Source organism: Cohnella fermenti, from assembly GCF_004801405.1.
Classification (GTDB): domain Bacteria; phylum Bacillota; class Bacilli; order Paenibacillales; family Paenibacillaceae; genus Cohnella; species Cohnella fermenti.
Genome location: NZ_SSOB01000035.1, coordinates 1 through 57,671, shown reverse-complemented (window position 1 = coordinate 57,671; position 57,671 = coordinate 1). Strand labels below are relative to the sequence as shown.

The following is a 57,671-nucleotide window of genomic DNA, read 5'->3' as shown; positions in this document are numbered from 1 at the left end:
GGTCGCAGAGGCTTGGCCGCGGGGGCTACCGCGCTGGCCGGCGTTGCGCTTCTGATGTGGGCATTCCTGCAGCCGGCGAATGGAGCCGTTCCGGGCTGGAGCCCGGTGAACGGGCAAGTGGCGGAGGCGCTCGCCGGTTCGGCGTCCGCGGAGCCGACGCCGCAAGCTTCGGCGGGCACCGACGCGGCTGCGGCGACACCGGCGTCCGACTCGGGCACCTCGGCGGTCGATGCCGTCTCCGCTGCCGCTGCGCCGTCCGCGGGCCAAGCTGCTGCGCCTCTGCCCGGCTCGCCGGGCGCTGAGGCGAATTCCGGCGCTGCTTCGGCCGGGACTGCCGCTGCCGCTCCGGCCGCCGCGCCTGTGGCCGTCCCCGTGGCTGCGCCCGACAATCGGCTGGACCTGAATTCGGCGACCGCCGAGCAGCTCGACAGCCTGAAGGGGATCGGGCCGTCCAAGGCGCAGGCCATCGTCGCCTACCGTGCGGAGCACGGGGCTTTCCGCAGCGTGGAGGAGCTGCTTAAGGTGAACGGGATCGGGGAGAAGCTGCTTGCGGGCCTTCGCGATCAGGTGAGGGTCTGAGAATTCTCCCGTTGTTGTAATTCCCATCTTCTCACTTGGATAAAAATGTGAGACAATAGAACGGAATTAACACAATGTGAGAGGTATGGGAGGATATAAAGATGGCCAACGAACGCGAATTATCTCTGGAAACGCTTGCGGTACACGCCGGACAGCAGATTGATCCGACGACGAATTCAAGGGCAGTTCCGATCTACCAGACAAGCTCGTACGGCTTCCGCGATACCGAGCATGCGGCGAACCTGTTCGCGCTGAAGGAATTCGGCAACATCTACACCCGCATCATGAACCCGACCTCCGACGTCTTCGAGCAGCGGATTGCCGCCTTGGAAGGCGGAGCGGGCGCGCTTGCCGTCTCCTCCGGCCAAGCCGCGATCACATATTCGATCCTGAACATTGCCCAGGCCGGCGACGAGATCGTCTCTTCGGCTACCCTGTACGGCGGCACGTACAACCTGTTCGCCATTACGCTTCCGAAGCTCGGCATCAACGTCAAGTTCGTCGACGCCTCGAATCCGGACAACTTCCGCGCGGCGATCACGGACAAGACCAAAGCGCTGTATGCCGAGACGATCGGCAATCCGAAGGGCGACGTTCTCGATATTCAGGCGGTTGCCGACATCGCTCACGAGCACGGTATCCCTCTTATCGTCGACAGCACTTTTTCCACTCCGTATCTGACTCGTCCGATCGACTTCGGAGCCGACATTGTGCTGCATTCCGCGACCAAGTTCATCGGCGGACACGGCACCTCGATCGGGGGCGTCGTCGTCGACAGCGGCAAGTTCGACTGGAAGGCCAGCGGCAAGTTCCCGGGCCTCACGACGCCGGACCCGAGCTACCACGGAGTCGTCTATACCGATGCGGTCGGGCCGATCGCTTACATTATCAAGATGCGCGTGCAGTTGCTTCGCGACATGGGCTCGGCGCTGTCTCCGTTCAACTCGTTCCTGTTCCTCCAAGGGCTGGAGACGCTCCATCTGCGGATGGAACGCCATAGCAGCAACACGCTCGCCGTCGCGAAGTATCTGGAACAGCATCCTGCCGTAGAGTGGGTCAGTTACCCGGGGCTGGAGAGCCATCCTTCGTACGAGCTTGCCCGCAAGTATCTGGCGAAGGGACAAGGCGCGATTCTGACGTTCGGAATCAAGGGCGGCGTCGAAGCGGGCAAGAAGCTGATCAACTCCGTGAAGCTGTTCTCCCACCTCGCGAACGTCGGGGATTCGAAGTCGCTTATCATTCATCCGGCGAGCACGACTCACCAGCAATTGTCCGAAGCCGAGCAGGAAGCGGCCGGCGTCTCCCCGGGGCTTATCCGCCTGTCGGTCGGGATCGAAGGCATCGACGACATCGTTCACGATCTGGAGCAGGCCATCGCGGCTAGCCAAGCGTGACGGAACGAGGTATTCTAGGGAGGTAGGGCAGTCAGCAGGAGGCAGGGATCGGAATGGCACAGACGGTACGCAAGGACTGGGATACTTACTTCATGGATATGGCGTTTATGGCGTCGACTCGTTCCCGTTGCCCGAGAAGGCACGTCGGGGCGGTGCTCGTGCAGGGCAAGAAGCTGCTCGGGACGGCCTACAACGGCGCGCCGATGGGCGTCCCGGACTGCTCCGAGGACGGCTGCATGATCGTGGAGGAGTTCGAGAATCCGCCCCCGGGAAGCGAAGCGACCGGGCTGATCAAGAAGCAGCGCTGCATTCGGACGATCCATGCGGAGCAGAATCTGCTGCTCTTCACGGACCGGATCGACCGCGAGGGCTCAACGGTGTACGTCACGGACCAGCCGTGCTGGACATGCTCGAACATGCTCGCGAACAGCGGCGTCACCGAGATCGTGTACCATCGCGCCTATCCGAAGGATCAGGAGAAGGTCACGGCTCTGATGCGCCAGCGCGGCATTCAGTTCCGGCAGCTTGACGGCTACACGCCTCCCCCCGACACCGAAGTGCAGGACGTCTCGGCGGGCTGAGCGGCGGGCATGATCGCCGCGCGCTCGACGGAGCAAGCGGATACGGGCAAACCGGATACGTGCGGACTAGATGCGACCAACCGGATACGTGCAAACCAGACGAGGAAGAACCTCGTCGCCTACGGGCGGCGGGGTTCTTTTTTTGCTGGAATGGAGCTGCCGCCCATACTTCCGGCTACCGGGAATTTATGTGAAATTCCACATTCGTGCGGTGCGACAACGGGCAGGTTGGCCGATTCTATGTGAGAAACAGCATACATTCGGAGGCGAAAGCGGCCTCGAGGTGCAACGAATGTGAAAAACCACATACATAGCGGCAATTCCAGCCGGAAATCCCGCATGTATGCTAAAAATCACATAAAACGCCGCGATTCCCGCTAATTCAGGCCGATGAATGTGAAAAATCATATAAAATTCGTAAAATCGCCAAAGACACCGGAGCACAGGGCAACCGACACCGGCGAAGGTGCGAACAGTGTGTCTGGAATAGCTGCGGGGAACCGTCGAGGCGAGCTTCCCGGGCAGTTCTTCTTAACGAGGGGGAGGATGACCATGAGCAGAAGGCCGCTTGTTGCGTTCGCCGCGTGCTGGGCGTTCGGGACGTCGATTCTGTCGATCTGGCAAGGGAAGGCGGCCGCAGCCGTCCTTCTCGGCGCGGTGCTGCTGCTGGCGGCGTATGCGATCGCTTCTCCGGGCTCGCGGAGAGTTGCGGCGTTATGCGCCGCAGCGCTGTTGGCCGCGGCGGGCGAGCGCGCCTTCACCGATGCGCAGGCCGCTTCCGAGCTCGACCGCCTCCCGGGGGCGGCGGACGAAGCTCAGGCAATCGTGCGCGGCATACTCGCCGAACCGGCAGCCGTCGACGGCGACGTCGCGACGTTCGAGTTCGAAGCCGCCGCGATCTCGCTGCCGCCGGAAGAGGAGGGCGAGACGCCGATCCGGGAGAAGCTGCTCATCCGAATCTACCTCCAGAAGGAAGAGGAGCAGCGGGTTGCAGCCTCATGGAAGCGGGGAGACGAGGCCGTCGTGCGGGGAGAGCTGCGGCTGCCGGCCGAAGCGGGCAACTTCGGCGGCTTCGATTATCGGCGTTACCTGGACAGCCTCGGCATACACTGGACGCTGACCGTCGAAGGGACGGATGGGGCGTCTGTCCTCCCGTCCGCGCCTCCGTGGCGGCTGCTCCCGCTCCGGTGGGCGGATGCCTGGAGAGAGAAGCTCGGCAGCCTGATGGACCGCCTCTACGATGGAACGGATCGGGGTTACATGAAGGGGCTGGTGCTCGGAATCGTGGACGATCTCGATCCGGAGCAATATGCGGACTTCTCTCGCCTCGGCTTGACGCATGTGCTGGCCATATCGGGTCTGCATGTCGGCGTCGTTGTTTTTATCCTGCTGCAGGCCGGCGCGCTGCTCCGACTCTCGCGCGAACGATCGCTGGAGCTCGCGATTGCGGCGCTTCCCTTCTACATGCTGCTGACGGGAGCCTCTCCCTCCGCCGTGAGGGCTTGCCTGATGGCGATGCTCGCGCTGTATATGGCCCGTCGCAACCAGCTCAAGGACGGCCTGCATCTGCTTGCGGCGGCGGCGCTCGTCATGATGGCGCTGCAGCCCCGGGTTGTGGAGAACGTCAGCTTCCAGCTCTCGTTCGCCGTGACGGCCGGCTTGCTGCTGTTCGTTCCGACAATGGACACAATGCTCTCGGCGCTCGTTCCCTGGAAGGCCCCGAGAGGAGCACTCGCTGTGACGTTCACCGCAACCGCCGTTTCGTTTCCCGTGTCCGTTTATTATTTTCACCAGTTTCACCTGCTCTCGATTCCGGCGAACCTGATTCTTGTCCCGTTCATCAGCTTCGCGATCATGCCGCTCGGAATGGCGTCCGCGGCGCTGGCCGGACTCTGGTTCCCGCTCGGGCGAATGACGGCGGACGTCGCATCGTGGGGCAATCGCCTCACCGAACTGGCGATCGAATGGACCGAAGGCGCAGGCGCGCTGCAGACGTACTGGCCGCAAGCCGGGCTGCCGTGGGTTCTTGCCGCTTACGGGCTCATGTTCGCGACTTTCATCGCTGTGCATCGTTTATATACATATAAGCAGGAGGCTGCGGAATTAAGGCGGCGTGCGGCCGCCGAGCTGGACGCTTTGCGCATGCCGGAGAGGCTTGCGGGTCCGGAGGGGGAGGAGACGGTTCCGCTCGTCAATGCCGCCGTCCACCCGATGGCTTCCCCCGCAGCGCGGGATGCCCGGGCGAGCCGAATTCCCCTGCCGCTTCTCTCCGTCTTATGGGCTGCTTGGCTGCTCTGGGGCGTCCAGCCGTCGTTCCTCGACCGCAATGCGAAGGTGATGTTCCTCGATGTCGGACAGGGCGATTCCATTCTGGTTCGCTCGGGCACGGGGGAATTCGGGTTGATCGATACGGGAGGCACGGTGTCGTTCGGCAAGAAGGAGGCTTGGCGGCTGCGGCGAGATCCGTACGAGGTCGGGAAGAAGACGGTCGTTCCCCTGCTGAAGCAGCGGGGCGTTCGCAGCCTCGACTGGCTCCTCTTAAGCCATCTGGACCAGGATCATATCGGGGGCGCGCTTGCGGTTCTGGATGCCGTGCGGGTGCGCAGGCTGCTGTTCAATGGCACGATCAAACGCGACAAGACGACGGAGGAGTTGTTCCGGCGCGCGGAGAGTCTCGGGATTCCGATGTACTCGCTGCATGCGGGGATGAGTTGGACATGGGACGCTTCGACCTCCCTCCGGGTGCTCTATCCGGCGTCGGGAGACGAAGGCTCCGGCATTCCGATCCTGGAGGAGCAGAACGATCGCAGCGTCGTCGTTCTTCTGACGGCATACGGGAGGACGTTCCTGCTTCCCGGCGATCTGGAGGCGAAGGGGGAAAATAATCTGCTGACGCAATCCGGGACGGAGGAGGTCGACGTACTCAAAGCGGGCCATCACGGCAGCAAGAGCTCGTCCACCGAGCCCTGGCTGCGAGCATGGGCTCCGGGAGAGGTTGTCATCTCGGCGGGGCGGAACAACCTGTACGGCCATCCTCATGCCGTCGTGCTGGACCGACTCTTCGCCCTCGGGATTCCTTATTACCGAACCGACAAGGCCGGGGAGATTCAATACCGCATCTTGCCCAACGGAGAGATGTTCCGGCGAACGATGAAGAACCCCGTTGTCGAGACTGCCGATTGACTTGCCCTAGTCCCGTTGCTAGACTGTGAGGAGCATCATTAACCGATAGTAACTGCAACGCCAAATTTCCTTATTTTATCAAGGGGCTTGGTGCAACCTTTCGACGCGCGATTGCGTTAAGGGAAGTGCAGAGGGGAGGATCTTCTGTGGTGGAGCTGGATTTAATCAAAGCTGCGCAAGCCGGCGATCGCGACGCCCTTGTGGAGCTGCTCCGCGGAATAGAGAATCAAGTATATCGCACCGCTTATTACTTGCTGAATAACGAGCAGGATGCGCTCGATGCTTCGCAAGAAGCCTTGATTAAAATCTATACCAAAATTCATACTTATGAAGAGAAGGCCCAATTCCGGACGTGGGTGCAGCGGATCGTCACGAACCTGTGCATCGACAAGTTCCGCCGCATCCGTCCATCAGTATCCATCGACGAGCATGAGCTTATTTTCGAATCGAAGGATAATGTGGAGGACGAGGTGCTGTCGGTCTACGCGTCGGAGGAGATCCGGGAAGCGATCGGCAAGCTTCCGGAGCATCATCGCTCGGTCATCATTCTTCGTTATTTGCAAGATTTCTCGTACAACGAGATCGCGGATTCGCTTGATTTGCCGCTTAACACGGTGAAGTCTTATTTGTTCCGAGCGAGACAGCAACTGCAGACGCTGCTTCGAGATTATCAGAAAGGAGGTGTCCGGGGATGACTTGCGATGAAGGAAGGGAACTTGTGCAGCGTTCGGTCGACAACGATCTCGATTCGCAAGAAACCGCGCTAATGAACGAACATCTTCGAACATGCCCGGACTGCTCCGCCTTGTTTGACCGGCTGACGCTTCTGTCGAGCAACCTCGCCGAGCTGCCGCGGGTAACCCCGCCGTTCAGCCTGGTCGATGCGATCCTGCCCCGCTTGGAGCTGATCGACGCCGGGAACGGCGGAGCCGCGCAAGCGGCCGGGTATGCAGCCGATTATGCGGAGCAGGCGCCTGTCGCCGGCAGCGTCGATGCAGCCGCCGCGGAGAGCGCTCAGGCGCCGCTGGCTGCGCCCGCGGCGGGAGACGAGCTTGCCCGGCGCCGCCGCAACCGTTCAACGACAAGGCGCATCCTTGCCGCGATCGCGGCGGGCATCGTCGCCGGACTCGTGATCGTTGCGGCTCCGACGTTGCTCCACGATTCCTCGAGCGACAACGACTCGTTCGCCTTGTCCGAAGCGCCGGCCGCCAAGCAGCGGGCCGCCTCGGAATCGTCGGCAGCCGGGGAGCCGGCGTCTGGCTACGAGATGGCGGCTCCGAGTTCGGAGAGCGGGGAAGTCGCTCCTCAAGCGATGGAGGAGCCGCTGCGGGCGAACTCTTCGTCGGCCGATTCCGGCTCCGCTTCGGCAGGCGAAGGAGATGCGAAGGCATCCTCCAGTGCGGACGAACCTGAACAATTGCAAGGACTTGCGTTTGGCTCCGCCATCCCGTCCGCATCCCCGTCCCCGTCTGCCGGGAGCGCGGAGACGAACAAGGCGCTTGGCGCCGGAGAGGCTGCGGGAGGCTCGGCCGATCAAGGCCTGACGGCCGGGGATCAGAGCGAGAGCCTGGGCGACACGGTGACGGGCTCCATCATGAGCGTTCCGTTCGCGGAGCCTCTGACGTGGATCTCTCCGGATCAGAAGCTGAAGGCGGTCGCCGAGGAGCATCGGGTCAGCGTCTACCGGATGGAAGACGGCACTCTGGTGTTCCAGAGCGTGCTTCATGACGGGGAGGAGCTCAGCAGCATCTACTGGGAGCAGGATTCCAGCGCGCTTCGTTATTCCTGGAAGGCGGAGGACGGCAGCTTCACCGATCTGGTCTGGACCGTGTCGACGAATGCGGAGAGTCCGGCGGGAACGAATTCGGCTCAGTCTTCCGCTTCCGCCAAGTAACCTTTATCGATTCGGCTGCGTATGATGGAACATACACAGCAGCAGCGACGTTCCCAGCGAACGTCCACGGACGATAGGTCGCGGTCGTTCGCGCACGGTTCCATGGGCCGGCCGGCGGACGTTGACATAGATGTCCACATGCGAAGAGACTGTCTCGGAAGGCCCGCCTTGGGCTGGAGGAGGCAGTCTCTTTGTGTGTGAAGGAGAATGGGATTAATAGGTATTTATGAGATTTGTTAGGATTCTGGCGGGTCGCAGTTCTCCTTTTGCCAAAAGGGTGCCTTATCCCTTCCGTTCAGTTGATGGTGAAATATCCATAATTTAGGATACTGAACAAGGGGGATAAGGCACCCTTTTCCGAGCAGGGAAGTGGTGTCCCCGATAGCGGCCCCTCCCCTGGCGCCCCCCCATAACGCCCTTCCATACGCCCATAGCGCCCCCTCCCGGCAATGCCCCCACAGTTGCAGCGCCAAGGCTTAATTTGATAGACTTTGGGTAGAGAAGATTAGCGAAGACATGGCGTTCCATGCTTGGCTGGACAGGGGGACATTCACCATGGAGGCTCGCAAAGCTCTTAGAGAGATCAAAGAAGGCAAGATTAAGCCTTATTATATTTTGTACGGGACGGAGTCGTTCCTCGTGCAGGACTTCACGGACAGGCTGACGGCGAAGCTGGTCGAGCCGGAGCACAGGGACCTGGGCGTCATCCGCTTCGGCACGTCGGAGAGCTCGCTCGACGATATTATCGCCGAGGCGGAGACGATGCCGTTCCTCGTGCCGAGCAAGCTCGTTCTGGTCCGGGACGCGTCCGTCTTCGGCACGGGACGGGAGTCGGCGAAGATTGAGCACCGAACCGACCGGTTGCTCGACTACATGAAGCAGCCGTTCGAGAGCACGGTGCTTGTCTTCATCGTGTCCGGCGACAAGCTGGATGAGCGGAAGAAGCTCGTGAAGCTGGCGAAGGAGAAGGATGCGGTTGTCTCCTTCTCCGCGCTGCCGGCCGAGGAACTGATGCAATGGATCGCGAAGCGGGCGGAATCGCAAGGCCGCAAGGCGTTGCCGGCCGCCGTCGAGGAGCTGCTGCGCCGCGTCGGCCCGGATATGAGCGCGCTCGCGGGAGAGACGGACAAGCTGTGCCTGCACGCGGGCGAATACGGCTCCGTGACCGTTGAGGCGGTCGAGACGCTTGTGCCGGTAGGGACGGAGCAGAGCGTCTTCAAGCTGACCGAGGAGATCGCCGCCCTGCGGACGGACCGGGCCCTGGCGCTGTATTACGAGCTGCTTAAGCAGAAGGAGGAGCCGATCAAGCTGGTTGCGCTGCTGGTGAGGCAGTTCCGGCACATGCTCTTCGTGAAGGAGCTCGGCAAGCAAGGGTACACCCCGCAGCAGATGGCCGGTCAGCTCGGGCTTCATCCATATGCGGTGAAGGTTACGGCGGATCAGGCGAAGGGCTTCTCGCCGGAGAGGCTCAGCACGGTGCTCGATCGGCTCGCCGAGCTGGACTTCGAGATGAAGACGGGGCGGGTGGAGAAGGCGCTCGGCCTCGAGCTGTTCCTGCTCAAGACAGGTTCGGAGGGCAGGGGCTAAGGCAGAAATACCAATAAAAAAAGGTTGACCATGGGAACGATAACTCGCGACCAGAGTCAACCCTTTATTTTGTTCGTTAAACGGTTAGCAAGCCTTAGGCTTGGGAAGACAACGCGTTCAACTTCTTAGCCAGACGGGACTTCTTGCGGGCAGCCGCATTCTTATGAATAAGGCCTTTGGTTACCGCTTTGTCCAGCTTCTTCTGAGCGAGTTGAAGCGCGTCCTTAGCAGCGCTTACGTCCGTGCCCACGACAGCTTGGTCAGCTTGCTTGACAGCCGTGCGAAGAGCGGACTTCTGGGAAGCGTTGCGCAGACGACGCTTGTCGTTCGTCTTCGTCCGTTTGATGGCGGATTTGATATTCGGCATTGATTTCACCTCCTGGTAAAGCAACAAGTATTTCTCCAAACAACTTGTAACATTCTATCACGGAGGGGGGCAAAACGCAAGTGAATCAGCAGCCGCGATACCGCTTCCGTCCGCAATACAGTTTTCGATGAAGGAGCGAGACGATGAACGAGCATGAGCTTGATTTAAGCGAATACGAGGTCCAGATCGACCTGGCGGTGGAAGCCAGGGAGCTGGCGGGTTCGCCGGACAGTCCGATCCCCGGCGTCTGGTCGGAGACGGACAAGAGCGGCGGCATTGCCGTGACCCGGATGCACATCCAGACGGACGAGGGCGCGCAGGCCATTGGGAAAATGAAGGGGCACTACGTGACGCTCGAGGTGCCGCTGCTTCGCAACGGGGATACCGATCTGCAGGACAAGGTGGCGACGACGTTCGCGAAGGAGTTCGAGAGCTTCCTGCAGCGCATCGGCATCAGCCGGACGGCGAGCGTGTTCGTCGTCGGGCTGGGCAACTGGAACGTCACGCCCGACGCTCTCGGCCCGCTGGTCGTCGAGAACATTATGGTGACGCGCCAGTTCTTCGAGCTGATGCCCGACCAGGTGAGCGAGGGGTACCGGCCGGTCAGCGCGGTCGCTCCAGGCGTGCTCGGGACGACGGGCATCGAGTCGAGCGACATCGTGCAGGGAATTGTAGAGAAGGCTAAGCCCGAGCTCGTCATTGCGATTGACGCGCTCGCGGCCCGGTCGCTCGAGAGGGTCAATACGACGATCCAGATCGCCGACACCGGCATTCATCCGGGCTCCGGCATCGGCAACAAGCGCAAGGGGCTCACGCAGGACATTCTCGGCGTCCCCTGCATCGCCATCGGCGTGCCGACGGTCGTCTACGCTTCGACGATTGTGAACAACACGATGGACCTCGTGCTGCAGCACATGGAGAAGCATACGCCCAACACCGACAAGCTGTTCGGCGTGTTCGGCACGATGGAGGGCAACGAGCGGCTGCAGCTCGTGAAGGAAGTGCTCGAGCCGATGGGCCACAACCTGCTCGTGACGCCGAAGGAGATCGACAAGTTCATGGAGGACACCGCGAACGTCATCGCCAGCGGGCTGAACGCGGCCTTGCACGAGGCGGTCGACACGGACAACGTCGCGGCTTACACGCACTAGCCCCGCGCGCCTGCTGACGATCCGGCAGACGGTCTTCCCGGCTTCTCGCCCGTTCCCGGCCCTTCGTCCGAAGGGCCGGATCGGTGCGCGGAGGCGAGGATGACGGATAGGTCTGGACAGAGACTAAACTACTGTTTGTTAGCATAACAATATGTGAGTATAATGAATGGGGGAAACTACGAGGCGGCTGACGGGCCGTCTATTGCCGTTGGGGCGGGAAGGGACGACCGGATGAGACGAGGGAAGAGGAACTGGCCGAAGCGGCTGCGGCCGGCCAATCGCATGGAAGGCAAGCTGCTGATCGTATTTCTGTTCTTGATCATTCTCCCGATCGGGATTCTCAGCTACATATCCGCGGAGCGCTATTCGAATTCGATCGAGAACAATACGATTACGTACGCGTCGCAGTTGACCGACAAGATGATGGACAAGCTGGACGATTACCTTCAGGACATGAAGAAGATCTCGATTATTCCTTCCTATCTGGACGAGATCAAGGAAGGGCTCAAGATGTCGAATCGCTACTACGGAGGAGAAGCCGCCGGGGGCGGCACCGCCATTCCGGATTCCACGACCATTCTCCCGAGCGAGCAGCAGCAATCCATCGACATCCAGAAGAAGATCGGCAGCAGCATTTATTTTCTGAACAATATCAAGAGCGGCACCAACACGATCTACCTGTTCGACAACAACGGGCACGTCTATTACGCGGCCAAGAACCTCAGCATCCGCTCCGACCTGCAGACGGTCTATGCGGAATGGAACAAGCGGGCGAGCGCTGCGTTCGGGACTCCGGTCCTCGTCAGCACCCAGGAGGTGTCGCAGCCGGTGGTCGGGAAGAAGTACGTGTTCACCGTCGTGCGGGAGATTATCGATTCCTCCAATTACGAGACGCTTGGCATGATCGCCGTCGATGCGAACATCGGCGTGATCGAGAATATCGTGAAGGACTTGGATTCGACGACGCAGGGAACGACGCTGATCGTCGACCAGGAAGGCAAGGTCATCTACGACAGCGAGATGAAGTACGTGGCGCAGAGCTTGCCGAGAAGCGATCTGCTCGCCATGGCGGACGGGCAGCAGGGCAGCTTCCACTCGACCCAGAACGGTCAGCGCGTGCTGACGATCTACAAGCAGTCGGAGACGACGGGCTGGCGGGTGCTCATTACGATTCCGGAGAGCCATCTGCAGAAGGACGCGGTGCGAACACGCAACTTCACGGTTCTGATCGCCCTGGTCATCATGAGCTTCGCGCTGCTGATCTCGCTTGTTATCGCGTTCGCGATCACACGGCCGCTGCGCTCCCTCGTCAAGCTGATGAAGGAGGTTCAGAGCGGGAATATGGACGTCGTCTTCCCGGTCGTGCGCAGGGATGAGGCGGGGCTCGTCGGGAGCGCCTTCAACCGGATGATCGACCGGATCAAGACGCTGATCTCGGACATTTATGCGATCGAGCAGCGGAAGAAGGAGGCCGAGCTGCAGTCGCTCCAGCATCAGATCAACCCGCACTTCATCTATAATACGCTGGAATCGATCCGCATGACGGCCGTGCTGAACGACGACTCCGAGGTCGGCGACATGGCGGAGCTGCTCGGGAAGCTGCTTCGCTACAGCATTCACGCAGGCACGGACATCGTTCCGATCCGGCGGGAATGGGAGCATCTGACGATGTATATCGAGCTGCTGAACTACCGGTACGGGGCGAACCGCTTCGAGCTGGAGTTGCCGCCCGAGGAGACGACCGGGGAGCTTCAGGTCATGAAGCTGCTGTTCCAGCCGATCGTCGAGAACGCGGTCTACCACGGGTTCGACGAGGCGAAGGGGCACATGCGAATCGCGATTGAATGCCGGTTCGAAGGGACAGATGTGCTCTTCGTCGTTCGCGACGACGGGGTAGGCATGGGCGAGGGGGAATTGCAGCGGCTCTCGGCTTCCCTGAAGGAACCGCCGGAGCAGTGGGACGGCCGGGGAATCGGCCTGCGCAACATCCACGAGCGACTCCGGCTTCGGTACGGGGAGAAGTACGGCTTGACCGTGCAGAGCGAACAAGGAAGCGGGACAAGCGTTATCGTTAGGTTCCCGAACAAGACAAATTCCTAAGGAGGAGAAGCCATGATTCATATTGCCGTCGTGGACGACGAGGAGAGAATCCGGCTTGGGCTTGCCAAGCTGATCGAGCAGTGCGGGGAAGCCTACAAGGTGGTCGGCTGCTTCGCAAGCGGCCAGGAGCTGCTCGCCGAGCTGGGCCGGCTTGCGATCGACCTGATCGTGACCGATATCAAGATGCCGCAGATGAACGGTCTGCAATTGATCGAGAAGGTGCAGCAGCGCAAGCCCAAGATCAAATTCGCGATCGTCAGCGGCTTCAACGACTTCAGCTTCGCCAGGCAAGCGATTCGCCAAGGGGTGGAAGACTATCTGCTCAAGCCGGTCGACCGGAAGGAGCTGGCGGAATTGCTCAGCCGAATCAAGAACAATCTCGAGCTTGAGAGGTACCGCAAGGCGGTCGCGATCGACGAGCACATCCGTCTGCTGCTGCGCAACGACCTGCGCAAGCTGCCCGAGCATATGATCCAGGGAGCGACAAGGGACCTCGGCCAGACAAGCCTGCTGCGGGAGCACTTCGCGGTGCTTGCGGTGCGCACCGAGCCGGAGCTGCCTGCCGAGCAGGTGGAAGGGTATCTTGCGCATTGGAGCCGGGAGTTCCGGCTGATCGCATGGGAGCCGCGCCAAGCGGTCATTCTCGCGTCGATCGGACAGCACGACCACTATGACACGGTTCGCGAGCTCGGGCTTACGCTTATGCGTCATTTTCCCCCGGGGGTGGCCGTTCGGATCGGCATGAGCGACATCCATCAAGGCGCGCTGCGGCTCAGGGAAGCTTATCTGGAGGCGGAAGCGAGCGTGCAGTTCTGCTGGTACGACAAGGGAATTCGGGCGACCGCGCTGCATTCGTCGAGCAAACGAACCGCCGCCGAGTGCGGGTACCATCCGGCGAAGCTGCTCGACAAGGAGCTGCGGCCGGCGCTTCAGGTGCTTGACTTCGCCCGGGCGGATGCGGTTATCGAGGAATGGCTCGGCGAGCTGCAGGGAAGCCGTCCGGCATGGCCGGCGCTGGCGGAAGGCTGCGGGCATCTGTTCGAGCTTATCGACGAGGAGAAGCAAGAGCGCCAAGGGGGAACCGGCGAGCTGACGGAGCAGCAGATCAAGCTGGCGCCGGCGCTGTTCCCGGACTGGCCGGCGTTCCGCGCCGCCCTGCAGACCGCCGCCCGCGAGCAGCTCGGGGAACTGAAGAACATGCGTCAGGAGAACCGGGTGGTCGAGACCGTCAAGACCTATATTCAAGGCCATTACATCGAAGAACTGGAGCTTCAGCGATTGGCTGACATTGTCTTTTTAACTCCGAGTTATTTGAGCAAACTGTTCAAGACGGCAACGGGAGAGACGATCACGGATTACGTCATCTCGGTGCGGATCGAGAAGGCCAAGGAGACGCTCTCGAAGCATCCCGAGATGAAGACGTACGAGGTCGGAGAGCGGGTCGGCTATTCGGACCCGGCCTACTTCAACAAGGTGTTCAAGAAGGTCACAGGCTTCACGCCGAAGGAATATCGAGATCGAGTTAGGTTGTAGTTATCCAAATCAAAGACAACGAAAACAAACATAGAACCTTAAAATGCATAACGAATTCGGCTATAATTACTGTAAGCGATTTCCTGTGGTGGCAAGCTCGCGCGCACAAATTAAACCGAACAACGGAAGATGGGGTGTCTATGTTCAACCTAAGCTACAAAGCTCAACGGTACCTGATTTTATTCGGTTTCCTTACGATTCCGGTGCTGTTATCCTTGACGTTCTCGTATTACCCGGCGCTGTCCCTTCTGTATTACAGCTTCACGGATTGGACGGGGCTCGGCTGGGACATGAATTGGGTCGGCTTCGACAATTACAAGGAGATCTTCACCCGGTCCGACATCTTCGGCGCGTTCAAGAACAACGCCTACTACTTCGTCGGCGGCCTGCTCCAGACCGCGCTCGCCTTGTTCTTCGCCGTCATTCTGACGAGCCGGCTGAAGGGGCGCAACGGCTTCCGCGCGATTCTGTTCCTGCCGTACGTCCTGCACAGCGTCGCCATCGTCATCATGTTCAAGAACGTGTACCATGCGGAATACGGCTCCCTGAACATCCTGCTCGACTCGATCGGGCTGACGAGCTGGCAGCAATCGTGGCTCGGCAATCCGAACATCGTCAACTTCTCGCTGGCGTTCATCTCCATCTGGAAGTACTTCGGGCTCAGCATGGTCATCTTCATCGGCGCGCTGCAGTCGATTCCCTCGGATATCTACGAGGCGGCCAAGATCGACGGAGCGTCCGGCTGGCAATCGTTCCGCTTCATCACCGTTCCGAGCATCCGCTCGGTTATCGAGCTGATGATGATTCTGACGCTCACCGGCGCGCTCGAGGCGTTCGACATTCCGTACATCATGATGCTCGGCGCCAACGGCACGAACACGTTCGTCTCCACGACGGTCGACATGGCGTTCAAGTTCCAGAAGGCCGGCCTCGCGTCCGCGATGTCCATCGTGCTGCTGCTGATCGTCGCCATCGTGATCGTGGTGCAACGCAAACTGCTGTTCCGGGAGGGCAAATAAGATGGAACGTACGAACAAAGCCTGGACGGCCGCCAAATACTTCTTCCTGCTGATCGCGATGTTCGTTGTCTTCTTCCCGATCTACTCGGTCGTCATCGGCGCCTTCAAGACGCAGATCGAGTACTACCAATCGGGCATGGCGCTTCCGAACGACTGGCTGAACTTCGACAACTTCAAGCGCGTGTTCGAGGTCGGCCAGCTCGGCCTCGGCTTCAAGAACATTCTGATCATCCTCGTCATCTCCGTCGCGGGCAACGTCGTGTTCGGCACGATGGTCGCCTATGCGCTCGGCCGCTTCGACTTCAAGCTGCGCAAGCCGATCATGGGCATGTACCTGGTCGCACAGATCATTCCGATGATCACGACGCAGGTCGCCACGTTCAGCGTCATCAAGTACCTCGGCGCTTACGACAGCATGGCGGCTCCGATTCTGCTGTACCTCGGCGCGGACGTGCTGCAGATCGTCATCTACCTGCAGTTCGTCAACAGCATCCCGCGCGATCTCGACGAGAGCGCGATGATTGAGGGCGCTTCGCTGTTCAAGATCTACCGCTCGATCATCTTCCCGCTGCTCGCTCCGGCGACGGCGACGCTGATCATCATGAAGACGATCAACATCTACAACGACTTCTACACAGCGTACCTGTACATGCCGAGCAAGGAGCTGAAGGTTGTCTCGACGGCGATCTATTCCTTCATCGGGCCGAACGCCGCCCAGCTCAACGTCATCTCGGCGGGCATTCTGATCATCTTCATCCCGACCGTCGTCATCTTCCTGTTCCTGCAGCGCTTCATCTTCGCGGGCGTCACGAACGGCGCGGTCAAGTGACCCGATAACGCAAGCCGGATCCGACTATTCCCTAACAGAATCGAGTGTGTTATGATAACAGATAATTTGTTATCGCCATTCGCACTGCGAGGGAAGGTCGGCTTATTCTATGTCCAGAAAAGTAACCATGCAGCAAATAGCGGACCATGTCGGAGTATCGAAGTTCGCCGTATCCAAGGCGCTCGCCGGCAAATCCGGCGTCAGCGCGGACACGAGGGAGCGAATTATCGGCGCCGCTACCCAGCTCGGCTACTTCGTGCAGAAGAAAGCTCGTCCCGCCGGCGCCCGTCCTGCCGCACAGGCTTCCGCGAAGGCGCAGCGGGACACGATTATCGTCCTTATTCCGAACGTCCGTTATCAGAATCGCCACTCCTTCTATTGGGGGAGAATTATCGACGGCATTACGAGCGGCCTTGAGCAGCATCAGATCGGCATCATGATCGTGACCGAGCATATTACCGACAACTTCGCCAAGCTGATCAACCCGGACGGCGTGCTCGGGCTGATCGGCGTCGGGCTTATCTCCAACCAACTGCTGCTCGAGATCCGCAACCTCGGCATCCCGTTCGTGATGGTCGATCACGAGGACCCGCTTATTCCGTCGGACTCCCTCTTCATGAACAACTTCGAATGCATGCGGCGGGTGACGAATTATTTGCTCGGCAACGGCCATGAGAAGCTGCAGTTCGTCGGCAACATCCGCTACTCGAAGAGCTTCTCCGACCGTTGGCTCGGCTATCGTTCGATGATGGAGGAGATGCAGGTCGAGCTGCACCAGTGGCCGGAGCTGCTCTCGTTCGAAGGCGAGAACCGCTCGGAGATTACCGAGACGGTCGAAGCGATCCTGCAGCGCCGGCTTGCGGCGGACGGGCTGCCGACCTCGTTCGTCTGCGCGAACGACTCGATCGCCCTGTGCGTCATGACGGCGCTGATGAAGCTCGGCGTCGACATTCCCGGGCAGTGCACGGTCACGGGCTTCGACAATATCGACGACGCCGCGCTCTGCAAGCCGACGCTCAGCACCGTGCACGTCAACAAGGAGGCGCTCGGCCAGCGCGCGGTCGAGACGCTGCTCTGGCGCATCGAGCACCCCGACAGCCCGAAGGAGAAGATCCTGCTCGCCGGCGACTTCGTCCTGCGCGAATCGACGGCCCCGGCGTCGTCCGCTTCCGTATAAATCGCGATAACTGCAGCGTCGGACGACGCCGAGCTGCTGGATGCCGTCGAGCGAATCACACGAACCGTTCGGATGGGGCGGAGCTTCACCTGCCATCCCAACTGCAAAGAACCGCCAGGGGCGACTTTCCCTGGCGGTTCTCTGTATTGGACGAGCCAAGCCGCAGTTTCTGTCCCTAGCCATGTTCATATTTTCATACATATCCATGAAGATATTCATACTGGAGGCGGCAACCAATGTTGATATAATAGGACCAAGCTCCGAAATCTTCTAGGCAGGTCAGGGTGAATCGAAATGAAAGCGTTAACAATATGGACTGCTCTGCGTCGTTACGTCCAACGTTCCATTTATCGTAAAATACTGCTATCGTTCTTTTTTATTATTTTCCTGACGATTACGGTTCTCGTCGCGAACTTTTATTCTCGTACCGCGGGGGATTTGAGGCGGCAGTCGATCGAGACGACGGAACGGCTGACGCAGCAATCGGCGGATACGCTGGGCTTGTATTTGAACAATGTGCGGAATTTTGCCTGGAGCTACTTCGGAGACAAGGATTTTCAGGGGTTTGTGCTTGGGCTGGGAAGCGACCCCGTCGCTTATAGCGACTACACCGGCAAGTTCAATCAGTTCGCGCAAGACAATCCGATCGTCACCGAGATCGTCGTGAGTCAGCTTGACGGGTTCAGCTTGAGGGCGGGATCGTCGACGGCGATCACCTCTCAGGAGGAGAGGGAACGCCTGGAGGGGCTGGCGAGCGAGGAGAACGGCAAGGGGGCGTGGCAGTCGAGCCAGACGTACGATCGTCAATCCGGGACGATGGTCAACACGCTTACGTTTGTACAGGCGGTGCGCAATATTTCGTCTTACTCTCCGGGCCCGATCATCGGCGTCATGACGTACGAACTGTCCTATTCCTTCCTGCAGCAATGGCTTGGCGAGGCGGCGGGCGGCGGGACGAGCCAATTCTATATTATCGATTGGGAGAACGGCAATGTCGTTTATTCGGAGCAGCAAGCCATGATCAATCAGCCGATGCTGGACGACTCCGAGATCGCGGACGTACACGGGAGCGCGACTGCTGGCTACTTCTATTCCCGAGCGCGAATAGGCGGCGAAGCGAGCGAAGGCTTGGCGCTTGTCGCCTACAAGAAGCTGCCGGGCACGAGCTGGATGCTCGTCTCCTGGTCGTCGGTTCAATCGCTGCAGCAGCCGGTCAACGATTTTACGAAGCGCACGTTGATTCTCGGCTGCCTGTGCTTCCTGGTGGCGATCGCCTTGGCCGGCGTGATCGCCAGACGCATCGTGATTCCGCTGAAGGAGCTGAATCGCGGGCTCAAGGCGATCGAGTACGGCAACTATGGCGTCAATCTGCCGATTCGCAGTCAGGACGAGGTTGGTTATCTGAGCACCTCCTTCAACCGCATGGCCGCGGAGATCAACCGATTGATCCTCAAAGTCTACGAGACGGAGATGGTCAAGAAGGACATGGAGATCAAATCGCTGCAATCGCAGATCAATCCGCATTTTCTATACAATACGCTCGGCATCATCGACAGTCTGGCGACCATGGACGGGAATCGGCGCATCTCCGCGATCAGCCAGTCGCTTGCCCGCATGTTCCGCTACAACATCAGCGGCGGCGATCAGGCGACGCTGGCGGAGGAGATGGAGCAGATCCGCTTGTACCTGTATATCCAACAGGTGCGCTTCGAAGCGCGGCTCGATCATACGGTGTACGTGGAGCCGGGCATCGAGAGCATCCGGATTCCGAAGCTGCTGATTCAGCCTCTGGTCGAGAACTGCATCCAGCATGGCATTCGTCCCAGCCTATCGGGAGGAACGGTGCGGGTCGAAGCGACGATGAACGAAGCGGGCGGCATTCAGATTCAAGTGTGGAACAACGGCTGTCCGATCGATCCCGAGCGGCAGGAGTGGCTGAGCGGGCTGCTTCAGGCCGGGTACAAGTCGGGGCTGGAAGCGGGCGCGTCGGGCGAAGGCGCATCCGGCTTGCCGCGCGAATCGATCGGTCTGCGCAATGTGCAATCTCGCGTGCGGATGGTGTACGGGACGGGCGCGGGGCTTGCGTTCGAGAGCAATCCGGCGACGGGAACGACATTCACATTAACGTTAGGGACAGTTAGCGACGGGGAGGAAGCGGAGCATGAGAATGATCGTGCTTGAAGACGAGCCGATAATACGCCAAGGCCTGATTCACAAAATCCGCAGCGGAGGGCTGCCGATCGAGATTGTGGGCGAAGCGGGCGACGGAATTGCCGGTCTTGAGCTGGTGCGCGCTCTGCAGCCGGATGCGGTGATGACCGATATCGAGATGCCGGGCATGAGCGGTCTTGCATTCATCAGCGAAGCGAGGGCAATCGCCCCGGCGCTGGAATTCGTGATCGTGAGCGGCTACGACAACTTCGACTATGCCCAGCAGGCGATCCGGTACGGCGTGAGCCGTTACTTGCTGAAGCCGCTCGAAGACCAGGAGCTGTACGAGACGCTGTCCGAGCTGGCGGGGAAGCAGGATGCCGGACAAGCGCTGGAGCGGTATTACCGCGAGCTGCGGACGCTTGAAGCATCGAGCCGCGAGGCGTTGCGCCAGCAGGAGCTGACGCAATTCCTTCAGGGAGAGGATGCCGCGATCGCCGACGAGAGGCTGCAGGCGCTGGCGGCGCAGAGCGAGCGATTCACCGCCGCCGTGCTGCTGCTCGAGCCGTTCTCCCTGCCGCACGGGTCGTTCTTGGCTGGGGAAGAGGAGCTGCTGTCGTTCGCCATCAAGAACATCGTTACCGAGCAGTTCGAGGTCGGCGGCATTCGCGGCGTGCTTATTCACCATTCGCTGCATCGCCGCGAATTCGTCTACGCGGCCGGATTGTCGGCCGGGCAGGACCGCGCCGCGGTCGGACAAGCGCTGGAGCGAATCCTGTACGGCATTCGCAGCTACTTGAAGCTGCAGGCGACTGCCGGCATCGGTTCGCTCGTCGGCTCCCTGCCGCGCATCGGCGAAGCTTACCACGAGGCGAAGCAGGCGGCGCGCGGCGCCGTCCTGCACGGCGCGGGACGTTACTACCTCTACGACGACAAGGCGCGGCTGCCGAATCGCAAGTCGATTCTCGGAGACGAGGACCGAACGCTCGTGTCCGCCTGGCTGGAGCGCCGCGAAGCGGACAAGCTGCATCGCTGGATCGACCGGCGCATCGGCGCCGTCGCACAGGACCCGGCATCGGTGTATGTGCAGCTCGCCTGGTTCGTTCAAGATCTGTTCCTGCTGTATCACGAATTTATGCTCACGCGGACGGAGGATGTCAGATGGACGCTTGGCGAGATGAACGATGTGGAGCAATCGCTGGAGCGGATGAGCGAATGGCGCGACGCGGCGGAGCTGCTGAAGCGGTTGACCGACAACGTGATCGGTTATTTGTCGCATAGCGGCACGCTCGCCGACCGCGACATGATGGAGGCGATCCGCGGCTATATCGATGTTCATTATGGCGAGGCGCTGTCATTGCAATCCATCGCCCAGCAGTTCTACCTGCACCCGAATTACCTGTCCAACCGGTTCAAGGAGAAGTTCGGGGTCAGCTTCGTCGACTACGCGACCGCTGTCCGCATGAAGCAGGCGACAGCGCTGCTGCGGCATACGGGGCTGAAGGTGCATCAGATCGCCGAGCGGGTCGGCTACGACGATCCGGCGTACTTCGGCAGCGTATTCCGCAAGACGTTCGGCATGACGCCGAAGATGTACCGGGAGCATCCGCCGCACGAGTCTTAAGATTTTCATAGTTCGTCATTAAGTTATTCGCTTATCCCGCCGCGCCGGTCGCCCTAAGATAGAAGAGCAAGCAACCACACCGTAATCAAGGGGGACGTACTTGAACATGAATCCAACATCGAAAATGTCGGCAGCCTCCTCGCTGCTGATCCTCTCGCTCGTCGTTACAGCGTGCGGAGGCGGCAACAACGAGGCGCAATCGTCTGTCTCGCCATCCGCATCGCCGTCTGCATCGCCGTCCGCAGCCGATTCGTCATCCGAGTCGCCGGCAGCCGTTGTCGAGATCGTCGCATGGGATAAACCGGCCGCGGATTCTGCCGACAAAGCGTTCGTTGAGCAGCGGCAGGCTGCGTTCGCCGAGCAATACCCGAACATCAAAGTGACGCATGTGCAGCAGACGAGCGGGAAGGAACGCGAGCAGTTTATGACCGCAGTAGCCGGGGGCGAGCAGCCGGATGTGGTCACCGTCGCTTATCCGGATATGGAGACCTATGTCGCGCAGGGCATTCCCGCCGATATTACCGATCTGTGGAACGCTTCCTCGGATAAGGATAACTTCCTGCCTTCCTCGCTGAACGCGGCCACCATCGGCGGCAAAATTTACGGCATTCCCAAAGATATGTATGTGACAGGGCTGCTGTATAACAAGAAGCTGTTCGCGGAGGCGGGGCTGAACCCGGCGGAAGCGCTGAAGGATTGGGACTCCTTCGGGGCGGCGGCGCAGCAATTGACGAACGATGCGAAAAATCAATACGGGTACGCGATTCTGGGCATGGATTGGGCGGACTGGTTCTTCGAGTATTATGTGTGGCAAGCGGGCGGAGACCTGACGGAGCAGCAGTCCGACGGAACGGTCAAGCTGACGTTCACTTCGGATGCGGCCGTGCAAGCGCTGCAGTATTACAAAGATCTGAAGTGGAAGTACAAGGTGACGCAGAAGAATGTCGTGCAGAACATCGATGACAACCAGAAGGACTTCTACACCGGGCACGCGGCATCGACGCCAGGCGGCGCGGACTGGATCGGCAACTTTGCGTCCAAGGGCATGAGTCTTGACGACATCGGCTTCTCGGCGCTTCCTGCGGGTCCGTCCGGCACATCGCCGTCCCAGGTCGGCGGCTCCTATTGGATTCTGAATCCGAAGGCCGACAAGGAGAAGCAGCAAGCGGCCTTCACATATGCCATGTTCCTCTCCTCCAAGGAGACGATCGAGGCGAACTACCAATATGCCAAGGACAACGGGATTTTCCCGAATCCGCTGACGGTTCGCAAAGATGTCGAGGTGTCCCAGTATGTGGACGGCCTGCCTGACGATCTGCTGAAGAGCATCCAGGATGCAACCAAGGAGACGCATCTGGAATACTTCCTGAAGTCTCGCTTAAGCGCGTACGTCGTCCCGGCCGTCCAGAAGGTATTGCTCTCGGAGAATGCCGATCCGAAGACAGAACTGCAGAAGGCGCAAGACCTGGCTCAGACTGAAGTTGCGGACCCGTACAACGCGGAAATTAAAAAATAGCAATCGTCGGGATTCCTCGCCCAGGGGAATCCCGATCATTCCTCTATGGGGCTGAGAATCGATGACAAGACTGATTCGTATCCACTGGTTGCCCGCTCTGTTCCTGCTTCCCTCCATCGCCAGCTACCTGCTGTTCAAATACTATCCGCTGCTGCGCATGGTGTACATCAGCTTCTATCAATACAGCATCGTCAATCCGCCCGGCGTGTTTGTCGGGTTAAGCAACTATTCGCAGTTTCTTCGCTCCGCGACCTTCTGGCAAGCGGTGTCGAATACGTTTATTTTCTTTGCGTTGTATTTGGCGCTGACCTTCTGGGTGCCCATCGTGCAAGCGCTGCTGCTAAGCGAAGTTCGCAAGGGCAACGCGTTCTTCCGCTTCATGTATCAGTTGCCGACGATCATGCCGGTCGTTGCGGGAGTCCTCGTCTGGAAGTGGATGTACAATCCCGACTTCGGCTTGCTGAACTATTGGCTGTCGAAGGTTGGACTCGGGCCATATCTGTGGCTTAACGATCTGCGCATAACGAAGCTGGCCATTGTGCTGCCCAGCTTGTTCGCAGGCTCCGGCATCTCGCTGCTGCTCTATTACTCGGCGATTCGCGCGATTCCAACGGAAATATTGGAAGCGGCAAAGATGGACGGCGCAGGTCCCTGGAGGCGGCTATGGACGATGATGCTGCCGAATATCCGATTCATTATCATCATTCAATTCGTTGCGTTTATGTCCGGCGTGCTGCTGGCCTACGACAATATTTACGTCATGACCCAGGGCGGGCCGGCCGGCAGCACGACGGTGGTGTCGATGCTGGTCGTCAGCACGGCGTTCCAGCAATCCCGATTCGGCATCTCCGGCGCGATGTCGGTGTTTATGTTCGTGATGATCGCGCTGCTCACGATCGTGCAAAACAAATTAACCGTAGCAAAGGATTGAAGCGTATGGCAACTCAACGGATCAAGGAGAAGGGGCAGCGTTCTTTGCGGATAACGGCTTATGCGGTCACCCTTTTCTTCGTCGTCTCGGCGTTGATCCCGGTTCTCTGGATGGCGGTGTCGTCGTTAAAGAACGAAACCGACATTCTGGCTTATCCGCCGAAGTGGCTGCCGAGCGTGCCGCAGTCCGTCAACGTGACGTTGGACTATTCCGGAGCGAGCGAGCAAGACGCCTTGTATTACGAACAGGACGCGATGACGGCGACCTGGTTTCCCTGGATGGCCAACATTCGCGAGAGCATTGGCGAAGTCAAGATTATCGGCGTGAAGGACGGCAAAGTCTTGTACGAGGCGCGAACGATCTCGTCCTCGTTCCTGGTCGGTCAACCGCAGATCGTCCCGTCCACGCTGTTTAACGACACGATGATCCCGCGCAAGCTGCCGCTCATCCGGGAACAGAAGTTGTCCACCTTCGAATGGCACGGCACTTCCGGGAAGGCGGCGTCGACGGTGGCGCGCGTCGACGAAGATCCGCTTGGCGCACGTTTTCACGATTTTTACGCTTCGACGGATTTTGTGCAGGGCCAAGCGACATCGATTCGGGTATCCGACTCCTGGCTGCGCCTGTTTGACAGCTACCGGGCGCTACAATTGATTGCGAAGGATGTAGCGGGGGAACTCGGCTTCTTTACTTACTTCTGGAACAGCTTTGTCGTGACTGTGGCCAGCGTGGCCCTCCAACTGGTCCTCGGAGGATTGGCGGGGTATGCCTTATCCCAGCTCATTACGAACCGTACTTGGCAATTCGTCTGGATCATGTTTTTTCTCGCCACGATCATGATTCCCGATATCTCGCTGCTGCTGCCGCTTTATTTGCTTATGAAGGACTTAGGGCTCGTCAACACGCTGGCCGCCCTCATCCTTCCGCATAGCGCATGGGGGATCGTAATTTTCCTGTTCAAAGGCTACTTCGACCAGTTGTCGCACGAATTGATGCAGGCGGCGCGCGTGGATGGAGCCTCGGAGCTGCGGACATTCGCGCAAATCGTCGTGCCGCTGTCGATACCGGTGTTCACCGTCGTGGCGGTCATGACATCCATCCCCGTCTGGAACGAATTCGTCTGGCCGCTTGTCGTCAACAATTTGCCGGCCAACTGGACGTTTACGGTTGCGCTGAACGATCTGCAGAGCCGCAGCGATGTCAGGATGAACATGGTGATGGCCAGCTCGCTCATCTCCATGCTTCCGATGATGGCCGTGTTCCTCACTTCCCAGAAGTATATCGAGAAGGGCGTCGCATACTCGGGAGTAAAAGGATAGCTCGCTTCGGCAGGACGATAACTTAACTCTGATGGAGGTTAGCATATGATTCATTTGTTGCAGAGGCCGCACCGCTCGATTATTGCCCTCATGCTCATCAGCCTGCTTGTCTCGGTTGCAGGAATAAGCCCGCCGAAGGCATCGGCCGCTTCGGTATCCCAGGTTATATTGGATTTCGACAGCACGGACGGGTGGGAGGCGCACACCGGAGTTGCGGCCGAAGCCGTGGCCGACCCGAAGACGCAAGGGTTGGCGGCTGCCAAGCTGACCTATGATTCCAATTCTGATAACCAGTGGATTCAATACAGCAGGAACGTGGCCATCGATCTCAGCGCGATGGAGACGCTGTCCGTGGACATCTATCCGACTTCCGAGACGGATGGAAGTCAGGAATTGCTCGTCATGAAGCTCATCGATAGCCAGAATCGCAGCTTATATGAATGGATGCCCAAGCTAACCGCTAACCAGTGGAACACAGTGACCCTGCATCCGGGCGACCTGTCCGCGGGCGCGGATGCGAGCAGCTTCGCCCGAATCGAATTTTATTTGAACCGGGACAGCGAGTTATGGGGAGATCGCGACACCGTCACCTATATCCTCGACAATATGACGCTAACTTCCTCCGTCGCGAGCGACACGCCGGATACACTCCTGATCGAAGGGTTCGAGAGTTGGAGCGGCTGGGGCGCGGATGCGGGCGTGACGGCGGAGCAGGTCGGCGCATCGACGGAAGGCGAACATTCCGCCCGCGTGACCTATGACAGGGCAACTGCTGGCGGACGGTGGATTAATTACACGACGACGCTGGACCCCGCCATCAATCTCTCGACGTCAAGCGGGATTCTGCTGGATGTATGGCCCGAGTCCCAGACGACCGGCGATGATGAAGTGCTCGTCATCAAACTGACGGACAGCGCCGGACAGGGACTGTACGAACACTTTATATCGAAGCTGCAGGCGAATCAGTGGAACACGATTACGATTCCAGTGTCGGCCTTCAACGGCTGGGCGGATGCAACGGCTGTGAGAACGATCTCGTTCTATACCGATACCGACGCTCAGGAACCCAGTTGGGAAGGCCGCTCCAGCGTCACGTACAAGCTGGATAACTTGCGGATTGCTCTGCCATCGGCTCCGGTCATGACCGCCGATCCCGCTCCCGGCGTCGTAATCGAAGGAAGCGCGGTAGAGCTGGCCACCGATGTGCCGGATGGAGTTATCTATTATACGATGGACGGCAGCGATCCGCGCTCATCCGCAGCAAGGCAAGCGTATGCGGCTCCAATTGCCATTGACGCGGATAGGACAATTACCGCCGCGGTTGCCCTGTCGGGCGGCGGTTACAGCTTCCTGCATATTTACAAGTACAAGGCGGTTGCTCCCCCGATGGAGGAAGCGCAGGCTTTGTTGCTCGAAGGATTTGAAGATACGAACGGCTGGATCGCGGAGACGGGCATCACAGTCGAGCAAGACAACGACTCGACGGAGGGTCAGCATGCCGTCAGAGTAACCTACAACAAGGTTACCGCAGGCGGGCAATGGATGAATTACACGGCTAAGTTCAATCCGACCATTAACCTGATCTCGGCTCAAGGCATCCTGTTGGATGTCTATCCCGAATCGCAGACGGCGGGGGCGGAGGAGCTCCTCGTTCTGAAGTTGTCGGATCAGCAAGGCAAGGTGTTCTATGAGAGCTTCCTGCCGAGCTTGCCGGCGAATCAGTGGAGCACGGTTACGATTCCGGCAACGGCCTTCCACGGCGAAGCCGCCGATATTACGGCGATGGGCAGCATCTCCTTCTATGCGGATGTTACGCAGAGCAAGTGGGAAGGCCGCTCCAGCGTCACGTACAAGCTGGACAACATGCGAATCGTCTTGCCGTCCGCTCCGCTCATTGCCGCGGACCCCGTCTCCGGCGTCGTCGCCAAGGGAAGCGCGGTTCAACTGACGACCGATGTGCCGGACGGAATCATCTATTACACGACCGACGGCAGCGACCCGCGCGCTTCCGCGGCAAGGCAAGCATATACGGCTCCGATCGCAATCGAGGCAGACATGACGATTACCGCTGCGGTCGCTTCGTCGGAAGACGAATACAGCTTCCTGCATATCTATCGATATAAGGCGAACGCTCCGTTGACGATTCGGATCTCCAGCGACAAGGACGGCAATATTTTTACCCCATCCGATCCTGTTGCCTTCGATATCCAAACCGTGAATCTGCTCGATCAAGAAAGCGTTGTCGACTATACCGTTCAGGCGAAGGACACCCAAGGCAGGACGGTGTACGAGAAGACGCTGCAACGAACGATAGCCGGCAAATCTTCCGACAATATCGCGGAAGAGGTGATGGGCGATCTTAAGTATGGCGGGTACACGCTCACCGTTGCGGCGAGCGTCGCGGATCAGTCGATCTACGAGACGAAGGCAGCCTCGTTCAGCATGGTGATGCCTCTTATTGAGAATCGGGCGGATAGCGTGTTCGGTGTAGAGACTCATTTTGCCTTCGGCAAGGGCGTTCCCGAAGTGAACGTGCCGATAGCGGCGCTGGCTGGCGCGAGGATCGTTCGCGACGATGTGCACTGGTCTCGTGCGGAGAGCGTGAAGGGACAAATCAGCATCCCGGCAAGCTGGGATACCTATGTGGACGAGGAGATCGCCAACGGTATCGAGCCGTTGCTTGTATTGGGTCTGGGCAATCCCTTGTACGATAACGGCGGCATCCCGACTTCCGATGAAGGCATAGCCGCCTTTGTCACCTACGCAACGGCCATTGTCGAACATTATGAAGGCAAAGTAAACTACTTCGAGATCTGGAACGAGCCCAATCTAAGCGCCTCGAAGGAAACGGCGGCGGACTACACCAAGCTATTGCAAGCCGTCTACCCGGCCATCAAGCAGGCCAATTCGGATGCCGTCGTGCTGGGCGGGAGCGTAGCCAGTGTCGACTTGAACTGGATCAGAGGCATGATGATCGCAGGAGCGTACGATTACTTCGACAAACTGTCGATTCACCCCTATACGTGGCCGAACGGCCCGGAAGCTGGGTCGTTGGCGGCCAATCTGCAGGCTGTGGACGATCTGATGAAGCAGTATAACGAGGGAGAATCCAAGCCGCTCTGGGTCTCGGAGATCGGTTGGCCGACGGTCGGCAGCGTAACGGAGCAAGATAGCGCGAATTATCTTGTCCGGTCGTATGCCATCATGCTGGCTTCCGGTATCGTCGAGAAGATTCTCTGGTACGATCTGCAGGACGATGGGGCGGACGTGACGAACGCGGAAGACAAGTTCGGTCTGATTCGTTACCAATACGACAGTCAGACCCCGTACGCGGCGAAGCTGAGCTTCGTGGCGCACAATGCGATGACGAACAAGCTGATCGGTTCCGCGTTCGTCTCGAAGTCAACGCCGGACGCCAACCTGAATCTGTACCGATTCCATCGCAGTGATCTGAACAAGGATGTATGGGTTGTCTGGAACAGGTATGAATCCAAGACGATCGGCCTCGATGTCGGCGGCGCCCCGGACGGCGAATATGTCGTGAGCGATCTGTATGGCAATGCCAAGACGTATCAGGCGGTCAACGGGATTCTCACGGTAGCCGTATCCGACAGCCCGATCTATATTGAAGGCGCCGCCGCGCAGTTCGATGTCGGAACTCCTCTCTTCGCGCTCGCCAAGTCTGCGATCAGCGTAATGGGCGGACGCACTGCCGCGCTCACGATCAATCGGACGGAGGATGCGGCATTGCTGGCGGGCGAGCTGCAGGTTCAGCTCCCCGAAGGATGGACGCTGCTCTCGGATACCGACTTCACCGCCGGAACCGGTCCGCTGGAGGTTCAGTTCTCGGTGCCTTCCGGAGCGGAGAAGAAGCTCTACGAAGTTCCGATTGCAATCGTCTCGCAGAATAACGTAGTAACCGAGCTGTTCGCCCAGGTGCAAGTAGCCGATCCGGCAACGGTCAGTATGACGCCGGAGCCTTCTGCGGTCAATCAGGGAGAATGGACGCTGCAGGTGAAGGTGAGCAATATGACGGAGGAGAGCCTGAGCGGCACGATTACGGTTCTGAAGCCCGATGAAGGCTGGGCTGCCGCAATTCAGCCCGCAGCATTCAGCGATCTGGAGGCCGGACAAAGCCGAATCGTGGCGGTTCCGATCGGCACGCCGGATCAGAAGCTGTACGACATGAAGCTGAAGCTGGAACTGGATAACGGATTCGTAACGGAATATACGAGAGCGACGAGCTTCCTCGCAGCGGCGGCAAGCGAATCGACCATCACCGCAGATGGCAATCTCGGGGAGGAAGAATGGGCGGACAGCATTCCGTTCACATTGAATGACGCCTCGCAGGTGAAGTTTACGGGTACGGAAACATGGCTCGGCCTTGACGATCTGAGCGGAGTCGGCTATCTGAAGTGGGATGCGAACAATCTTTATTTGGCTGTCAACGTAAAGGACGATGTTCATGTGCAGACGAACGCCAATACCGATATATGGAAGGGCGACTCGATTCAATTCGCGTTCGACCTGGGCCGGATCAACGGTGCGGGCAGCTCGGGATATCATGAGATCGGCATGGCGCTGACCGGCAGCGGTCCGCAGGTCTGGAGATGGACGGCGGCGGCCGGGAAGCAGGGGGGACTTATTCCTGCCGCATCGGTGGGAATTGTGCGCGACGATCTGACCGGAGCGACCGATTATGAAGTGAAGATTCCCTGGAGCGAATTGTTGACCGACGGCACTGTTCCGGCGGCGGGCGATCTGTTCGGTTTCTCGCTGCTGATCAATGACGATGACGGTCATGGAAGACGCGGCTGGATCGAGTACATGTCGGGCATAGGCGAATCCAAGAATCCCAATCTGTTCGGGGACCTTGTGCTTGCGCAGTTGCCAGGCACGGACAACGGAACGGATGATGGGACAGACAGCGGCCCGGATAACGGTACGGATAACGGAACAGACGACGGAACGGATAACGGAACAGATAACGGAACAGACAACGGCACGGGTAATGGCACAGACAACGGTACGAGCAACGGCTCGTCGAACGGGTTGTCCGAACAGGAGCAGTCGGTCGACGGGAATACGATCCGCGCAACGGCTCGACCGGATAACGACGGCGCGGTGCATGTGGCCATAAGCGGGACGGCATTCCGGCAAGCGATCGAACAGGCATCCGATCGCACGGTTCATGTGAACGTTCAAGTCGGAGAAGGGACTCGCCGGGCGACAATCGATATTCCTGCTAGTCTTATTAAGGAGGCCGGCGGCAGCATCGATGCTATCGTGATTGACACGGGAATGGCCACCGTCTCGTTTAGTCCGCTCTTGCTGAACTCTGCATCCGCAGACGCCGCGGGCAATCTGCAACTCTCCGTCGCCAGGGTGGAACGGTCAGCTCTCCCGCCCGCTGTGCAGACCAGGCTCGGCGAACACGAGACATTCGACTTCAATCTGAGTCTGAACGGCGAGCCCATCCACGACTTCAAGCCGGATGCCGACATGAAGGCGGGCATCGCCTACACGCTGCGGTCGGGAGAGAATCCGAACAATGCCGTGATCTACGATCTGGACGATGCCGGGAATCTTACGCCTGTCAAGAGCAGCATGTACAATTCGGCCAGGCAACAAATTTGGTTTAAGCCGAAGCACTTCAGCCGATATGCCGTCGGTTACGCGAACGCCGTCTTTGCCGACAGCGGAACATATCCTTGGGCGCAGGCAAGCATTGAAGCGCTGGCAGCGCGGGAGATCGTATCGGGAGTCGGCGACGGAATGTTCCTGCCCGGCAAGACGCTGACCAGGGCCGAATTCCTTGCGATGCTGATGAACGCGTTCGAACAGGGCGATCCGGCATTCGCGGCAACCTTCGCGGATGTACGTCAAGGCGAATGGTACTATGCTGCCGTTGCGGCTGCCGAGCAGCTTGGCATCGTTAACGGCAGAGCCGACGGCGGCTTCGGGATAAACGATCCGGTCACGCGAGAGGACATGGCCGTCATGATTTACCGGGCGGCCGCCGCGTTTGAAGTCGATCTGGGAACGGCGCCGGTTCCGGTCGCGTTCCGGGATCAGGCGGTTATCTCGAAGTATGCGTCCGACGCCGTCGAAGCGTTGAGGCAAGCGGGATTGATTCAAGGGGACGGGGACAACAGGTTCGCGCCGCAGGCAACGTCGACTCGCGCTCAAGCCGCTGTTTTGCTCTACAGGCTGTATAAGCTAACCATGGAGGATCACGACCTATGAGAATTACGCGAATCGAAATTTTCCACCTGCTTCCAAGATTCTCCTTCCTGAAAATGTCGACGGACGAGGGGGTGACCGGTTGGGGCGAAGCCATCGTGGAAGGGCGTTCGCGGACGGTCGAGATGGCGATCAAGGAACTGGAACCGCATCTGATCGGTCAGGACCCGCGGCGAATCGAACATCTGTGGCAGGCCATGTACCGGGGGACGTTCTACCGGGGAGGCCCGATTCTGACAAGCGCGATCAGCGGTCTTGAGCAGGCGATGTGGGACATCCTCGGCAAGTCGCTCGGCGTGCCGGTGTATCAACTGCTCGGCGGCGCCGTGCGCGAGCGAATCCGCATGTATAAGGGAGTCGGCGGCAGCACGCCGGAGGAATCGGCCAGACTGGCCAGGCAGTGGAAGGAGCAGGGCTTCACGATGCTGAAGACAGGCATCGAAGCGATGGCGCACGTGATGGAGTCGCCGGCATGGGTGTCCCGGCAGGTGGAGCGGATCGAAGCGATTCGCGATGCGATCGGACCGGACATCGAGCTGGGCGTCGACTTCCACGGGCGCATCAGTCCGGCTCTCGCCATCCGTCTGGCAAAGGAGCTGGAGCGGTTCCAGCTCGCCTTCATCGAAGAACCTTGCCTGCCCGAGAACGTCGATGCGCTGGCGATGATCGCGCGTTCGACAACGACTCCGCTCGCCACGGGCGAACGGCTGTTCACGAAGTGGGCGTTCCGCGAGGTGCTGGAGAAGCAGGCGGTCGCCATCGTCCAGCCGGATCTCGCCCATTGCGGCGGCATCCTCGAAGGCAAAAAAATCGCCGCGATGGCGGAGCTGTACTATGCGGGCTTCGCCCCGCACAATCCGCTCGGTCCGATCAATCTGGCGGCCAGCCTGCAGTTGTCGGCGAACGTGCCGAACTTCCTGGCCCAGGAGCACGCGGAGCTTGGCGAAGGCTACCTGAAGACGCCGTTTGTCGTCAAGAATGGCTACATGGAGCTGCCGACGGCGCCGGGGCTCGGCATCGAGGTCGACGAGGAAGCGATCAAGGATAAGCTGTACGACGGGGATTGGGATACGCCGCGCTGGTTCCACGCCGATGACGGCTCCGTGGCCGACTGGTAAGCGGAGGACAGACGAATGAAGCGGGAGGAACGCGAGATGCAGGGACGTACGGCGATTGTGACGGGGGCGGCGGGAGGCATCGGCAAAGGCATTGCGCAGGTGCTGCTGCGGGAAGGCTGCAATGTTGCGGTGCTGGACTGGGACGAACAGGAAGGCGAACGGACGGCCCAGGCGCTGGCCGCGTCCGTGAACGATGCCGGACGGGTGTTGTTCGTACAGACGAACATGTCCGTCGAAGCCGATATTGTGGGGGCATTCGAGCAGACGGCAAAGCGGTGGAGCCGGGTCGACATTCTGGTGAATAACGTTGGTACTCATTACTATCATCCGATCGAACAGATCAAAGCGGAGGATTGGGATCGCGTCATGGCGACCGATCTGCGCGGTTACTTCCTCACCGTAAGGCAAGCGGTGCCGATCATGCGACGACAGGGGCGCGGGGCGATCGTAAACATCGCGTCGGTGCATGCGAATCAGACGGCGCCGCATTGCTCGGCGTATGCGGCGGTCAAGGGCGCCGTTGCGGCAATGGGACGGAGCATGGCGCTTGAACTCGCGCCGGAGGGCATTCGCGTCAATACGGTGCTGCCGGGCTACACCCGCAATGCGAATATCGAACGGCAGCTTGCCGGATTGACGGAAGAAGAACGGGCGGCTTCCGAGCGGGAGATGTCGCGCAACATTCCGCTCGGACGGCTTGCCGAAGCGGTCGAGATCGGAGATGCGGTCGCCTTTCTGGCAGGCGACAAGGCTTCCTTCATTACGGGAGCTTCGTTAACGGTGGATGGCGGGGAGTCAAGCCATCTGCAGTGGCAGCGGCAACAAGACCAATAGCGAGATAGAGGGCCGGCCCAAGTCTAACGACTTTAGGGCCGGCCCTTCGCTCTCTCGACGTATAGTGCGGGAGGGGGGAGGGCCGGGCATCTCGCCGGACTCGCCGGATAGGAGGGATTTATGTGGAATTTCACATTCGAGCGGCGCAATAACGGGCAGGTTGGACGATTCTATGTGAAAAATAGCATACATAGAGAAAATTCCGGCTCCCGTTGCCTCATGTAGGCTAAAAATCACATAAAACGCCGAGATCGCGGCTCATTCCAACCGATGAATGTGAAAAACCACATAAAATCGCAAAAGAGCCGGCGGATCAGAGGGCAAGAGCCGGCGGATCAGAGGGCAAAGGCCGGCGGTGTCCTCCCTGCCAAATGGGCTCACGGAACGGGAGAGGAGCGCCGCACCCAACGCCTAGCGATCAGCTTGCCAGGCATCCGGTACGCGGCAACGCCTCCCCCCGCACCTTCTCCCCCTCTGGCGGCATTAGGTCTCCTCTCCCGCTCGCACTCAAAGGACGCCGTTAGGCATTTTTCTTAATCATTCCTTAGCGCTCTTGCGGAACTGTCCGGGACTCGTTAAGGCGACGCGGTGGAAAAGGTTGGAGAAGTAGAATTCGTTGTCGAAGCCGGTAGCGGCCGCAATGTCGCGCAGTGTCAAGTCGGACTCGAGCAGCAGCTTCTTGGCGCGGGCAATGCGAATATCGTTCAGCTTCTCGATCAACGATAGGCCGGTTTGCTGTTTGAACCGCCGGGACAAATTGCGATAGCTCATGTGCAGCGCGTCGGCAAGCTCCTGTACTTTAAAGCCGGACGCATAATACTCTTCCATATAAAGAGCGACCTGCTGCACGAACGGATCGTGACCGTATGCCAGAGGAGCCGGCGAGGCGTTATCGCCGTTCCATTCTTCGAACAAGCGGCACAGCCACTGCAGGAATGCCGTCTGCACCCCGAATGCGCTTGTTTCGTTGCCGATGCGCAGAAGCGGAAGCCCCAACTGCGGTCCAAACGCATATGGACGCGGCTTGCGGAAGACGCCAATCAGCTCCGGTGCAATCCCCGGAGCGTCTTCGCAGGCGAACGGCAGCTCGGCAAGCTGGAAGCGCAAGCAGAAGCCGTCGTCGCCGATTCCTTCGGCATTGCGGTGCGAGTGGGCAACGCCGGGAGGAATCAAATAGCACTGTTCAGCCTCAATTCGGAATTCTTGCCCCTCGATCGACGTATAGACAGCGCCTTCGGCTACGTAATTGAATTCAAACCAAGGATGACGGTGAGCGGTCAACGTCCAATCCGTCCCGTGTCTGGCAGACAACGCGTCGACAACCGTCACGAGCAAATCGTTGTACCGGATCGGCTTCATCGTCAGCCGCTTTAATGCATGCATGGTTTGCTGCCAGTTAAGCGCGTTAATATTCGATTACCTCGCTCCGTATTCGAGTAAATCGACTTCCGAGACAGGCACGCTGCGATCTTCGGGGATAAAGAAAGATTTCACTTCGCATATGCCGAAGTCCGCATTCCATTCGCGATCGTGCAGCGGAAGCCCGATGGTTGCCTTCGTTGCCCGGCCAGCCGCTTCATGGCAGCGGACGATCCAGCCGTTGCCGTCCTCCGCTTGCTTTAAGACGTCAGCGATGACGTTATTCGCCGAGACGCGGATGCCTTCGGCCGATTGCGGAAGCGGGCCTTCATGATAAGTTTCCCAGAGCGCAAGGGGAGGGACGTTCCATTCGTTGGCCTTGCGCGGAATGCCGCTGTCCCGCCAGTCCCCGGCATAGGGAATGATCCCGTAAGAGAATTCCTGAATGCCTTGATCCATATACTCGACCAGATCGTCGCGCTCGCCGTAATGGTCGGCATAGATGGGGCTGCGCACAATCGTGAGGCGGATATCGTTGTCAAGTACATCATAGCCATATTTGGCGTCGTTGACAATGCCGATGCCGCCCCCTTCGGCCAAGCGGTCGCTTACGGACACCCATTGCTGGCCGGGCACCTCCTGCCCGTCGGTCTTGCGTTCTATATAGCCGTACGGAATCTCCCACACAGCCTGGGGCTCGCTTGCCTGGACGGGAAAAGACAGCTTCAGCATGCGATGCCGCTCGCGCCAGTCGAGCGTCGCTTTAACCTGGATGTCCGGCGAATCGTGACGAAGCGAGAAGTCCTGACGCAACACCGATGCGCCGTAACGGCTGGTGATTCGCAGCGTAGCCCGAAGCGGCCCTTCCTCGATGACTTGAATCGATGCATCCGCGAAACGGCCGATCTCATTGCGGTAACGGACGAGCCCGTGTCCCCAGGTGTCGCTGTCGGTTTCGTCAATCACGATCGGAACGGCCGCCTCCGCAGCTATCATTTCCTTCTTCGGCCGTTTATCGTACAAGCGCGTGAGGCTGCCGCGGCTTTCATCGAATTCCAGACGTATATACGTATTTTCCAACGCATAGGGCTCCGCGCGCAGCATGCCAGTCGATGGCTTCGCAGCGGCGGCTTTATCCCTGTACATCCAGAACACCCGGTAGCCGAACGCCGGCACCCGCGCCGGAAACAGCGTATCCCATTTGTCGTCATAGTCGATGCGCGAGGCACGGACCTTCTGCACAGGCAATGGGGCGCCTGTGTCATCTTCTGCGCCGGCAAGCATTTTGTTTGCCTGGACAAGAGCTTCGACTTCCCAGGACAATGGATTAAACACGACGAACGGGACCCCCAGATCGTCCTGTTCCCATAGCTTCGAATCTTTTTCTTTGCTCAAAGCGGCCACTTGCGGTTTCATCGTTCCGATGTTCCACGATATTTTTTGCATCGCCGCATTCAGTGCCTTTGCCCCGAGATGCAGCGCCTCGCCGTAGCTTTCCCGCGCGTCCTCGAACGCTTCCTTGATGCTGCAGCCGCCCATGATATCGTGAAACTGGTTGAACATGACATTTTCCCAGGCTGCAAGCAACTGTTGCTTCGGATAAGGAAGGTTGAGCAGCAGGTGAGCCAGGCTTGACCACTTCTCGGCGCTGAGAAGGCGGTGTTCGGCTTTGCGATTGTATTTTTTCGATTCGGAATGAGTGGAGTAGCAGCCGATTGCATGCATCTGCAGCTCATCTCGCAAGACGGGCAGGGGAGGATCGAGCGCGGCGACCTCCGCGAAATAAGCATCGGGGGAGCTCAGGGCGATATCGCCGCAGCCCTTCTCCGTCAGTTCCCGGATCGCAAGCAGATTGGCGACGGTCGGGCCGCCGCCGTGATTGCCGACTCCATAGAAGGACATATACGGAGCACCTTCCGCCTCTGCCATCTCCCCATGCTTCTGAATATGGTGCGTCAGTTGCTCCGTATCGCGCACGGTGTAGGCATCCGGAATCCGGAACGTCATGACGCGGCTGCCGTCCGCCGACTCCCACCAGAAGAGATTGGCCGGAAGCTGCTTCTCGTGCTCCTGCGGCCGCATGAAGACGTAATAGTCCATTCCGCTCTTCTTCAGCAGTTGCGGCATCATGCCGTGATGGCCGAAGGAGTCGACGTTGTAGCCGACTTTCGCTATTCGTCCGAATTTGGCAACGAAATAACGCTGGCCGTACAGACTGTGGCGCGCGAATGACTCGCCGGAAGGGAGGTTGCAGTCCGGTTGAATCCACCAGCCGCCGACAATCACCCATCTGCCCTCCGCCACCCGTGCTTGAATTTCGGCGAACATCGCGGGTTCGTTCTCCTCGACCCACTTGTAGTAAGCCGCGCATGCGCAGGTAAACACGAATTCGGGGAAGTCCCGCATCCGGTCCAGCGCCGAGCGGAACGTCGCTTTTATCTCTGCGAAGCCTTCCTGCCACTGCCATAGCCATACCGGATCGAGATGAGCGTTGCCGATAAGATGTATCTTTGCCACGTTGCGCCTCCTGTTCGAGCTGAATTTGATTACAATCGTAGCGCAGACAGCAACTCGGGAAAATCGGGAAAAAAGCCAACTTTTTATAAATTTAGGCCAACCCGACCCGGCGGCTGATCTGCGAGCGATCTGTTCCCGTATGAGTTCCGCCTCCCTAACAAACAATGATGGTGAGCCTAACGGTTATTTTTTGTTCGTGACGCTTCTCGTTATTGACTTCTCCTCTTACGGTGATACAATGCAGATGATGATATGTTATTAGAAATTAGAAACAAATAACTAACAATAGTTGCGTTTTAGGTTTACTTAAAATGCGGCAAGGAGTGAAACGAAAATGAGTTGGACGGAGAAAGTATGCGGCATGACGTGGGGCTGGACCGGCGTCCGGGGCACGTGGACGGGAGAAGCCGCCGAACGTTCGATGGAGGAGATGGCGAAGCTTGGCGTCAACTGGACGGCGATCGCGCTGTCGGCGTTGCAGGAGCATCCGCAGGCCACGACGATTCCGTTCCGCGAGGCGCCGACCGTGACGGACGACGAGGTGCGCTGGGCCATTCGCAAGGCGAAGTCGCTCGGCCTTAAGGTGTGCCTGAAGCCGGTTGTCAACTGCGCGAACGGAACATGGCGGGCGCATATCGGCTTCTTCGACAACGAGATTCCGGGAGAGCCGTCCTGGCGGGAGTGGTTCGCTTCCTACGGCGAATTCATCAAGCATTATGCGGCCATCGCGAAGGAAGAGGGCTGCGAGATGTTTTGCATCGGCTGCGAGATGGTGCAGACCGACAAGCGCGAGAGCGAGTGGCGGCAGCTCATCGCCGAGGTTCGGCCACTCTACGACGGGCTGCTCACGTACAACTGCGACAAGTACCAGGAGGGCTACGTGAACTGGTGGGACGCGGTCGACATCATCTCGTCGAGCGGCTACTACCCGATCGGCGAGTGGGAGCGGCAGCTTGATCGCATCGAAGCCGTCGCGACGAAGTGGAACAAGCCGTTCTTCTTCATGGAAGCCGGCTGTCCGAGCCGCGAGGGCTCTCCGCACCGGCCGAACGACTGGTCCTTGCCGGGCGGTCCTTCGGAGGAAGCGCAGAAGCTGTACTACGAGGACATGTTCGCGGCGACCTCGAAGCGCGAATGGATGCGCGGCTTCATGCTGTGGGATTGGCCCGCGAAGCTGTACGACGCCTCCGAAGCGTCCGCGAACGACGATTATTGCATGTACGGCAAGCAGGCGGCTGCGGTCGTGCGGGAGCATTACACCGGTTGGCAGCAGAACGAACGCTAACGAGAGGGGAACGAGGCAGCGATGAGGGAACGGACTTCGGATGAGCTGACGTTGGGAAGATGGCGCGAGGAACTGACGGGCGAGCTCAGGGACAATATTCTGGGCTATTGGATCAAGAACACGGTGGATCGGAAGCGCTTCGGGTTCGTCGGCGAGATCAAGCAAGACGGGCGGGTCGTGGAGGATGCGGACAAAGGATTGGTGCTTCATGCTCGCATTTTGTGGACTTTTTCGGCCGCTTATCGCACTTATCGGGATGATGAATATGCGGAGATGGCAAGGCGCGCATACGCCGCCCTTCGCGAGAAGTTCTGGGACGACGAGTTCGGCGGGCTGTACTGGATGATCGCTGCTGACGGCCGTCCGACTTCGGACAAGAAGCAGGTGTACGGGCAGGCGTTCGTTATTTACGGGCTTGCCGAATTCGCTCGCGCCGTGGGCGGCGAGGAAGCGAAGCAGGCAATCGCCTGGGCGGGGGAGATTTATCGGCTGCTTGAGAAGCACGCTTACGATCCCGTTCATCTCGGCTACGTGGAGGCTCTTGCCCGGGACTGGTCGGAGACGGACGAGCTGAGCCTGAGCGGCAAGGATCTGAACGAGCGCAAGTCGATGAACACGCACCTGCACGTGCTCGAAGCGTACACGAACCTGTACCGCGTATGGAAGCCGGAAGGGCTGCGGGCGAAGCTGAAGGAGCTGATCGAGGTCCATCTGGACAAAATTATCGACGCGGGCACAAGCCACTTCCTGCTGTTCTTCGACGACGAGTGGCAATCCAAGACGCCTCATGTGTCCTACGGGCATGACATCGAGGGAAGCTGGCTGCTCTGGGAAGCGGCCGAGGTGCTCGGCGACGAGTCGCTTCTGCCTCGCGTCAAGGAAGCGGCGCTTGCAATGGCGCGCGCGACGCTTGAGCAAGGCGTCGACAAGGACGGCGGCGTCTACAACGAATTCGACGGGGCCGATCATCTGGACGACACGAAGGATTGGTGGCCGCAGGCCGAAGCGATGGTCGGCTTCCTGAATGCGTACCAGTTGTCCGGGAAGGCGGACTATCTGGAGGCCGCGAAGCGAAGCTGGACGTTCATTCGCGACTGCATCAGCGACCGCGAAGGCGGCGAATGGCATTGGCAGGTGACGAAGGAGGGCGTTCCGGTTCGCTCGGACAACCAGCCGAAGGTAGGCGCGTGGAAGTGTCCTTATCATAACAGCCGGGCATGCTTCGAAGCGCTCGAACGCATAAAGTTCTAAACGCATTAATTTCTAAGGGAAGAGGGATACTGGAATGAGTGCATGGATGGAGCAACTGAAGAGCTTGGCGGAGAAGCAAGAGGAATTGATCGTGCGGCCGAATCCGGCTGTCGTTCCCGGCAACGGAATTTATTATCGTCACGAGCACCCGGTCGTCACGGCCGATCATGCGCCGCTGTACTGGCGCTATGATCTGAACCCGGAGACGAACCCTTACCTGATGGAGCGCATCGGCGTGAACGCCGCGTTCAATGCGGGCGCGATCGAACTGGACGGCAAGTTCTATCTGATGGTTCGGGTGGAAGGCGTCGACCGCAAGTCATTCTTCGCGGTCGCCGAGAGCGATTCCCCGACGGAAGGCTTCCGCTTCCGGGATTATCCGGTGCTGCTGCCCGAGACGGAGGACCCGGACATCAACGTGTACGACATGCGCCTCGTGAAGCATGAGGACGGGTACATCTACGGCCTGTTCTGCTCCGAGCGCAAGGACCCGGACGCGCCGAAGGGCGACACCTCCAGCGCGGTCGCTCAAGGGGGCATTGTCCGCACGAAGGATCTGCAGACGTGGGAGCGCCTGCCCGATCTGAAGACGCCGTCGCCGCAGCAGCGCAACGTCGTCCTGCATCCGGAATTCGTTAACGGCAAGTATGCGTTCTACACCCGTCCGCAGGACGGCTTCATCGACACGGGCGCCGGCGGCGGCATCGGTTGGGGGCTTGCCGACAGCATGAATCCGGCGATTGTGCCGCATGAGTCGATCGTGGACGAGAAGGTTTACCACACGATCAAGGAAGTGAAGAACGGCCAGGGTGCGGCGCCGATCAAGACGCCGCAGGGCTGGCTGCACATCGCGCACGGCGTGCGCAACACCGCCGCCGGTCTGCGGTACGTCATCTACGCGTTCATGACAGACCTGAACGATCCGAGCAAGGTGACGCATGCGCCGGCCGGCCATCTGATCGCGCCGGAAGGAATCGAACGCATCGGCGACGTCTCCAACGTCGTGTTCACGAACGGCCTCATCGCCCGGGACAACGGCGACGTGTACATCTACTACGCGTCCTCCGACACCCGCCTGCACGTCGCTTCCACGACGGTCGACAAGCTCGTCGACTACGTGACGAATACGCCGGAGGACGGCTTGCGCTCCCGCGCCAGCGTCGAGACCCGTTCGAAGCTGATCGCCGCCAACCTGGAGCGGATGCAGTCGCCGGAGTACTCGTTCCTGAAGCGTCAAGGCTGACGGTGTCGGGCCGGCGGCGGCGCGGTTGAAGGCGTCATGACTGGCGGCATCGATGCCGAGCGGAAGCTAACAAATGACGAGCTGTTTCGCGAATAAGCGGGATGGCTCCCCTAACGGCCCTCTGCAGGTGAGCGTATTTGCTCCTCTGCAGGGGGTTGTAAACTAAAAATTATTGTTTGTTATCATAATTGATGACAATAAAAACAAATGCGTTGCCTGTTAACCCTTGCCGGAAAGCGTATAATGTAGTCATGTAAGCGATGTCAACGTCGTCCTCGCCGAGGAATGACGAAGGCACCATCGCACACTTCTAACCTGGGGGTAGAGTTTAGATGAAGAAAAGCGCATTAACGGTCATGTCCCTGATTCTGCTGTCTTCCGCACTGGCAGCTTGCGGCAACAACAACAATAACAATGGCGAAGCTTCCCCTTCCGTATCCCCGTCGGCTTCCGCTTCCGCGTCTTCCGAAGGCGGAGCGACTTCCGACCTGAGCGGAACGATCAAGGTGCTGACGCACCGCACCGACCTTGTCAACGACGGCACGATGGATAAGTATGCCGCGAAGTTCAAGGAGAAGTATCCGAACGCCAAGATCGAATTCGAAGGCCTGACCAACTACGCGACGGACATCAAGCTGCGCCTCACGACGGGCGAAGCCGGCGACGTCAACATGCTCGATTCCGGGCTGGCCGTCAGCGAACTGTCGAAGTATTACGAGCCGCTTCCGGATTCGCTGTTCGACGATGTCTACTTCCCGGACATCATGGCTTATGAAGGCAAGCGCTACGGCATCACGACCGGCGTCAACACGAACGGCATCGTCTACAACAAGAAGGCGTTCGCGCAAGCCGGCATCGACAAGGTTCCGACGACGCTCGACGAGCTGTATGCGGCGGCACAGAAGCTGAAGGACGCCGGCCTCACTCCGCTGTACATGAACTACGGCGCTCAATGGCCGGTCACGAACTGGGGCGAGAACTCCTACGCTTATGTAGCGGGCAACGCCAAGTGGACCGACACGCTGCTGACGAGCGACGCTCCGTTCACGGTTGACGGCCCTTGGGGCACGCTGATCAACATCGCTCGCACGTTCGTCGAGAAGGGCTGGGTCGAGAAGGACCTGTCCACGAACAACTGGGAACTGTCGAAGGGCGAAGTGGCATCCGGCAAGGCGGCCATGTACTTCCTCGGCAACTGGGTTATCCCGCAAGTCATCGGCGCCGGCGCAGCCAGCGAAGATATCGGCTTCTTCCCGCTGCCGTATGACAACAGCGGCAAGTACAACGCTCCTCTGGGCGGCGACTACTTCGTCGGCGTGAGCAAGGACAGCAAGAACAAGGAACTGGCTAATGCGTGGGTGGAGTTCTTCGTCAAGGAATCGGGCTACCAAGCGGACTCCGGCTTCATGCCGATCGTCAAGAGCGAGACTCCGGAGAGCCCGCAGCTCGCCGAGTTCAAGTCCTTTAACCCGACGTTCATCGAGAGCGAAGCAACCGATCCGAAGTACAACGAGATCATGAACAAGGCCGAGATCGCAATCGGAACCGGCTCCGTCGACCAAGAGCTGATCACGGCGAAGGACCTGCAGAAGTCGTTCGACGAGCTGAACAAGAAGTGGGCAGCCGCCAAGAAGGCGCTTGGCTACTAAAACCTCACGGCACTCCAAGCTGAATAACGGAAGCCGCAAGGCATCCGCCGCAGCGAAACTCCCCCCGAATCAACCGGAATAACGGTTGGCTCGGGGGGAGTTTTTTTTTGGTTGCGCTCAAGCCCGCACCAACCCCACACCGAACAAGCGCGTAACCACACCGAATCCGATGGGCGGCGAATTTTATATATGAAAAATCACATTCGCGAGGCGCACTACCGGCGATTTGCCCGATTCTATGCGGAAAATAGCATAAAATGGTTGGTTTGCTGGTTCGGGGTGCCGGATATATGCGAAAAATCACATAGAATCGGCGGCGGAGGGGGTTCGGGCGCATGATGAATGTGAAAAATCACATAAAACCGGCGATGGCGGGAGAGCGGAGCACGATAAGTGTGAGAAATCACATAAAATCCGGCGGGCGAGGGGGAGCGAAGGGTTCGGAGCGCGATGGAGCTTCTTTGTTATTTCCGTTCTAGCAGATGCGCCTCTCTCATACAATTCACTAGCAAGCCAATTAATAGTAATAGAGAGACTCCCTGTACAGGGAATATCCGGGAGGCTGCCATGAGACGAATCGCCGCCGCTGGACGCAAACGACCTGTTCGCAATCCCCGCCGCATTCTCGCTACCGGCAAGGCGTTTCTTCTATTAAGCGCCGGCTCGATGGTCGTATTCCTCCTGCTCGGACTTGGAGGCATGCTGCAGAACGCAATGGCGACGAATCCGGTGAAGTCGATGAAGGGGTTCGCCGCCTCGCTCCCCGCTACGCTTTTCTCCTCCCTGTTGGGTATGGAATTGCCTCATATGGCTAAACAAGAGAATAGCTCCCCTCTGTCCGCCCGGAAGGCCGCCGCGTTCCTCGTGCGCTTCCTGACCGACCTCAACCCGAACGATCCGAAGAGCCTGCTCGAGCTTGGCATGCCCGGCATCGGCCAGGACAACGCGGTGCTGCTTCGGCCGGGTTCGGGCGGCAGCGCGGACGAGGCGCCGGTCGACCACGCGCCGGAGAGCGTTACGATGGAGGACGCCCCGGTCACCGAGCCGGAAGCCGGCAGCGAAGGCGCCGGAGGCGACGGGGACGGAAGCGGGTCCTCCGCAGCCGCATCGGGCACCCAGCCGCCGCAGTCCGGATCGGCCGGGACGGAAGCGCCGGGAACTCCCGAGGCGGAGACCGAGACAAGCGGGCGCAAGGTCGTCTTCATCTATCACTCCCACAACCGGGAATCCTTCTTCCCCGAGCTGAAGGAGGGAACGAAGCAACCGGATTCGGACACGGTGAACGTGACGCTGGTCGGCCAAAGGCTGGCGGCTGGGCTCGAGAAGCTGGGGGTCGGGGCGCTTCACTCCGACAAGGATTACGCGAAGACGACCAAGGACTACAACTGGAATAATTCTTATAAGTACTCGCTTGCTACGGTGAAGGAGGCGATGGCGTCCGACAAGGACCTGAAGTTCTTCTTCGACATTCACCGCGATTCGCAGCATCGCAGCAAGACGACGGCAACGATCGGCGGGGTCGATTACGCGCAAGTCTACTTCATTATCGGCCATCGCAACCCGGACTGGGAAGAGAACGAGAAGTTCGCGAACGACATCCATCAGGTGCTGGAGAAGGAGTACCCGGGGCTGTCGAGGGGCATCTGGGGCAAGGACAGCTCCACCGGCAACGGGGAATACAACCAGTCGGTGGCGCCGGACAGCGTGCTTATCGAGATCGGCGGCGTGGACAACACGCTGGAGGAATGTTACCGGACGGCGGATGCGCTGGCCGAAGTCATCTCCGAGCTGTATTGGAAGCAGCAGGACGCGCTGGAGGTCGGCGGCCAAGCTGCGAACGGGAAATAAGCGGGATATGAACGGGAAACGGAAAGGAAACGGAAAAAGGAGTGATGAGCCGTGAGCAAGGATCTGGTCAAGCTGCTGGTCGTCGTCGGGGCAATTCTGTTCGCCATTCTGTTCGGGATGGAGCTGGCCGGCAGCGGTATTCATTCCGTCTACGGGCCGATCGAGCAGAACGCTGCCTCCCCTTATGGAGAGCTGTCGGAATCGCAATCGGGAATCGAAGCCCGCGGCAGCGTCTCCGGCGATCGGAGCGGACAAGGTGCGAGGACGGCAGGTTCGGGAGAGGAAGAGCCCGAGAATGCCCGCTATGGCAATGAGCCGGAAGGCATCTCTTACGATCCGGAGGGAGCGGCGCGGACGACGGCGGGAGGGAGCGAGGCGACCACGGGCGAGGGAGAGGCGGAGATTCCCAGGCTCGATCACAAGCCGGTGGTCGACCGACTCGCGGGCAAGACGGCGGAGGCGCTGCAGAGCGCATCGCGGGGCGGCATCCGCTTCATCGCGGATCTGTTCGGCCGGACGACGCAATAGGCGAGAGAAAATCCTGATTTTGTAACTAAGGTTACAGATCAGGTACTAGGTTTATGGTAGTATTCTTGTAGGAACAAAGCTCTAGTAAAACCATGCGAAAAGAGAGAGAGTATCGACGGAGCGGAACTATGAGAATCATACCTGTAGAAGAAGCAACAGAGGGAGATTTGCTCGTCAGAGGTCTGCATGACAAGGACGGCCGCCTTATTCTCTCGCATGGCGTCCGGCTCACGCACAAGCTGATCGACGGCATCAAACGATATGGGCATCGCTACGTATTCGTCCGGTCGGACGGGGCGCAGGACGAGAAGGAATTCGCAAGCAAGACCAACATCCGGAATCTGACCCGGGATATGCTGCTTCGGATCTTCCGGGCCTTGCGCGAGCGGACGCCCTTGTCTTCGATTCCGCTTCGGCAATGGGCGGATCATATCGCCGATTCGGCGGAGAGCGGACAGGGAAGCGATAGCGAGTTCTGTCTGTCGAACCTGGAGTTCGGAGAAGACGAGCTTCTCTCCCATTCGCTGAACGTGACCCTTCTCTCCCTTATCGTCGCCCGCAAGCTCGGCTGCAAGAGAAGCGCGCTGGTCGAAGTCGCGATCGGAAGCCTGCTGCACGACGTCGGACTTGTGCGCCCGATGGATACCGCCCTTGTTATGCACCATCCGGTGATCGGCCTCGATACGGCCCGGCAGTTCGGCGGCATTCCGGAAGCATCGCTTCGCATAATCGAGCAGCATCACGAGCAAGTGGACGGCAGGGGCTTCCCCTATGGCCTTAAGGGAGAGGGCATCGACGAGGCTTCGCAAATTGTCGGCCTCGCGAGCGAGTTCGACCTCTTCCTGAGAAACGGCGGGCGAAGCGCCCGTCCGTGCGAAGGCGTCGACTTCGTCATGTCCAAGGTGGACACCTACTTCTCTTATGCGGTTGTGAACGCCTTCGTCAAGACGTATCGTCCTTATCCGAACGGTACGCGGGTGAGGCTGACGGGAGGATTGCGGGGAACGGTGTGCGAGCAGAACCGAGGGAATTCCTGCCGCCCGATCGTCCGGCTGGCGCCGTTCGACTCCCGCTTCGATCTTCTGGCCTACACGATGTTCCGGATCGAGGAAGTCGTCGAGGAACCTGCGGCCGCGAGCGGGACGGCGAAGGATTGACATCGGGCGGCTTGGCGTCTATAATCGGACCATATTCAGGTTTAAAGGGGCAATTTGCATGTTGGTCTTGGTTCTTAACTGATCAATTGGATAGACCGTTCTACCGAAGAGTCAGCGGCTGCCGTCGGCAGTCTGTTCGCTGACGCCTGCGGGGGCGGTGTCTGATTGCCAGGGAAGAACCGGTCAAGCTCGCCCCAGCCGTTAAGGCAACGTTCGGGACGACGACCGTGCTCATTCGGGCACGGTCTTTTTGCGCTTTCCGGGCCCGCTGCGGGTCTTGTTCAAGCGTATCTCCCGTCCGTTGCCGAAGTTGGCCGCGTGCTTCGCCGATTTGGCGATGGCGCGGCTTTTTTGGCGTTCCAATCTGAACAATGGTAGAAAATGGAGGTTGGTCCCGTGAGAGAACATGCGTTAATGAAGCTTGAGTATGGGAGAGCGATCGAGGCGGTCCGACACTATCTCGTCACGTATCCGGGCAAGCGGCTTGCCGAGCGGTTGGAGCCTTCTACCGACCTGCGGCTGATCCGCTCCCGCATGGCCGAGACCGAGGAGGCGAGACGGCTGCTCTCCAAGGGGGCGCAGCCGCCGCTGCCGTCGCTCGAAGGGGTGGAGGAGATCATGATGCTTCTCGGCACCGGATATATTCTGTCCGAGCCGCAGCTCGGCGCGCTCGCCCAATTTATCCGGAGCTGCGGTCAGTTGAAGAAGTTCATGGAAGCGAAGAGCCAGGAGGCTGCCGTCGTCGCATCTTATTCGGCCTCGATGTACGAGATCAGGGAGCTGCTCCGCGCCATCGAAGGGAGCATCGACCGCGGCCGCATCGTCGACGGCGCAAGCGCGGAGCTCGGGAAGGTGCGCAAGCGAATCCGTGTCGCGGAAGAGAAGCTGCACCGGAAGCTGGACGCGATCATGGCCAAGCATGCTGCGCACCTGCAAGAGAGGCTTGTCAGCCAGAGGAGCGGCCGCTTCGTTCTTCCGGTGAAGAAGGAGTATCGGAAGCTGATCCGCGGCGCCGTGCTCGACGAATCGTCGAGCGGGCAGACCGTGTTCGTCGAGCCGGAGGAGGCGAGCCTGCTGCAGCAGGAGCTCGGGCTGCTCCGTTCGGAAGAGAGCCGGGAGGAACTGCGCATTCTGGCGGGCCTGACGGAGGCAGCGGAGGGCTGCAAGCAAGAGCTGTCGATCAATATCGAGACGATCGGCCATTACGACCTGCTCTTCGCGAAGGCGAAGTGGGCGCTTGCCATCGGCGGCCGTCCGGTTGAGCTGAACGAGGAGGGAGTTATCGAGCTGAAGGGGGCGCGCCATCCGTTCCTCGGAGCGGATGCCGTTCCCTTGGACGTGACGGTCGGGGGCGATTACCGCTCACTGCTCATTACGGGGCCGAACACGGGAGGGAAGACGCTTGCGCTGAAGACGGTCGGCCTGCTCACCTTGCTGGCCCAGACGGGGCTTCTCGTGCCGGCGGCGGAGGGCAGCCGGCTGGCGGTCTTCCGCCGGGTGGAAGCGGACATCGGCGACGATCAGAGCCTCGACCGCTCCTTGAGCACGTTCTCCGCTCACCTGACGAACTTGATCGGCATTCTGGCCGAGGCCGGACGGTCGACTCTTGTCCTGCTCGACGAGCTGGCGACGGGCACCGACCCCGGAGAGGGCGTCGGCCTGTCGATCGCGGTGCTGGAGGAGCTCCACCGAAGCGGCAGCGTCGTGCTCGCTACAACCCATTTTAACGAGATCAAACAATTCGCCAGGGTAACTCCGGGCTTCCGCAATGCGCGGATGGCGTTCGACGAGGAATCGCTGCGTCCGCTCTACCGCCTTGACATGGGGGAAGCGGGGGACAGCTATGCGTTCGTGATCGCCCGCCGGCTCGGAGTCGAGGAGAATGTGCTTCGTCGCGCGAAGCAGATCGCGGAGCGGCTGCAGGCGGGGCGCGGGAAGCCGGAGGACGGGGAGCTGTTCGACGGTCTCGGGATCGCTCCGGCGGAGGCGGCGGAAGGCAAGCGGGAAGGCGGCAGCGGGAAAAGAAAAAGCGAGCGCGGCAGGGACGCCGGAGCAACCCCCGAGTTCAAGATCGGCGACGTCGTCTGGATTCCGAGCTTGAAGGCGCCGGGCACCGTCTATCGGCTGCCCGACGAGCGCGGCAATCTGACCGTACAAGTCAAGGGGCAGAAGCTGCGGATCAACCGGAAGCGCATCAAGCCTTATATCGACGGAGCGCGGCTGTACCCGGAGCAGTACGATCTGGACATCGTCTTCGAGTCGGTGGCGAGCCGCAAGCTGCGCAAGCGGATGAGCAAGCGGCACGTCGAAGGGGCGAGCATCGAGACGCCCTCCGACGACTGACGGAAGGCGCGGATCGGCGGTGCGGCGAAGATAGAACGAACGCGACGATTGATGCGCTTCGAATCCGTTGCTATAATAGATTGGATAGCCTCATGTTTCGAGGATTCGAGGATTCGGTGGAGGTACACATGGCAGACATTCAACGCAAACAGAGCCATATTCGCAACTTTTGCATTATCGCGCACATCGACCATGGCAAGTCGACCCTGGCCGACCGCATTCTGGAATATACCGGCACGCTGACATCCCGCGAGATGCAGGATCAGATTCTCGACTCCATGGACCTGGAGCGGGAGCGCGGCATCACGATCAAGCTGCAGGCCGTCCGCCTTCAATACACGGCCGACAACGGAGAGACGTACACGCTTCATCTGATCGACACCCCCGGGCACGTCGACTTCACGTACGAGGTGTCGCGCAGCCTCGCAGCCTGCGAGGGCGCGCTGCTGATCGTCGACGCCGCCCAGGGCATCGAGGCGCAGACGCTCGCGAACGTCTATCTCGCGCTCGACAACAACCTGGAGATTCTTCCGGTCATCAACAAGATCGACCTTCCGAGCGCGGAGCCCGAGCGGGTGAAGCAGGAGGTCGAGGACGTCATCGGCCTCGACGCCAGCGAAGCGGTGCTCGCCTCCGCGAAGAACGGCATCGGCATCAAGGAGATTCTCGAGCAGGTCGTCCATAAGATCCCGGCTCCGCAGGGCGACATCGACGCGCCGCTCAAGGCGCTGATCTTCGACTCTCACTACGACGCCTACAAGGGAGTCGTCTGTTATATCCGCGTTATCGACGGCAGCATCCGCGCGGGCACCCCGATCAAGTTCATGGCGACCGGAGCGACGTTCGAAGTCGTCGAGGTCGGCACGTTCAAGCCCCGCGCGACAACCGTCGACATACTCGGGCCGGGCGATGTCGGCTTCGTGACCGCTTCGATCAAGAACGTGAAGGACACGCGTGTCGGCGACACGATCACGAACGCGAAGGTGCCGACGCTGGCGCCGCTCCCCGGCTACAAGCGGATCAACCCGATGGTGTTCTGCGGCCTGTATCCGATCGATTCGTCGGACTACAACGACCTGCGCGACGCGCTCGAGAAGCTGGAGCTGAACGACGCTTCCCTGCGCTTCGAGCCCGAGACGAGCCAGGCGCTCGGCTTCGGCTTCCGCTGCGGCTTCCTCGGCATGCTCCACATGGACGTCATCCAGGAGCGGATCGAGCGCGAATTCAACATTCCGCTGATCACGACGGCCCCGAGCGTTATTTATAAGGTAACGCTGACGAACGGCGAACAGCTCGACATCTCCAACCCTTCGGAATACCCGGACTCGTCGAAGCTCGACTTCGTCGAAGAGCCTTACGTGAAGGCGTCGATCATCGTCCCGAAGGATTACGTGGGCGCGATCATGGAGCTCTGCCAGGGCAAACGCGGCGAATTCATCGACATGCAGTACCTGGACACGAACCGGGTGACGCTGAAGTACGACATTCCGCTCGCCGAGATCGTGTACGACTTCTTCGACCAATTGAAGTCCAGCACGAAGGGATACGCTTCGTTCGATTACGAGCTGTCCGGCTACCGCCAGTCCAACCTGGTGAAGATGGACATCCTGCTGAACGCGGAGCAGGTCGACGCCCTCAGCTTCATCGTCCACCGGGATCGCGCCTACCAGCGCGGCCGCATCATCTGCGAGAAGCTGAAGGACCTCATTCCCCGGCAGATGTTCGAGGTGCCCATCCAGGCGGCCGTCGGTCAGAAGATCATCTCCCGCGAGACGATCAAAGCGATGCGCAAGAACGTGCTCGCGAAGTGCTACGGCGGGGACATCTCGCGGAAGCGCAAGCTGCTCGAGAAGCAGAAGGAAGGCAAGAAGCGGATGAAGCAGGTCGGCAACGTCGAGGTTCCGCAGGAAGCGTTCATGGCCGTACTGAAGATTGACGAATAGCATTGAAGCCGAGGATGGACCGGGCAACCGGTTCATTCTCCGGTTAAGGAGAGAGGAGGGCGACCGATGTCTGTCGGCCCCTTGATGAATTCAGCCGCGGCCGGGGCGGCCGCGGCTCCGCTGCACGAATGGACGCCCCGCGCGTTGTACATTCACATCCCGTTCTGCACCAACAAGTGCTTCTACTGCGACTTCAATTCTTACGTCGTCGAGGGGCAGCCGGTGGACGCCTATCTGGATGCGCTGGAGCGGGAGATGGAGAGAACCGTTCGGGAGCTTCCTCCCGAGACGATCCGCAAGGTGTTCGTCGGCGGCGGGACGCCGACCGTGCTGAACCCGGTCCAGATGAAGCGGTTCCTGGATTCCGTCGCGCGGCACTTCCCGGTGGCGAAGGATGCGGAGTTTACGATGGAAGCGAACCCCGGCACGACCGACCCGGCGAAGCTTGAAGCGATGCTGGCGGGCGGAGTCAACCGGATCAGCTTCGGAGCGCAATCGTTCGACAACGAGCTGCTGAAGGCGATCGGCCGCATTCACGAAGCGGACGACGTCATCCGCAGCATCGGCAATGCGCGCCGGGCGGGCTTCTCTAACCTGTCGATCGACCTCATGTTCGGCTTGCCGAGGCAGACGCTGAAGCATCTGGCGGACAGCGTCACGACGGCGCTGCAGCTCGATCTGCCGCATTACTCGTTGTATGGCCTCAAAGTCGAGGAGAATACGCTTTTCCACCGTCTGTATGAGCGTGGGGAGCTTCCGTTGCCCGAAGAAGAGCTTGAGGTCGATATGTATCAGCATCTGCGGGATCGGCTTGGAGCCGCCGGCTACGTGCAGTACGAGATCAGCAACTTCGCGAAGCCGGGCCGCGAGAGCCGGCACAACTCGACCTATTGGCACAACGAGCCGTATTACGGGCTCGGCGCGGGAGCGCACGGCTATGCGAGAGGCTTCCGGCATCTGAACATCAAGGGCGTTCAAGCGTACATCGACGCTGCGAATGCGGGGGTGCCGCGGAAGGAGACGAACGCCGTCCCTGTCCGCGAGGCGATGGAGGACTTCATGATGGTCGGCTTGCGCCTGCTCGAAGGCGTAAGGACCGCCGGCTTCAAGGAGCAATTCGGCGGGACCGCCTTGGAGAGCGTCTTCGGCCCGGTGCTCGCCAAGCTTCGGAAGCAAAATTTGCTCGAAGCCATCCCGGGCGAAGACGGCGAGGCCCTCGGGTACCGGCTTACCGCGACCGGAATTCCGCTCGGCAACGAGGTTTTCGGGGCGTTCTTGGAGTAGCCCCCTTCGGCTTAGCACGGTCCGGAGAGGCTCGCCGGAGCGCAATATATGCGAAAAACCGCATACAATCGACGGACGAAGGCACTTTGGAGCGGCGTGAATGTGAAAAAACGCATAAAATCGCATAAAAACGGCTCGGAGAGAGACAAAGCGGGGGACGGCGTGCTCAGTGAAAGCAGTCAAGCCTGGCGGCAGAATATCGCTCATAATAGCTAAAAAACACTATTGAATTTTCATTCGTGCTGTTGTATATTTATTCGCATCGGTTCTTAATTCCGGCAAGCGAGAAAGAAGGGATACGCGTGAACATGACCATTACTTGCCGCAAGGCGCAGCCTAACGATGTGGATGCCTTGCATGAGCTCATTCAAGGTTACGCTGAGAAGGGGATCATGCTTCCGCGATCCAAGGACGCGCTTAAGCGTCATATCAATTCTTTCTTCGTTGCCGAAGAGGACGGCAAGCTGATCGGCTGCGGTTCGCTGTTCCGTCTTGGCTCCGACCTGGTGGAGATTCGTTCGCTCGGCATGGCCGAGGGCTACAAGGGCAAAGGGCTCGGCTCGATGATCGTTGACGCCCTGATCGATGAAGCGCGGGCGATGCGCATTCCGAAGATCATGGCTCTCACCTACGCGGTCGATTTCTTCCTGAAGAACGGCTTTACCGTTGTGAACAAGGAGATTTTCCCCGAGAAGGTGTGGACCGACTGCGTCAACTGCAGCAAGCAGCATGCCTGCGACGAGATCGCCGTCGTGCGGATGCTCGGCTGATTCCGGTTCGCGATCTTACCTATAAGAAGATGACAAGCGCCAAACCGTGCGGATCGTTCTTGACAACGACCGGAACGGTTTGGTATTTTTGTAGTAGTGATTAGCACTCGACAAGATTGAGTGCTAACGATAAACGAGGAGGGAACGCGGAGTGCTGAGCGAACGCCAGAGAATGATTCTTAACGCGATAGTCGATGATTACATCCGTTCTGCCGAGCCTGTCGGTTCTCGCAGCATATCGAAGCGAGCGGACGTTGCGTTTAGTCCGGCGACGATCCGCAACGAGATGGCCGATCTGGAGGAGTTGGGGCTGCTTGAGCAGCCGCATACGTCCGCGGGCCGCGTTCCCTCCATTAAAGGCTACCGCTATTACGTCGACCATCTGATCAAGGTCGAAGGGCTCGGCGAGCGGGATATGCTGAAGATCCGCAGCTTCTTCGCCGAGAAAATGATCCTGTGGGAGGAAGTAATCGGCCATGCCGCGACGATCCTGTCGCAGCTCACCAATTACACCTCCATCGTGCTTGGACCGGAGACGTTCCAGGCGACGCTAAAGCACTTCCAGCTCGTTCCGATCAACGACACGTCCGCCGTCGCGATTATCGTGACGAGCACCGGGCATGTGGAGCATCGGATCGTCAGCATTCCGGAAGGGATCGGCATGGACGATATCCAGAAGATCGTGAATCTGCTCAACGACAAGCTGAGCGGCATTCCGTTCATTAAGGTGAAGTCGGTGCTGCACAGCGAGATCGGCAAGGAGCTGAGCCGGATCGTCGAGAGCTGCGAGCAGATTGTCAATGTGCTCGAGAAGACGCTCGCCGACAATGCGGAGCCGAAGGTGTACACGAGCGGGGCCACGAACATTCTGACGCAGCCCGAGTTCAAGGATATCGGCAAGGTCAAGAGCATTCTCGATATGCTCGACGAGACGCCGATGCTCCTGCGGCTCTTCCAGTCCGTCCCGAACGGCATTCAGGTGCGAATAGGAACGGAGAATGCATTGGAAGCGATCAATCAATGCAGCCTGATCACGGCCACCTTCTCCTTCGAAGGGCAGTCTCTCGGTTCGATCGGCATTCTGGGGCCGACCCGGATGGATTACGTGAAGGTGCTCAGCCTGCTCGACTTTTTATCCAAGGACATGGCGCTATGGTACGCCAAACAGCACAAATAATCCCGTATATCCCGACAAGTCGAGTGGTACGGTAAGGAGGTGATCCCTGCGTGAGCAGTCCAGAGATGAAGGAGCATGACGAGATGGATAAGGAACTTGGGAACGCGGCCGAAGAAGTCGCGCAAGAGGCGGCCGAGGAACAAACGGAGCCGGTCGCGGGGACGGAAGCGGACAACTCGGAGCAAGGCGGACAAGACGATCCGCGCTTGGAAGAGCTTCGCAAGCAAGCGGAGGAAGCGAATGTGCGCTTCATGCGCGCTCAGGCGGACTTCGACAACTATCGGCGCCGCACGCTCAAGGAGAAGGAAGAGCTGGCCCAGTATGCCTCATCCAAGCTGATCGGCAGCCTGCTTCCCGTCATTGACAACTTCGGACGCGCGCTTGCGACAAGCGGCGATTCCGTGGACGTCCAATCGTTCTCGAAGGGCGTCGACATGATCTACCGCCAGCTATGGCAAGTGCTGGAGGGAGAAGGGCTGAAGGAGATGGACGCCGTCGGCCAGCCGTTCGATCCCGAGTTCCATCAAGCGATTATGCAAGTGGAATCGGAGGAATATGCGGAAGGCACGGTCGTCGAAGTCGTGCAGTCCGGCTACATTCTTAAGGATAAAGTTATTCGCCCCGCCATGGTTAAAGTCAGCGGGTAATGATAGAAGAATTCTTAACAGATTAGGTAACTAAGCGATAAGGAGCTGGATAAGATGAGCAAAGTAATCGGAATCGACTTGGGAACGACGAACTCATGCGTAGCGGTAATGGAAGGCGGAGAAGCCGTCGTTATTCCCAACCCGGAAGGCAACCGCACGACCCCTTCGGTCGTCGGCTTCAAGAAGGACGGAGAGCGCACGATCGGCGAGACGGCGAAGCGCCAGGCCATCACGAACCCGGATCGCACGATCATCTCGATCAAGCGTCACATGGGCACGAACCATAAGGAAGCGATCGACGGCAAGGACTACACGCCGCAAGAGATCTCCGCGATGATTCTGCAGAAGCTGAAGTCGGATGCCGAAGCGTATCTCGGCCAGCCGGTCACCCAGGCGGTCATCACCGTTCCGGCTTACTTCAACGACAGCCAGCGCCAAGCGACCAAGGACGCCGGCAGCATCGCCGGCCTCGAGGTGCTGCGCATCGTCAACGAACCGACGGCAGCGGCGCTCGCTTACGGTCTTGAGAAGCAAGAGGACCAGACGATTCTTGTCTTCGACCTCGGCGGCGGCACGTTCGACGTCTCCATTCTGGAGCTGGGCGACGGCTTCTTCGAAGTTAAGGCGACGAGCGGCGACAACCACCTTGGCGGCGACGACTTCGACCAAGTGATCATGGAATGGCTGTCTAGCGAGTTCAAGAAGGATCACGGCATCGATCTGCTGAAGGACAAAGCGGCCGTGCAACGTCTGAAGGACGCTGCCGAGAAGGCGAAGAAGGAGCTGTCCGGCGTGCTCAGCACGACGATCTCCCTGCCGTTCATTACGATGGTCGACGGCGTTCCGCAGCACTTGGAGCTGAACCTGTCCCGCGCGAAGTTCGACGAACTGACCGCTCCCCTCGTCGAGCGCACGATGGGCCCGACGCGCCAAGCGATGTCCGACGCCGGTCTGTCCGCGTCCCAGATCGACAAGATCGTTCTCGTCGGCGGCTCCACGCGGATTCCGGCCGTTCAGGATGCGATCAAGAAGCTGACCGGCAAGGAGCCTCACAAGGGCGTTAACCCGGACGAAGTCGTTGCACTGGGCGCGGCCGTTCAAGCGGGCGTTCTGACCGGCGAAGTCAAGGACGTCGTCCTGCTCGACGTCACTCCGCTCTCCCTCGGCATCGAGACGGCCGGCGGCGTTCTGACGAAGATGATCGACCGCAACACGACGATCCCGACAAGCAAGTCCCAAGTGTTCTCCACCTTCGCGGACAACCAGACGCAGGTCGAGATTCACGTTCTGCAAGGCGAGCGCGCCATGGCGAAGGACAACAAGACGCTCGGCCGCTTCATTCTGAGCGACATTCCTCCGGCTCCGCGCGGCGTTCCGCAGATCGAAGTGTCCTTCGACCTCGACGCCAACGGCATCGTGAACGTCTCGGCTCTCGATAAGGGCACGGGCAAGAGCCAGAAGATCACAATCACGTCGTCCAGCGGCCTGAGCAAGGAAGAGATCGAACGCATGCAGAAGGAAGCCGAGCTTCATGCCGACGAGGACGCGAAGCGCCGCGATCTGATCGAAGCGAAGAACTCCGGCGACCAGCTCGTCTACACCGTCGACAAGACGATCAAGGATCTCGGCGACAAGGTCGACGCGGGCGAGATCTCCAAGGCCGAAGCGGCGAAGGAGACGCTGAAGAAGGCGCTTGAAGGCGAGAACCTCGACGAGATCAAGTCGGCGACCGACGCGCTCACCGAAGTCGTGCAGCAGTTGTCCGTCAAGCTCTACGAGCAGCAAGCGCAGGCGGCTCAAGGAGCTCAGGGCGCGGATGCATCGGAAGACGCCGGAGCGGCGCCGAAGAAGGACAACGTTGTCGACGCCGACTACGAAGTCGTGGACGAGGATAAGAAATAAAAGCAATAACTTTTGCGTATAGATAGCGAAAGTCAAAGCTGCTTCCCTTCGCCTTGAGGCAAGGCCGGGAAGCCGGCTTTGACTTTCCTCATGGAGGTGGGGAAGTGGCCGGCAAGAAGGATTACTACGAGGTGCTGGGCGTAAGCCGCAACGCCTCCGCGGACGAGATCAAGAAGTCGTACCGGGGACTCGCCCGGAAGTATCATCCCGATGTCAACAAGGAAGCGGACGCGGAGGAGAAGTTCAAGGAAGTCAAGGAAGCGTACGATACCCTGAGCGACGACCAGAAGCGAGCCCGCTACGACCAGTACGGGCATGAAGACCCGATGGCCGGCTTCGGCGGCGGCGCGGGAGGCGCGGACTTCGGCGGCGGCTTCGGAGACATCTTCGACATGTTCTTCGGCGGGGGCGGCAATCGTCGGGACCCGAATGCGCCGCAGCGCGGCAACGACCTGCAATACACGATGACGATCGAGTTCAAGGAAGCGGTGTTCGGCAAGGAGACGGACATCACGATCCCGCGAACCGAGACGTGCGACACGTGCCACGGCAACGGCGCGAAGCCGGGCAGCAAGATCGATACTTGCTCCGTCTGTCACGGCTCCGGCCAGCAGGAAGTGGCGCAGAACACGCCGTTCGGACGGATTGTCAACCGCCGTGCCTGCTCGAATTGCGGCGGCCGCGGCAAGATCATCCGCGAGCGCTGCACGACCTGCGGCGGCAATGGCCAGGTGAAGCGTCAGCGGAAGATTCATGTGAAAATCCCGGCCGGAGTAGACGACGGCTCGCAGCTTCGCGTCAGCGGCGAAGGCGAGTCCGGGGCACGCGGCGGGCCGAACGGCGACCTGTACCTCGTGCTCAGGGTCAAGTCGCACGACTTCTTCGAACGCGAAGGGGACGACATCTATTGCGAGGTTCCGCTCACGTTCGCGCAAGCGGCTCTCGGCGATGAGATCGAGATTCCGACGCTGACCGAGAAGGTGAAGCTGAAGATCCCGAGCGGCACGCAGACGGGAACGTTCTTCCGTCTGAAGGGCAAGGGCGTGCCGAAGCTGCGCGGCTACGGCCAGGGCGATCAGCACGTCAAGGTGACGGTCGTCACCCCGACGCAATTGACCGACGATCAGAAGGAACTGCTTCGTCAATTCGCCTCCAAGAACGGAGAAGAAACGAGCAGCGAGCATCATGAATCCATCTTCGAACGAATGAAAAAAGCGTTCCGGGGCGAGTAGTCCCGCTAGGAAGCCGGACCGATCCGCCGCAGGCAAGCTGCCTGCCGGAGTCGGTCCGGCTTGTTTGTTGCCGGGCGTTCCGATGATGCCCGACAGGGACCGGGATTTTTATGCGAAATTTCAAATTGGAGAGGCCTGATATCGGACCGTTTGGGCAATTGTATGTGAAAAATAGCATCCATGGAGAAGATTCCAGCCCGAGTTGCCGTATATATGTTAAAAATCACATAAAACGTCTCGATTGTCTCCCGATCCAAGCCGGCGAATGTGAAAATTCATATAATGAGTAGCGAATTATCTGAAGTCGAGCAGAAAAAATAGCTCCTTGCAAGCAGGAGCTACGACTTTAGATAATTCGTTTGGACGAAACCGCGGTGGGCTACGCACGTTGCTACGCTATGGGGAA

39 protein-coding genes (1 of these 39 running past the window's edge) are annotated in these 57,671 nt (G+C 59.5%); 36 read left to right on the top strand and 3 right to left on the bottom strand.

Annotation, left to right across the window (positions count from 1 at the left end; translation table 11 throughout):
- From E6C55_RS23250 to holA, 7 genes are all read left to right on the top strand, one after another.
- Positions 1-579, top strand: the 3' portion of a protein-coding gene (locus E6C55_RS23250) for a ComEA family DNA-binding protein (protein ID WP_136372216.1). It extends 30 nt beyond the left edge of the window; 579 of the gene's 609 nt are visible here — the last part of the coding sequence; its start codon lies beyond the left edge, outside the window; it ends in the stop codon at positions 577-579.
- Positions 580-680: 101 nt separating this feature from the next.
- Complete coding sequence (locus tag E6C55_RS23245) at positions 681-1,973, top strand: homocysteine synthase (protein ID WP_136372215.1); 1,293 nt, start codon at positions 681-683, stop codon at positions 1,971-1,973.
- A gap of 53 nt (positions 1,974-2,026) precedes the next feature.
- Complete coding sequence (locus E6C55_RS23240; RefSeq protein WP_136372214.1) at positions 2,027-2,554, top strand: deoxycytidylate deaminase; 528 nt, start codon at positions 2,027-2,029, stop codon at positions 2,552-2,554.
- Between the two features lie 552 nt (positions 2,555-3,106).
- Complete coding sequence (locus E6C55_RS23235) at positions 3,107-5,737, top strand: ComEC/Rec2 family competence protein (RefSeq protein ID WP_168735829.1); 2,631 nt, start codon at positions 3,107-3,109, stop codon at positions 5,735-5,737.
- Between the two features lie 146 nt (positions 5,738-5,883).
- Complete coding sequence (locus E6C55_RS23230; RefSeq protein ID WP_136372212.1) at positions 5,884-6,432, top strand: RNA polymerase sigma factor; 549 nt, start codon at positions 5,884-5,886, stop codon at positions 6,430-6,432.
- Positions 6,429-7,631: an anti-sigma factor family protein gene (locus E6C55_RS23225; RefSeq protein ID WP_136372211.1), complete on the top strand. Its 1,203-nt coding sequence runs from the start codon at positions 6,429-6,431 to the stop codon at positions 7,629-7,631. The genes E6C55_RS23230 and E6C55_RS23225 overlap by 4 nt, the downstream gene beginning before the upstream one ends.
- A gap of 555 nt (positions 7,632-8,186) precedes the next feature.
- Complete coding sequence (gene holA, locus E6C55_RS23220) at positions 8,187-9,218, top strand: DNA polymerase III subunit delta (RefSeq protein ID WP_136372210.1); 1,032 nt, start codon at positions 8,187-8,189, stop codon at positions 9,216-9,218.
- A 94-nt stretch (positions 9,219-9,312) separates the two neighbouring features.
- Here holA and rpsT read toward each other — a convergent pair whose 3' ends face one another.
- Positions 9,313-9,585 (bottom strand): 30S ribosomal protein S20, encoded by a 273-nt coding sequence (gene rpsT, locus E6C55_RS23215; RefSeq protein WP_136372209.1) that lies wholly within the window; start codon positions 9,583-9,585, stop codon positions 9,313-9,315.
- Positions 9,586-9,728: 143 nt separating this feature from the next.
- Between rpsT and gpr the strand changes: the two genes are divergently transcribed.
- The 14 genes from gpr to E6C55_RS23145 all read left to right on the top strand — a co-directional run bounded on the left by gpr (position 9,729) and on the right by E6C55_RS23145 (position 33,130).
- Entirely contained in the window at positions 9,729-10,736 is a 1,008-nt protein-coding gene (gene gpr, locus E6C55_RS23210) for a GPR endopeptidase (protein ID WP_136372208.1), read from the top strand.
- A gap of 231 nt (positions 10,737-10,967) precedes the next feature.
- Complete coding sequence (locus tag E6C55_RS23205; RefSeq protein ID WP_136372207.1) at positions 10,968-12,836, top strand: cache domain-containing sensor histidine kinase; 1,869 nt, start codon at positions 10,968-10,970, stop codon at positions 12,834-12,836.
- A 12-nt stretch (positions 12,837-12,848) separates the two neighbouring features.
- Positions 12,849-14,369, top strand: coding sequence for a response regulator (locus E6C55_RS23200; protein ID WP_136372206.1), 1,521 nt, complete (start codon positions 12,849-12,851; stop codon positions 14,367-14,369).
- 140 nt (positions 14,370-14,509) lie between these two features.
- Positions 14,510-15,388 carry a carbohydrate ABC transporter permease gene (locus tag E6C55_RS23195; RefSeq protein ID WP_136372205.1) on the top strand — a complete coding sequence of 293 codons (879 nt, stop codon included), beginning with the start codon at positions 14,510-14,512 and terminating at the stop codon, positions 15,386-15,388.
- Position 15,389: 1 nt separating this feature from the next.
- Positions 15,390-16,217 carry a carbohydrate ABC transporter permease gene (locus E6C55_RS23190; protein WP_136372204.1) on the top strand — a complete coding sequence of 276 codons (828 nt, stop codon included), beginning with the start codon at positions 15,390-15,392 and terminating at the stop codon, positions 16,215-16,217.
- A 109-nt stretch (positions 16,218-16,326) separates the two neighbouring features.
- Complete coding sequence (locus E6C55_RS23185; RefSeq protein ID WP_136372203.1) at positions 16,327-17,394, top strand: LacI family DNA-binding transcriptional regulator; 1,068 nt, start codon at positions 16,327-16,329, stop codon at positions 17,392-17,394.
- A 294-nt stretch (positions 17,395-17,688) separates the two neighbouring features.
- Positions 17,689-19,575, top strand: a complete 1,887-nt coding sequence (locus tag E6C55_RS23180) for a cache domain-containing sensor histidine kinase (RefSeq protein ID WP_136372202.1) — start codon at positions 17,689-17,691, stop codon at positions 19,573-19,575.
- Entirely contained in the window at positions 19,556-21,169 is a 1,614-nt protein-coding gene (locus E6C55_RS23175) for a helix-turn-helix domain-containing protein (protein ID WP_136372201.1), read from the top strand. Before E6C55_RS23180 ends, E6C55_RS23175 begins: the two co-directional genes overlap by 20 nt.
- A 106-nt stretch (positions 21,170-21,275) precedes the next feature.
- A complete protein-coding gene (locus tag E6C55_RS23170; protein WP_136372200.1) occupies positions 21,276-22,685 on the top strand; it encodes an extracellular solute-binding protein in 1,410 nt (469 codons plus the stop codon).
- 61 nt (positions 22,686-22,746) lie between these two features.
- The gene (locus E6C55_RS23165) at positions 22,747-23,616 is read left to right on the top strand and encodes a carbohydrate ABC transporter permease (RefSeq protein ID WP_136372199.1); all 870 of its coding nucleotides are present in this window, start codon (positions 22,747-22,749) and stop codon (positions 23,614-23,616) included.
- Positions 23,617-23,621: 5 nt separating this feature from the next.
- On the top strand, positions 23,622-24,935 hold the full coding sequence (locus E6C55_RS23160; protein WP_136372198.1) for a carbohydrate ABC transporter permease: 1,314 nt from the start codon (positions 23,622-23,624) through the stop codon (positions 24,933-24,935).
- Between the two features lie 45 nt (positions 24,936-24,980).
- Positions 24,981-31,181, top strand: coding sequence for an S-layer homology domain-containing protein (locus E6C55_RS23155; protein WP_136372197.1), 6,201 nt, complete (start codon positions 24,981-24,983; stop codon positions 31,179-31,181).
- Positions 31,178-32,296, top strand: a complete 1,119-nt coding sequence (gene dgoD / locus E6C55_RS23150; RefSeq protein ID WP_136372196.1) for a galactonate dehydratase — start codon at positions 31,178-31,180, stop codon at positions 32,294-32,296. The genes E6C55_RS23155 and dgoD overlap by 4 nt, the downstream gene beginning before the upstream one ends.
- A 15-nt stretch (positions 32,297-32,311) precedes the next feature.
- The gene (locus E6C55_RS23145) at positions 32,312-33,130 is read left to right on the top strand and encodes an SDR family NAD(P)-dependent oxidoreductase (protein WP_136372195.1); all 819 of its coding nucleotides are present in this window, start codon (positions 32,312-32,314) and stop codon (positions 33,128-33,130) included.
- A 537-nt stretch (positions 33,131-33,667) separates the two neighbouring features.
- Here E6C55_RS23145 and E6C55_RS23140 read toward each other — a convergent pair.
- Positions 33,668-34,513, bottom strand: coding sequence for an AraC family transcriptional regulator (locus tag E6C55_RS23140; protein ID WP_136372194.1), 846 nt, complete (start codon positions 34,511-34,513; stop codon positions 33,668-33,670).
- 33 nt (positions 34,514-34,546) lie between these two features.
- A complete protein-coding gene (locus E6C55_RS23135) occupies positions 34,547-37,006 on the bottom strand; it encodes an alpha-mannosidase (protein WP_168735828.1) in 2,460 nt (819 codons plus the stop codon).
- 334 nt (positions 37,007-37,340) lie between these two features.
- Here E6C55_RS23135 and E6C55_RS23130 point away from each other — a divergent pair, with 334 nt between their 5' ends.
- The 15 genes from E6C55_RS23130 to dnaJ all read left to right on the top strand — a co-directional run bounded on the left by E6C55_RS23130 (position 37,341) and on the right by dnaJ (position 57,265).
- A complete protein-coding gene (locus tag E6C55_RS23130; RefSeq protein ID WP_136372192.1) occupies positions 37,341-38,291 on the top strand; it encodes a glycoside hydrolase family 113 in 951 nt (316 codons plus the stop codon).
- Positions 38,292-38,312: 21 nt separating this feature from the next.
- A complete protein-coding gene (locus E6C55_RS23125) occupies positions 38,313-39,542 on the top strand; it encodes an AGE family epimerase/isomerase (RefSeq protein WP_136372191.1) in 1,230 nt (409 codons plus the stop codon).
- A 34-nt stretch (positions 39,543-39,576) separates the two neighbouring features.
- Complete coding sequence (locus E6C55_RS23120) at positions 39,577-40,785, top strand: glycoside hydrolase family 130 protein (protein WP_136372190.1); 1,209 nt, start codon at positions 39,577-39,579, stop codon at positions 40,783-40,785.
- A 332-nt stretch (positions 40,786-41,117) separates the two neighbouring features.
- Positions 41,118-42,434, top strand: a complete 1,317-nt coding sequence (locus E6C55_RS23115) for an ABC transporter substrate-binding protein (protein ID WP_136372189.1) — start codon at positions 41,118-41,120, stop codon at positions 42,432-42,434.
- A gap of 567 nt (positions 42,435-43,001) precedes the next feature.
- The gene (locus E6C55_RS23110; protein ID WP_136372188.1) at positions 43,002-44,282 is read left to right on the top strand and encodes a stage II sporulation protein P; all 1,281 of its coding nucleotides are present in this window, start codon (positions 43,002-43,004) and stop codon (positions 44,280-44,282) included.
- 51 nt (positions 44,283-44,333) lie between these two features.
- The gene (locus E6C55_RS23105; protein ID WP_136372187.1) at positions 44,334-44,810 is read left to right on the top strand and encodes a hypothetical protein; all 477 of its coding nucleotides are present in this window, start codon (positions 44,334-44,336) and stop codon (positions 44,808-44,810) included.
- 128 nt (positions 44,811-44,938) lie between these two features.
- Positions 44,939-45,967, top strand: a complete 1,029-nt coding sequence (locus E6C55_RS23100) for an HD-GYP domain-containing protein (RefSeq protein ID WP_168735827.1) — start codon at positions 44,939-44,941, stop codon at positions 45,965-45,967.
- A gap of 396 nt (positions 45,968-46,363) precedes the next feature.
- Positions 46,364-48,310, top strand: a complete 1,947-nt coding sequence (locus E6C55_RS23095; protein WP_136372185.1) for an endonuclease MutS2 — start codon at positions 46,364-46,366, stop codon at positions 48,308-48,310.
- A 128-nt stretch (positions 48,311-48,438) separates the two neighbouring features.
- On the top strand, positions 48,439-50,253 hold the full coding sequence (lepA, locus tag E6C55_RS23090) for a translation elongation factor 4 (RefSeq protein WP_136372184.1): 1,815 nt from the start codon (positions 48,439-48,441) through the stop codon (positions 50,251-50,253).
- Between the two features lie 84 nt (positions 50,254-50,337).
- The gene (gene hemW / locus E6C55_RS23085) at positions 50,338-51,537 is read left to right on the top strand and encodes a radical SAM family heme chaperone HemW (RefSeq protein ID WP_136372244.1); all 1,200 of its coding nucleotides are present in this window, start codon (positions 50,338-50,340) and stop codon (positions 51,535-51,537) included.
- 308 nt (positions 51,538-51,845) lie between these two features.
- Entirely contained in the window at positions 51,846-52,307 is a 462-nt protein-coding gene (locus E6C55_RS23080) for an N-acetyltransferase (RefSeq protein WP_136372243.1), read from the top strand.
- A 151-nt stretch (positions 52,308-52,458) separates the two neighbouring features.
- The gene (gene hrcA, locus E6C55_RS23075) at positions 52,459-53,484 is read left to right on the top strand and encodes a heat-inducible transcriptional repressor HrcA (RefSeq protein WP_136372183.1); all 1,026 of its coding nucleotides are present in this window, start codon (positions 52,459-52,461) and stop codon (positions 53,482-53,484) included.
- 65 nt (positions 53,485-53,549) lie between these two features.
- Positions 53,550-54,131 (top strand): nucleotide exchange factor GrpE, encoded by a 582-nt coding sequence (gene grpE, locus E6C55_RS23070; RefSeq protein ID WP_136372242.1) that lies wholly within the window; start codon positions 53,550-53,552, stop codon positions 54,129-54,131.
- 54 nt (positions 54,132-54,185) lie between these two features.
- Entirely contained in the window at positions 54,186-56,033 is a 1,848-nt protein-coding gene (gene dnaK, locus E6C55_RS23065; protein ID WP_136372182.1) for a molecular chaperone DnaK, read from the top strand.
- Positions 56,034-56,137: 104 nt separating this feature from the next.
- On the top strand, positions 56,138-57,265 hold the full coding sequence (gene dnaJ, locus E6C55_RS23060; RefSeq protein ID WP_136372181.1) for a molecular chaperone DnaJ: 1,128 nt from the start codon (positions 56,138-56,140) through the stop codon (positions 57,263-57,265).
- Positions 57,266-57,671 lie beyond the last annotated feature (406 nt).

Bases quoted from the DNA above. Each gene is read 5' to 3' on its own strand.
- E6C55_RS23245 (WP_136372215.1), top strand. From the start codon at position 681: ATGGCCAACGAACGCGAATTATCTCTGGAAACGCTTGCGGTACACGCC.
- E6C55_RS23240 (WP_136372214.1), top strand. From the start codon at position 2,027: ATGGCACAGACGGTACGCAAGGACTGGGATACTTACTTCATGGATATG.
- E6C55_RS23235 (WP_168735829.1), top strand. From the start codon at position 3,107: ATGAGCAGAAGGCCGCTTGTTGCGTTCGCCGCGTGCTGGGCGTTCGGG.
- E6C55_RS23225 (WP_136372211.1), top strand. From the start codon at position 6,429: ATGACTTGCGATGAAGGAAGGGAACTTGTGCAGCGTTCGGTCGACAAC.
- holA (WP_136372210.1), top strand. From the start codon at position 8,187: ATGGAGGCTCGCAAAGCTCTTAGAGAGATCAAAGAAGGCAAGATTAAG.
- rpsT (WP_136372209.1), bottom strand. From the start codon at position 9,585: ATGCCGAATATCAAATCCGCCATCAAACGGACGAAGACGAACGACAAG.
- gpr (WP_136372208.1), top strand. From the start codon at position 9,729: ATGAACGAGCATGAGCTTGATTTAAGCGAATACGAGGTCCAGATCGAC.
- E6C55_RS23205 (WP_136372207.1), top strand. From the start codon at position 10,968: ATGAGACGAGGGAAGAGGAACTGGCCGAAGCGGCTGCGGCCGGCCAAT.
- E6C55_RS23200 (WP_136372206.1), top strand. From the start codon at position 12,849: ATGATTCATATTGCCGTCGTGGACGACGAGGAGAGAATCCGGCTTGGG.
- E6C55_RS23195 (WP_136372205.1), top strand. From the start codon at position 14,510: ATGTTCAACCTAAGCTACAAAGCTCAACGGTACCTGATTTTATTCGGT.
- E6C55_RS23190 (WP_136372204.1), top strand. From the start codon at position 15,390: ATGGAACGTACGAACAAAGCCTGGACGGCCGCCAAATACTTCTTCCTG.
- E6C55_RS23185 (WP_136372203.1), top strand. From the start codon at position 16,327: ATGTCCAGAAAAGTAACCATGCAGCAAATAGCGGACCATGTCGGAGTA.
- E6C55_RS23180 (WP_136372202.1), top strand. From the start codon at position 17,689: ATGAAAGCGTTAACAATATGGACTGCTCTGCGTCGTTACGTCCAACGT.
- E6C55_RS23175 (WP_136372201.1), top strand. From the start codon at position 19,556: ATGAGAATGATCGTGCTTGAAGACGAGCCGATAATACGCCAAGGCCTG.
- E6C55_RS23170 (WP_136372200.1), top strand. From the start codon at position 21,276: ATGAATCCAACATCGAAAATGTCGGCAGCCTCCTCGCTGCTGATCCTC.
- E6C55_RS23165 (WP_136372199.1), top strand. From the start codon at position 22,747: ATGACAAGACTGATTCGTATCCACTGGTTGCCCGCTCTGTTCCTGCTT.
- E6C55_RS23160 (WP_136372198.1), top strand. From the start codon at position 23,622: ATGGCAACTCAACGGATCAAGGAGAAGGGGCAGCGTTCTTTGCGGATA.
- E6C55_RS23155 (WP_136372197.1), top strand. From the start codon at position 24,981: ATGATTCATTTGTTGCAGAGGCCGCACCGCTCGATTATTGCCCTCATG.
- dgoD (WP_136372196.1), top strand. From the start codon at position 31,178: ATGAGAATTACGCGAATCGAAATTTTCCACCTGCTTCCAAGATTCTCC.
- E6C55_RS23145 (WP_136372195.1), top strand. From the start codon at position 32,312: ATGAAGCGGGAGGAACGCGAGATGCAGGGACGTACGGCGATTGTGACG.
- E6C55_RS23140 (WP_136372194.1), bottom strand. From the start codon at position 34,513: ATGCATGCATTAAAGCGGCTGACGATGAAGCCGATCCGGTACAACGAT.
- E6C55_RS23130 (WP_136372192.1), top strand. From the start codon at position 37,341: ATGAGTTGGACGGAGAAAGTATGCGGCATGACGTGGGGCTGGACCGGC.
- E6C55_RS23125 (WP_136372191.1), top strand. From the start codon at position 38,313: ATGAGGGAACGGACTTCGGATGAGCTGACGTTGGGAAGATGGCGCGAG.
- E6C55_RS23120 (WP_136372190.1), top strand. From the start codon at position 39,577: ATGAGTGCATGGATGGAGCAACTGAAGAGCTTGGCGGAGAAGCAAGAG.
- E6C55_RS23115 (WP_136372189.1), top strand. From the start codon at position 41,118: ATGAAGAAAAGCGCATTAACGGTCATGTCCCTGATTCTGCTGTCTTCC.
- E6C55_RS23110 (WP_136372188.1), top strand. From the start codon at position 43,002: ATGAGACGAATCGCCGCCGCTGGACGCAAACGACCTGTTCGCAATCCC.
- E6C55_RS23100 (WP_168735827.1), top strand. From the start codon at position 44,939: ATGAGAATCATACCTGTAGAAGAAGCAACAGAGGGAGATTTGCTCGTC.
- lepA (WP_136372184.1), top strand. From the start codon at position 48,439: ATGGCAGACATTCAACGCAAACAGAGCCATATTCGCAACTTTTGCATT.
- hemW (WP_136372244.1), top strand. From the start codon at position 50,338: ATGAATTCAGCCGCGGCCGGGGCGGCCGCGGCTCCGCTGCACGAATGG.
- E6C55_RS23080 (WP_136372243.1), top strand. From the start codon at position 51,846: ATGACCATTACTTGCCGCAAGGCGCAGCCTAACGATGTGGATGCCTTG.
- grpE (WP_136372242.1), top strand. From the start codon at position 53,550: ATGAAGGAGCATGACGAGATGGATAAGGAACTTGGGAACGCGGCCGAA.
- dnaK (WP_136372182.1), top strand. From the start codon at position 54,186: ATGAGCAAAGTAATCGGAATCGACTTGGGAACGACGAACTCATGCGTA.